Below are 42,196 nucleotides of genomic sequence, written 5' to 3'. Positions count from 1 at the left end.
AGAATTGCGAGATTCCATATGACCGCTAAAAAACAATTATAAACAGATGAAAAATGAGATTGATGAGGCGGAATTGAGGCAATCCACTATTCCAGAGGATTTCAAATGGCTTTTTGATTTGGTCAATTTACCAAGTGAACTAAATGAAAAGAGGAAAATCGTGTGATTTTTAAACAAGAAATAGCAGAGATGAAGCGATATTTTTTGGATACGAATACTTTATTGGATTTTTTGGGCAATCGCCAACCTTTTGGATAATATGCGCTAGAAATTCTCAAAAAGTCCCGTTTAAAGGAATGAGAACTGTGGACTACAGACAATTCAATTCTTACTAGTAATTGTGTCATCTCCAAAGAAATCGGTGAAACCGGAAGGAGAACAAAAATCAGTTGATTAATTAATTTAATGGAGATTCAACCGACTAAAAAAACACATGTTTAAAAAGCCTTGACCTCAGATTTTAGGACTAGGAAGAAGGAGTGCAGTATTTCTCCGCATCCAGTATTCCTAAAATTCAGGGAATCATCACAAGAAATAAACAGGACTTTAGGTTAAGAAAAATCCCTGTTTTGGAGCCTTGGGAGGAGGTTTGAATTAAAACTGATCAAATCGAATGTTTCCATCACCGATAATCCCATCAATCCAATACCTCCAGAAAAGCCTTGAATTCCCCAAAATCTTTCCCCATCTGGATCACCTTTTTTTCTCTTTCCAGAAAGGCAGCCAGTCGCTCAGGTAAAACCAATTTTTCACCCAAAGCTTCCTCAACCACATCTCGAAATTTACCGGGATGGGCCGTCTCCAGAAAGATGCCTAGGAAGCCGGGATTTTCTTGCATAAAATCTTTCAGCCCCAAATATCCAACCGCTCCATGAGGATCGAGCGTGTACCCTTTTGATTTGACTTGTTGAATCGCTTTTACCGTTTGCTGATCAGTGTAGAAGTATCCTTTGACGTTTCTCCTAAACAACTTTTCATCCCCTGCATAGAGTGCTTTAAGCCTGGTGAAATTACTCGGATTACCCACGTCCATTGAGTTGGAAATGGTCGAAATAGAGGGCTGGGCTTGAAATTGAGCGCCTTTTAAATACTCCGGTACCACCTTGTTGATATTGGTAGCTGCCAGAAAATGATCGATCGGTAAACCCATTCGCTCAGCTAAAATTCCAGCACCTAAGTTTCCAAAATTCCCACTAGGAACAGAAAAAACCACTTTTTTTCCATTTTTCGGTAAGCGGGAAAAGGCATAAAAATAATACAAACACTGTGGAATCCACCGGGCAATGTTGATTGAATTGGCAGAAGTAAGTAGGAGTTTATGATTTAATTTTTCATCCAAAAAAGCCTGTTTGACTAAGGTCTGGCAGTCGTCAAAAACTCCGTCTATTTCCAAGGCAGTAATGTTTTTTCCCAAGGTGGTAAACTGCATTTCTTGCAATTTACTGACTTTTCCTTTTGGAAAAAGAACGATTACTTCCACTCCTTCAACACCCAAAAAGCCATTGGCCACGGCACTTCCGGTATCCCCAGAAGTAGCTACTAAAACCCGGAGAACTTTTGATTTTTCCTTAACCAACATGCTCATCAATTTAGAGCAGAATCGCGCTCCAAAGTCCTTGAAGGCTAGGGTGGGACCATGGAAAAGTTCAAGGGAAAATATATCTTCCTCTACTTTCACAATCGGCGCGTCAAAAGTCAGGGTGTGATCTACCAATTCTTGGATTTGATTTTTACTCAGGTCCTCTGCAAACAAGGTTTCGATCACTGTGTAGCCGATTTCTCTAAACGTCATGTCCGGTAATTTGTCGATTATTTCCTTTGACAATACAGGAATCCGCTCTGGCATGTAAAGTCCATGATCTGGAGCCAGTCCTTTCATGACCGCTTCAGAGAGAGAGGCAGATTGATTGGGGTTGTTGGTGCTGTAATACTTCATGTGCTAGAGAATATGAGCTCCTTGGGTATTAATTGCGGACTGATAAGTATCCACCCCCAGTCCTATGGATTCAAAAACTGTTTTAGCAGAAGCAATGATTCCGGGAATGGGTTCTTCTCCTTTACAAAGGACAAAAAGGGTAGGGCCTGAGCCAGAAATCCCCATTCCTAAAGCTCCTGCAGCCTTGATGGCTTCGCGGACCTCATAAAAACCAGGGATCAAAACAGCGCGATACGGCTCGGCAATTACATCCCGAAGCGATCTGGAAATCAGCTCAAAATCTCCTTGAAAAAGTCCGGTTACCAAGCCTGCGACATTGCCCGATTGAATGGTGGCGTGTTTGAGTGGAATTTGATCACGTAAAACTGAACGTGAATCGGCCGTATTCAATTCATAGTGGGGATGCAACAAGATACAATGTAATTCTTCCGGCACAGGTAGTTTAATCACATCCAATGGGTGATAATCTCTGATCAAAACAAAACCTCCTAGGAGACTTGGACCTACATTGTCGGCATGACCTGCTCCACAGGCTACTTTTTCTGCTGCTATCGCAAAGGGGAGTAATTCATTTTTATGAAAGTGATTACCTAGGAGTTGGTTGGCAGCGACTAAAGCAGCGACTGCACTTGCCGCACTCGAGCCCATTCCGGAGCCAAGAGGAAGCCCCTTTTTTAATCGAATATCAATTCCTGGATTGATTCCCAGTTCGTCAAGCATAGCCTGAATAGCCACCGCGCAAGTATTTTTGGTACTTTCGTAAGGCAATTTTCCTCCATCACCGAGAATTGAAATCACTTCCAGTCCTGGTTTTTCACGCTCGGATAGCGTCACGATGTCTCCCATTCCGTCCAAGGCAAATCCCAGAATGTCAAATCCGCAGGAGACATTGGCTACTGTCGCCGGTGCAAAAGCTGTAATCGATTTCATTATTCACGGGTGTAATTACCAATTCGGATCACATCCGCAAAAACTCCAGCAGCAGTCACATCTGCTCCAGCACCCGGCCCACGGATGATCATCGGACGGTCAAGGTATCGCTCGGTTGTAAGTAAAATCATATTGTCACTACCGCTTAGGCTACTAAAAGGGTGTGCGTTGGGTAAAGAATTGAGCCCAACTTTAGCCTTCCCATTTTCCAACGTGGCCATAAAGCGAAGTTTTTCACCTTTTTGGTCGGCTTCGTTGAGCAGGTTGGCAAAATCTTCGTCGTGAGCTTTTAACTTTTCAAAAAACTCTTCCACAGAAGCAGCGTCTTGACAATCTTCAGGCACCATACTTTGGATGGTGATGTCCTCAAACTCCAATGTCTGCTCTGCTTCACGGCCTAAAATCAAAATTTTTCTTGCCACATCCATTCCGCTCAAATCGTCGCGTGGATCGGGTTCTGTGAAGCCTTTTTCCTTGGCAGACCGAACTACTTCAGAAAAAGGATCTCCTTTTTCAAGTTCGGAGAAAATAAAGTTCATCGAGCCACTCAACACCGCCTCAATTCGGATCACTTTGTCACCGGAAAGCATCAAGTCTTGCAAAGTATTAATGACGGGCAATCCGGCAGCCACGTTAGTCTCGTATAGAAATTTGACGCCTCGTTTTTTGGCAAGCTTTTTTAGAGATTTATATTGCTCCATGGAGCCGGAATTTGCTTTTTTATTAGGAGTGACGATGGCCACTTTTGCTCCCAGAACTCGGCTGTAAGCATCGGCGACCTCCTGGCTGGCGGTACAATCCACGAAGACCGAATTGGAGAAGTTCATTTCTTCCATAGTCTTGATGAATTTTTCTAAATCCATTTTATCGTCAGATTCGCTGAGTTGATGAGGAGTTTTCAAGTCAAATCCGTCCTCGTGGAAGGCCATAAATCGACTATTGGCCATGCCGTGAATCTGAATGTCCAGTTCACTCTCACTTCGCAACTTTTGCTGCTGGATTGCAATCATTTTAATCAGGGCTTGACCGATCAAACCGGTGCCAACTAAAAAGACATGGAGTACTTTATTTTCTGAAAGGAAAAAAGCTTCATGCAGTGCATTCAGCGCTTTTTGAAGATCGGCCTGTGGGATCACTGCAGAAATATTAAGTTCTGAGCTTCCTTGAGCTATGGCAGCGACGTTGATATTATTTCTGCCCAATGCACGGAACATGCGTCCAGAGGCACCGGGATTTTGTTTCATGTTTTCCCCAACCACAGCGATGGTGGCCAATCCATGAAGCAAAACCACTTCATCCATTTCTCCTGATTTGATTTCGTAGAAGAACTCTTTTTCAACAGCTTCTTTGGCAAGGTAGGCTTCATTCGTTTTGATTGCCAGGCAAATGCTATGCTCTGAGGAGGCCTGGGAGATTAAGACGATGTTTACTTTGGCCTCCGCCAATGCTTTGAAAACCCGGCTTCCAGCACTACCATCTAACAAAGAAGCTCCTTGAACCGTCACAATGGAAATATTGCTCATCGAACTGATGCCTTTGATCAAGGCACCATTGGTCACTTCTCCGTTGATTAATGTTCCGGGATTCTCCGGTTCAAAAGTGTTTTTAATGTAAATCGGAATCGTTTTCTTCATGGCCGGCTGCATCGTGGCCGGGAAGATGACTTTGGCTCCAAAATGAGACAGCTCCATCGCCTCATTGTAGCTTAATTGTGGGATAGTAAAGGCAGTATAAACCAATTTGGGGTCCGAAGTCAGTACGCCGGATACATCTGTCCAGATTTCCAAATCATCAGCACCCAAAGCGCCAGCAAAGATCGCTGCGGTATAGTCAGAGCCTGATCTGCCGAGTGTGGTGGTTTCTCCCTTAGCGGTAGAAGCGATAAACCCGGTGATTACTTTAATCCCATCATGCTTTGAAAAATACGCTTTGATCAAGGCGTTGGTCACTTCAAAATCTACTCGTGCCTGTCCAAATCGGTCATTGGTCCGAATTACTTCTCGAGTGTCCAAAAATTGAGTTTTGATTCCTTTGGCAGTCAATGCTTCAGCGAGAATGAATGCAGAAAGGCGCTCTCCAAAACTAACAACATAATCCAGGGTCCTGGCAGAATTTTCTTTGATTAGGAATATCCCATGAAAAAGATCCTCCAATTCATTGAATCTAACTTTGACAAAAGTCATCACCGTGGATTGATTGTGCACGGCGATCAGTTGTCTGACCATATCGAGGTGTTTTTCTTCGAGACTTTGGAGAAGGTCCCGGTAGGCCTGATCCCCTTCACGGGCAAGCCTTGCTATGGTCAATAAACTCTCCGTAACACCACCGAAGGCAGAAAAAACAATGGCTATTTCCTGTTTTTTTAGCTTGTTTTCAATAATAGAAAATACCTTTCGAATGGTATCAGGATTGGCTACGGAGGAACCTCCAAACTTGATGATTTTCATGAGAATAAGAGAAATTTTTTGGAAAATTGAAAAGGCCAAAAAGCCTATGGGCGGGTACTTAAGATTTAATGACGGGAACCCCCGTAATCATCGTGGTCCCAATCATTATAGGCATAAAAGTAGCGTTGGCTAAACCAGCGGTGAAGCTATAGGAAGGAAAGAAAAAGTGATTTGACTCAAGTACCATGACCTTGTATTTGATTGTACAATTCTAAAGAGATATTTCCTTTTTCCCAAGTTTAAGGCGTTGATTTTTTAAACTTTATATCAAATCAATGTGTTTAATGAAAAATCCTTAATCAGGATGGCATGTATTTTCAATTTTTTATTTTGAATAATTTGGTTTTAAAGAATTTAATTTCTTAAATATTCGCTAAATTGACAGTAAACAAATAGAAACGACATGAAGAGCTTGAAAATTATTTTGTTTGGGTTTTTGATTTTTACCTATGGGAGCTGTGATGGTACCAAAAGCCTGAGTCCAATAGGATTGCTTACTGGAAACACTTGGGCACTTTCCTCTATTTTGGGTCAGGGACTGAATTTGACTGAATTTTCAGGCGGAGTTCCCACCCTTGATTTTCTGGATGAAGGAAGATTGGCAGGCTATAGTGGATGCAATAATTTTTCAGGGAGTTTTAGACTGGAGGGAACCAGCCTGGAGCTGGATCCAGGTGCCATAACCAAAAAAGCCTGCCCTGGAAATGGAGAGCAGGAATTTTTGGAGGCTTTGTCTCGTGTATCCAATCTTCAGATTTCAAAAGAAAAACTTATTCTCTTGGACGGAAGTACAGCCTTATTAACTTTTCTTCCTAAATAATTTCTTCAATCTTTTGGTCTTTGCCTCGAAACTGGACCTGTTGGCTTACTTTTTTACCCATTAGCAATTGGCCTAAAGGGGCATTTCTACTCAGTAAAAAAACTTGATTACCCTCAAAATTTAGTAATCCAAAACTGATGGAAATCAAAAACCATTCGGAGCCAAGCTTGACCAAACTTCCTTCCTTGATTTCTGATTGGGTGTTTTTGATGGCTTGTATTCGATAAAGCTCCTCTAGACTTTCGAGGTTTTTTTCGATTTGAAGCTCAACTTGCCTTAGATCTTGAGTGAGCATTTCTCTCCCCGTCTCAAATTTATCTCCAGCACTACTTTTATTATCTTCTAAAATTCCTTCAGAAATTGCCTTTTGCTCAGATTTAAGCTCTTCGATTTTTGTTTTCAATGCAGAAATGGCTGCTTTGAAAAGTGTTTCCTTGTCTACGCTCATACCTTAACAGCCTTCTTTTCTACGCGTATCGATGATGTAAACGATTTTCCATCCTTCGGCCATTTTGACCAGTTGGAAGGAATTGACTCCACAGTGACTAAATTGGTCATTGACATAAAATTCATAGGGTGTCCATGCTGAGGCCATATTTCCATCCACCTTGATTTGGTAATCCAGAATCCGTTCGTCGAGTTGGGTTTCCTCAGGGGTATTGGCGATTCGAGCTACAAAATCCGATACCGCATTAGTTCCGATAGTACTTCCATTTTCACCGGGAATGACCGTCTGCATGGGGGCTTTTGCATAAAATGCGGACTCCACCAATGCGGCATTTTTGGATTTCATTCCCTCAAAAAGCGACTGGATAACCGCTTTTACATTTTCTTCTTCTGTTTGAGCAAATGAGGAAAGATGAATGCTGAGCATCAAGCTCAAAAAGAAGAGGGTACTGCGGAAGAATAAATTAGGCTTCTCCATATAATTTAAAGGTCATGTTACGTAATGCAGGATTGTTCACGGCATAATGCATGGCTTCTGCGATTTCTTTGGGGCTGACCCATTTGCTGAAATCTGCATCAGGCATGGCTTCTCGATTTTCTGGAGTGTCGATGATGCTGGGAGCAAAAACATGTGAACGGATTGCCGTTTCTTTTGTTTCTGTGGCAAGAATTTCTGCCAAAGAAACAATCAACCGCTTACTTAGCGCATAGGCGATGGTTTCTGAGGCCTCTTCGAGCTGCAAAGCAGGACGTGCCCCCACAAAAAGAAAAGTGCCGCGCTGGTTTTTTTTCATGACGGGCAGGAATCCTCGGACTAAATGATAGGCACTAAAGAAGTTCAGGCTAAACATTTTTTCCAGATCCTGTTGGCCTGTTTTTTCTATATTTCCCATAGAAAACCCCCCAACGATTAAAGCCAACGCATCCAAGTCAGCATATTGGAGTTGATACTCTTTGACAAACTCTTTGACAGAATTCTCGTCTGTCACATCCACTTCGTAGCTATCGTCCGCTTCTTCGACCTGCTCATCTTTACCGGGCTGTAATAGCGCAATGACATGGTAACCTTCCCGTTTGAATTTTTCTACTACTGCCGAACCCAAGTTTCCTGCAGCGCCTGTTACAATAATATTTCTATTCATTTGATGTAAACCAATTGATTATTGCTAAAATTAGTGCTTATTTTTCTATTAAGTTATGAATCATCTAAAAACAAGCATTCGAAGTAGGGAAAACAGGCGAAGACGCAACTTTGTGGTCAAATTGGTTCTGTTGGTCATTTTGGATTACATCTATTTGGGCAACACGTTTTTAAACCCCTTAGCTGTCCGATTTCCTTTCCTGCTGGACCTAGTGAGAGCCTTAATTTTTGTCCTCTCGGCTAATTTGGTGATTTCTTTAGGCCGAATAATTACCCTTCGTTTTTACCTCCAAAAAACGGCAGATACCAAAGTTTTACCCAATTTCGTCATTGGGATCGACCGGATCTCTGCCATCCTGAATGTACTTGCCATTTTGATCGGATTGATGTTGGCTTTTGGAATCAAGCCTTTGGAATTTTTGACCTCCATAACCATTGTGGCGGCTGCCTTGGCTTTGTTGACTAAGGACTACATTACCAATATCGTCAATGGGCTTATCCTTATGTTTTCAGAGCAGCTTGAAATTGGTGATAAAATCAACATCGGGCGAAACACGGGTTTTATTAGAGACATTACGCTCATTAATCTGGTTTTGAAAAGTGAAACGGGTGAGATTATTCTGGTTCCAAATTCATTGGTGTTCACCTCTGATGTGATCAATTATTCGAAGAACAATACCCATCAGGTAGTTTTTGATGCTGAAATTCCCTATTTGAATCATCTTCAATTGAGCGAACTCGAGGAGCAACTCTCTAGTTCTTTGAAAGATTTTAAAGATTATGTCACGGTAGAGGGGGCTCAATTGAATGTACTTGAGCGAAGATCGGAAAGCTTGTTGATCCGTTATCAATTTCCCATACTTTCCGGAGAAAAAGAGGTAGAAATTAAACTTCGAAAAGCAATCAATCAAGCGTTTTTAAATTGGAAAAATGAACAGCGAAAAGACTAATTATTTTGATTTGGTCTATCAGGTAGTAAGAGAAATTCCTTCGGGAAGAGTTTGTTCCTATGGTGCAATTGCCAACTATTTGGGCTTGAAAAGTGGGGCAAGGATGGTCGGCTATGCGATGAATGCCGCACATACGCTAGAGGATGTGCCCGCACATCGCGTAGTCAATCGTCAGGGTTTGCTTACCGGCAAGCATCACTTTTCCACCCCTACTCAAATGCAGGAGCTTTTGGAGTCTGAAGGAGTTCGGGTGATCAAAGATCAGGTCCAGGACTTTGAAAATCGCTTTTGGGATCCTGAAAAGGAACTGGAAGTTTAATTTCTTTTACGAAAGATAAATAAACCCATAAACATTAAAAGCCCGTTGAGAATCAAGGCTTCAAAACCGAATTTGTAGCCCCAAAACCAATCTTCAGAATTGCTACTGATCACAAATGTGATCAATGGAGCAGCTACTGCAAGATACGGAACGACGCGGTCTTTTACCTTGAGATTGGTAAAAAGTCCAAAGGAATAAAGCCCAAGAAGTGGTCCGTAGGTATAGCCTGCGATGATAAAAACCGAATTGATGACGCTTTGATCATTGATCCAATAGAAGGCTAAAATGGCAAAAAACATCACTGCGGTAAATGCCAAGTGAACTTTTTTGCGGATTGTAACTCGTTTTTCTTGAGGATATTTTCGCTCGATTTCCAAAAAATCAATACAAAATGATGTGGTCAACGCAGTAAGGGTAGAGTCCGCGCTGGAATATGCTGCTGCGGTGATTCCCAAAACAAAGATAATCCCTGCAACTGCCGAAAAATGCTGAGTGGCCAAAAGCGGAAACAATTCGTCTGTTTTTGCAGGAATTGAAATCCCCTTAGTTTCGGCATAGAGGTAAAGCAGTACGCCCAATGCCAAGAATAAAAAGTTAACAATTACCAAAATCACGGTAAACCAGAACATGTTTTTCTGGGCATCTCCGATATTTTTGCAAGTCAGGTTTTTTTGCATCATGTCTTGGTCAAGTCCAGTCATGACAATGGTGATAAATGCGCCAGATATGAACTGCTTGAAAAAGTTGGTGCCCGCCTTCCAATCCCAGTTGAAAATCTCAGATCTTGAGTCCCTAGTGACAGCGCTGAAATACTCACTCATACCGGCAAAACTGAGCTCTTCGCCAACCAAAATGATACAAGTAACCACGGCTGCCAGCATGAAAAATGTTTGAAGCGTATCGGTCCAAACGACTGTTTTAATTCCCCCTCGATGGGTGTAGAGCCAAATCAAGCCTACGGTAATTAAAACAGAAACCCAAAAGGGAATCCCCAATGAATCAAAAAGGATCAATTGGAGTACCGAAGCAACCAAAAAGACTCGTAAGGAAGACCCAAGAGTTCGGGAAAGAATAAAGAAAAAGGCGCCAGTTTTGTAGGACCAAAAGCCAAAGCGATCCTCCAGGTAGGAGTAGATGGAGACCAGGTTTAATCGATAATAAAGCGGCAATAGAACTTTAGCGATGGTGAAGTAGCCGAGAGTATAGCCTAAAACCACTTGAAAATAAAAGAAATTGCTATTGCCTACTTCCCCGGGCACAGAGATAAAGGTGACCCCTGAAAGGGAGGCTCCAATCATACCAAAAGCAACCAAAAACCATGGGGATTGACGGTCTCCTGTAAAAAAGGTTTCTGAGGTTACTTTTCGGGAAGTGAACCATGAAATCAAAAACAGCATTAAAAAATAAATGGTTATTACGGAAAGGACGATGGTTGGATTCATAAAAGCCGGTGAAATGAATCGCTAAAATTGTCCATTATTCTTAATTTTGCAACATGATCGATATGAGAACGACATTTCCACAGGTAGAAGAAGAGGAAATATTAGTAGAGGAATGGGTAGATCTCGAATCACATGACTTAGTGGTTTTCAATGATGATTTCAATACATTTGACCATGTGGCCAATGTGCTGGTGAAGGTCTGCAAACATACTCGCGAGCAAGCCGAACAGTGCACCTTAATTATTCATTATAAAGGTAAGTGTGCGGTGAAAAAGGGGGCCTTCGAAGAGCTTAAACCCATGTGCGAGGCAATTTTAGATGCCGGAATTCAAGCAACTATTACTTAATTAATACTTTGTGAATTTTCCCTCCAAATTAATTGAAGATGCAGTTACCGAGATTTCGCGTCTACCAGGAATTGGTAAAAAAACAGCATTACGATTAGCGCTCCACCTGCTCAAGCAACACGAGGCGCACACCGAAGCCTTGTCATTGGCCCTGACCCGAATGCGTCAGGAAGTAAAGTATTGTAAAATTTGTCACAATATCGCCGATGAAGAGGAATGCAGTATCTGCAAAAGCCATCGTAGAGACGGCTCAGTCATCTGTGTAGTGGAAGATATGCGCGATGTGCTTGCGATTGAAAATACCAATCAATTCTCTGGTAAATACCATGTTCTTGGTGGAGTTATTTCCCCCATCCACGGCATTGGGCCGGAAGAGCTAAGAATTGAGTCTTTGATTTCAAGGATAGATTCTGGGGTAAATTCCGAACCCATCAAAGAAATTATTTTAGCACTCAGTGCGACAATGGAGGGAGACACCACTTCGTTTTATTTGGCTAAGCGTTTGAAAGATAAAGCGGTCAAGGTGAGTACTATTGCTCGTGGGATTCCGGTAGGAGGAGAGTTAGAGTTTACCGATGAAGTAACTTTAGGACGTAGTATTCTGACTAGGATAAATTACAGTAGTGAATAATATTTTTTGTTGGTTAAAATCCCTGTTCTATATTTGCAAAACTTTTGGGGGATTAGCTCAGCTGGCTAGAGCGCTACACTGGCAGTGTAGAGGTCATCGGTTCGACTCCGTTATCCTCCACAATAAAGCTTCACAGAGATGTGAGGCTTTTTTTTATGAAATTTGCTCGGCTGTCTAGCCGCGGTTTTTCGAATTCACTCCGCTCAAATGGGTTCGATCTTAACATTATTATTTATTTTCTAGTTCTCGAGTTTGATTTGGGAGGGGTATTGAGTAATGCTAAATCCGGTTTATTCCTAAATTTTCGGGTCTGCTTTGGGTAGAAAAATTGATTCTTTAGAAGAATTTATAAGATTTTTTTAAAAAAAGTTTAGCCTAATTGCGGGACAAAATCCAAAAAAAATATTGGGAAATGAGCTTTTCATTATTTGTAAAAAAGATCATTTAAAACAAAGAATATCAGTGATTTAAATCATGTTTTTGTATTTCTGCATTGTGTACTTTTGAAGTCCTGAAAAGCCTTAAATTGATGACAAGAAGTGGGTATATATGGCTATTATTTTGGGTATTCATTTTTCTGAATTCCGCAGGAGGGGTTTATTCCCAAAATTGCCCCCAAGAAAACATCGTTGTGGAAACAGTTGAATTAAGAAATAGTGCAGGGGAGCCCTTTGACGTAAATGATGATTACGAACTTGGAGATGAAGTAACTGGTCAAATCTGGGTAACCCTAAATGGGAATTCAAATAATGCCAGTACAGTTTATATAACTTACGATATTTTTGTAAACAACACGCTTTCCAGTGAAAATGAGGAAAGTTGTCTTTTTGAGGGTCAATATGTGACTTTATTACAACCGGAATTCGTGATTTCATTCACTTGGAACTGGGGTGATGTGATCGAGCTTCGAGATATTTTTATGTATTGGAATACGGGGAATAGTGATCCCACAGGAACAGTATGTGTGCCTCCGGATAAAAATGTAAATGCTCAATGTTATTTTAATGAGCCGGGAATTACAGCAGTAATTCCACTTGTCCCTAATTTCACTTATGAGCCGTTTCAATGCAATACGAGAATTCGATTTATCAATGAGACGATTGGGGGTGAAGAACCTTTTGATTACGATTATCTTTGGGATTTTGGACCTTTTGGGACTTCTATAGAAGAAAACCCTGTAGTTGATTTTGATGAGCCGGGGACGTATTCAGTGAGTTTGCAATCTTCAGACGGCACAGTTACTCGCACGGTGGTGAAGGAAATAGTAGTAGGGGAGAATTTTGAAATTATCGTTGATATAACCCCTACTCGAATGGACGAAAATACAGGGGCCATTGCCGTTACGGTAACAGGTGGAACAGAACCATATTCCTTCGAATGGATAGGACCAGATGGTTTTTACAGTACCGATCAAGATATTTTCAACCTTTATACTGGCTGGTATGAACTGACTGTAGTTGATGCCAATGGCTGTATTCAAATTGTAGAATATTTTCTTGATGTTGCGGCAATTCTCTCCTTAGACCTCTCATTTTTGGAAGCTTATTGGGACAAAAATTCGGATCAAATCAGCATTTCTTGGGAAACAAATAAAGAAGCTGATCCAGGTGAATTTGAAATTCAACGAAAAACTCAAGCCCAAGAAAAATTTCAAGTGATCGGTACTATTGAAGTTCCGAACCAGAAAATTGAGAAAACCAGCTATCACTTCCAAGATTCAGCTTTTGCCTTTAATCAGGATCAACTCTACTACAGAATCCGAAAAAAGACCAAAGATGCAGATTATTATAGTTCAGTGCTTTTGGTACGTCGGGAAGTCCCCAAAGCTCTGGTGAGTGATTGGACCTTATTTCCTAATCCGAGCGTTCCAGGTGAAAATTTGGAGCTGGCATTTCTCGGAAACGAAGATATCTTAGGACAAAAGATTGAGCTTCGATTGGTTGGACCCTCGGGTGAACTAGGACGGAAATCCATCCCCATGCCGGCAAATTCAAAAATCACTTTTAATTCGTACTTTGGTCCCATTCCTTCTGGATTCTATGTGCTTGAAGTCATTTGGGATAACCGGATCAATCGAATTAAAATCTTAAGAAATTAAACAATGAAATCAATTTTTCTTAAAGCCATCATCTCCCTGATGGCTATTTTTTTGCTTGGAAGCTGTGCTTGCGAGCCAAAGTCCCTGATTAAGGTAGCAATGAATGGAATGAATCTCCTCGTTGGAGATGGGTTTCTCCCTTCTCAGGAAATTGCTGACTTAGCAGGGTTTCAAAATGTTAGCATTTCGATCCAAAAAACAAATGATCAAGGAGAGATTTTTTTGAAATTAGAAAATGGCGATCCAACTCTAATGGGGGATAGGCCAGAAGTGTTAGCTAGGAAATGTGCTGAAATTTATCTGAGAGATTTTGAAAATGCAGCAGATTATCAGCAAATTACCGTACAGTTTCTTCAGTCCGATCCTCAAAACTCAGAGAATTTTGCCATGCAGGAATACAGTTTTGAGATTTCGGATTTTTTCTAACCCTAAATCCTAGCGCTATGCAAATGCCCGAAGAATTCAAAAAACCACCCCTCAGTCTGGGAGATTGGATTATTTCTGTCCTAGTCAGCAAAATCCCGTTAATCGGATTTATCATGCTAATCGTCTGGGCGGTGGACTCCAATACGGATAAAAATAAGTCCAACTGGGCCAAAGCAGAACTCATCGTGACCTTGATTTTTATCGGGATTTCTATTCTCTTTGTAGCGATTATCGGGTTTGGCTTTTTTGCCAATTTTGCCGACGAAGTAGACTGGTCCCAAATCGATTGATGCAATTCAAAGCCATTTGTACCGATATTGACGGTACCCTTCTCAATTCGGATAGAGATCTTTCACCGAGATTGAAAGCGATTGTGAAAAACATTCCCAAGTCAATTCCTCTGATTTTGGCAAGTTCCCGCATGCCTGATGCCATGCGGCATTTACAACAGGATTTGGGTCGACTACAGGAACCCTTGATTTGCTATAATGGAGGATTTGTACTGGATGGAAATGGGCAAATTTTAGATTCTACGGAAATTCCTTTTTCTATTCTTCAGTCCATTTATGCGCTTTGCAAAGGAGAGGAAATCCATTTGAGCGTTTTTCAAGGTGAGCAGTGGTACGAAGAAAAGGAGGATTATTGGTCTTTGCGTGAAGTTAAAAACACAAAAGTAAATCCGACTTGGATGGCTTTGGAGAATCTTCTCCAAGATTGGAGGAAAGCTCAATCTGGCGCACATAAAATCATGTGTATGGGTGAATCGAATTTGATCCATTGGCTATTTGGCGAATTGCACCTAAGATTCGGTGATCAGCTACACTTGTATCGTTCAAAGGATACGTATATCGAAATTGCACCCCGAAAAATCTCAAAAGCTTCAGCTTTAAAGTTGCTTTTGGAGAGAAATTATGATTTTGGATTGGATCAGGTGATTGCCTTTGGAGATAATTACAATGACATCGATTTGATTCAGTCTGTGGGCTGGGGAGTTGCTGTAGCTAATGGACGCCCTGAGTTAAAAGCGGTCTGCAAAGAATTGGCCCTTCACCACAAAGAAGATGGAGTAGCCGCAGTTTTGGAAAAATACTTTGGGTAGCCTTAATTAAAGAATTCCGCTGCCGTCCTCTACCTCCTCGATTGCTTTAGCGAGAAAATCATTAAAAGGCTTCATGACTCCAAAACCATCCAATGCGAGGTTGATAAAATTACCGGAATTCACATCTTTGTCAGCAATCGGGTGAGATACCGTAAAGCTTTTCAACCGTAGGTATTCGATGTATGGATGATCTGCTTCATAATCCCTCGGACTGGTTTTGAGTTTTTCTCCCTCAATTCCCGAGAACAGCTTTTTGAATTCGGCTGAATGTTCGATTTTCTCCAGTTCAGCCCCACTGTAATCAATTTCCTTCCTGATTTTTTTCAAATTCTCAGCCTCCGGCATCCAGATTCCACCTGCAAAAAATGAGTTTCCGGGTTGGATCTGAAGGTAATAGCCCGGCCCTGGAGATTTTTTTCCTTTGGGCGAAAAGTAAGCTCCAAAATTCGTTTTGTAGGGGTCCTTATTGGGCGAAAACCGGATGTCTCTATTTTGTCGAAATACGCAGTCCTTGGGCTTAAAAGCCGACAGCTCAGGTTCCAATTCCCTTAGCCTTTTTAGGATGACCTCCACATCCTTCAAAAATTCCTGGCGCGTCGCTTGATACCAATCGCGATTGGTATCCATCCATTCTTTGTTATTGTTTTCGGCCAGGGAGCTGAGGAATTTGAGAAAAGGACGCATAGGAAGAATTAAGGTTAATGTAAGAGTTCTGATCTGTTCCAGTTCTTAAACTTAGAAGGAGAAAATTGGTTTTGGCTCAAAGATAGTCTCTTATTTTTCTAGAACTTGAATTGGAGTGCTTTTGACGGATGCAGCGATGTTTTATAGGAGATTGGAACTTTTTAGATTCAGACGTAATTCTCGATTATTTCCTAGACCGGAAGACATTTGCAGATAGATCCCAAGAAATTTTCATGCTTGCAATGAATTCTAAGATTAAGCTTTTTATCTCTTCTTTATCTATTTCAAACGTTGATTATTTGCTGAAAAAAAAGGTTGGAAGAATAGTTAGCCTTTACATGATCGAAGATTTTTGTACTTTTTGTGGTATTCTTTCAGTAGGAGAAAAAGAAATCCTTCAAGCTTTTAAACACAATATCAAAGATTTTGAAGATTCGATACCGTACCAAGCAGCTTTAGGCAATCCAGAAATAAAAGCAATTATCTCCCGAAACGTAATGGATTATAAAAAGTCTCAAATCCCGGTTTTTTCACCGGAAATCTTCCTTTCCAGTTTCAAATAAAATCCACCAATCCCTCCAGCTTCATACCTCGACTGCCTTTAATCAATATTAAATAATCCTCCAGTTTGCTGTCTTGAAGCCAGTTTCGGAAAGAAAAAGGATCTGGAAAATAAAGGGCATTGGGAGCTTTTTCTAGAGCTGAAACCATTAATTTTCCCGTAAGACATATTTTGTCAATCCGATACTCACTGACGATTTCCCCGATTTTCCGATGCTCTTCTTCGGCATGCTCACCCAACTCAAACATATCGCCCAAAATCACCATTTTATACTTCTTTCCCTCCATTTTTCCAAAGGTTCGGATGGCAGCTTCCATACTTGAGGGATTGGCGTTGTAAGCATCGAGAATGATCAAATTGCTCCGTTTTTCGATCAATTGAGAGCGCATGTTCTCAGGTCGGTAAGCCGTAATTGCGCTCACTGCTTTTTTCAAATCCACCCCGAAATATTTTCCTATTGTTAGTGCGTTGGCGATGTTCCCAAAGTTGTATGCACCGATAAGTGAAGTCAAATGCTCGCCCTCTACCTCTTCTACAGAAAACTTTACAAAAGGATCAGCGCCCAAAAAACGCGCCTGGCAAAAATCGCCTGCTGCCGGATAAAGCACCGGATTTTCGAAGCGCTTGATCATATTGGAGAGAATGGGGTCTTGACTGTTGATGAAAACGGTTCCTTTATTTGCACGCAAATGCTGATAAAGTTCGGTTTTGGTTTTCAACACCCCCTCGGGCCCTCCCATTCCTTCAAGATGTGCCTTGCCAATATTGGTGATAAAGCCGTGTGTGGGTTCGGCGATTTCGCAGAGTTCGGCAATGTCTCCCTGCTTATTGGCTCCCATTTCGATGATGGCAATCTCAGTTTCTTTGTTTAGCTGGAGTAAAGTCAAAGGTACACCGATGTGATTGTTAAGGTTGCCTTCTGTAGCCAACGTGTTAAATTTCTGGCTTAACACGGCATTCAACAGTTCTTTTGATGTGGTTTTTCCGTTGGAGCCGGTCAGGCCGATGACCGGGATATCAAATTGATGCCGGTGATAATTGGCTAGCTTTTGTAGGCAGGCTAGGGCACTTTCTCCAATAAAATACCGCTCGTCATCCTCTTCAAAGTAAGCTGCTTCATCCACGACGACTGCCGAAGCGCCCATGTCCAAGGCTTTTGCTGCAAATTCATTGGCATTGAAATTAGGTCCTTTGAGTGCAAAAAACAGATTTCCTTTTTCGATTTTTCGGGTATCGGTACTTACTCCGGTACTTTTGAGAAAGAGCTGATAGAGGATGGCAATGTTCATATTCGGAAATTTTCTTCAAAATAAATCATTCATCACATCTTTAGGCAAAAGGCTACGTATTAAATTTAGCTTTGAGCTTTACACTATGCGATTTCTTCTCTCCGCTTTTTTCTTTCTTTTGACCCAGTGGTCTTTTGGCCAGACTAATTTTAGCCTGGAAAACCTGCCGGTTTTTTCTCAAAATGAGGAAGAGTTGCCTTCGGCTTGGAGTGGGGGGATCAATAGCGCACAGATTCAATTGATCGACTTAAATTTTGACGGGCAGGAAGAGTGGGTCATTTGGGATATCAATTCGCGCCAGCTTTCTGTATTTGAAAAAGAAGGAAATCAGTTTATCCATCAACCCGAATGGACTTATTTTTTTCCAACTGACATCAGTGGATTTTTAGTCCTGGCTGACTATGATGCAGACGGATTGAAGGACCTGTTTACCTCGACGGCCAGAGGGATCAAAGCGTATAAAAATACATCATCGGATGGGAATATTTCCTTTGAGGTGGCGCGGGATTTCCTTCCGCTGGATAATGGATCCAATATTCAGGCAAATAATTTGGACACGCCATTGATCCAAGATTTGGATGGAGATGGGGATCTGGATCTGGTTGTGTTTAATTTTGCCTCGGGGGATTATCTGGAGTTTTATGAAAATACTTCTGTGGATCGGACAGGCAATTTGGATATTGATGGATTTGCATTTCCGGTGACCCATTGGGGGAATTTTGAATTTTGTGACTGCGATGACATCTCTTTTGGGCAGACTTGCTCAGGTTTGGAGCTGAGAATTGATCCATCGGAAAATCAAAAAATCCAACATGCAGGCGGGCATTCCATTCTCTACCGGGATTTGGATGGAGATGGCATTCCAGATTTGCTTTTGGGTAGGGATGAATGTGAGGTACTGTATTTTTTGCCCAATAAAGGAATAGCGGCAGAGCCGCTTTTTGATGAATTTTCCAATGAAATTCCCGAGCTGGGAGAATTACCCCGATTTCCGATTTTTCATAACCCTGCCTTTATCGATGAGCAGTTGATCATTAGTTCCAATTCCAATGAAGCAGCGCAAGTTTACGGAGTAGATTTCGCTAATTCCATTTTTTCATTTGAGGGTTCGCTTAATCCGCTTTTGCAAAATCAGATAGTGGATTTGGGCGAAAATGCCCGTCCTTTTTACCAAGGAAATCAAAATGGAGGAAGGCTCTTTGTCGGTGTCAATGTGACTCGTTCGGGAGAGGTTTTGGGTGAAATCGCCGTTTTTGACTTCCAGAATGGGATCGTAGAATTAAGTGAGCAGGATTTTTCGATTCAAGACTTGAACCTGACCGAAATCCAGTATTTGGAATTTCAGGATCAGTCTGGAGTTTCTCGGCAATTGTTAACAGGAATTCGATTTGAGGGAAATATTCCTCAGCAACGGATCTTTCGACAGGAAAATAATCAGTGGGAAGAGATCAACTTTTCAGGATTTGAACCGAATCGGGGTGATCATTTGGTTTTTTTCAGCTATCAAAATCAGGATCACTTACTGGTAGCCGCACAAAATGGGGGGTTGGACTTGTATGTAGTTGATTTTGAAAGTTTGTCTACAGAACTATTAGAGTCAAATTTTCTGGGCTTTCAGGATAATCCAGCTAATCGAAATCTGAATGTGGCAGTAAATCCAGGAACTCAACCCGGGCTCTATGCCGTCGATCAGCGGGGGATTTTGATTTATATCGAAAACTTCATGGAGCTGACCCAGCGTGAGGAGGTTCAGGTTGCCATCCAAAATCAAAATTTCCTAACCCGACTAGGGAGAAATACCTGGATTACCTTGGTGCCGGATGTGTTGGGAGAAAATCCCGATTTAATCCTGGGCACCCGGGCTGGAGGATTGATTTACCTCAAGGCAGAGCAAGGAACTGATCCCCCTTTGGAAGGACTTCAGCTAGTATTGTATCCCAATCCAACAGCGGGTCCCCTCAAAGTTATTTCAAACCAATCGGGCACAGGTAAAATTGTCAATGCGATGGGACAAGTAATTTTGGACGAAATCACTATTCAGGCTGGTCAGGAAATCGAACTACAAACTGAAGTTTTGAATCCCGGTCTTTATATATTTCAACTCCAAACAGCCAATCGACGACAGCTGTCAAAGAAGTTTTGGGTGAGGTGAGTAAAATGATTTTGTTTGGATTGTGGAAAAATCCTAGCTTTCCCCTACAGAATAAACACCAACTTATGAGAAATACTTACTTCCTAGCCTTATTGAGTTTTATCGGGTTTTCCTGTAGCTCAGGCACTGAAAATCCCGCAGACCAAGTTTTTATCAATGGCATCATCTATACCGTAGATGAATCTAACCCAAAAGTGGAGGCTGTTGCCGTCAAAGATGGCATGATACAAGCAGTGGGAACGACTGCCGAAATCCAAGAATGGGCGGGAGAAACTACCGAGGTCATTGATCTCGAAGGCAAAACCATGACACCCGGCTTGATTGAATCCCATGCGCACCTGATGGGAATTGGCTATAATAAACTTGAGCTTGATCTCATGTACGTGAAAACCTACGATGAATTGGTCGAAAAAGTAGCTGAAGCCGTGGAAAAAGCCCAGCCAGGCGACTGGATCACCGGCCGTGGGTGGCATCAGGATAAATGGATCGAAAAGCCCGAGAAAATGGTCAAAGGCTTTCAAACCAATGACAAGCTCAATGAAGTCTCCAAAGACAATCCGGTATTTCTTCGTCATGCTTCAGGGCATGCCTCATTCGCGAATGCAAAAGCTCTAGAGATGGCGGGGATTGCAAATTTGAGTGGAGAGCGCCCTGGAGAGGTCGAGGGCGGAGAGATTATTTTGGATGATTTGGGAAATCCGACTGGTGTATTGACCGAAAGAGCATCCAATTTAGTGGCTCGTTTGGTTCCCGAAGAGACCCCCGAGCGGGCAGAAGAAGCCTTGACTTTGGCCTTGCAGGAATTGGTGGAAAAAGGGATCACTTCTTTTCACGATGCGGGTTCGGGACAGGATGTGATTGATTTGGTGCAGAAATTCAAAGACGAAGGCAAACTCACCGTTCGTCAATACATCATGCTCACAGGTCGTCAGCCCGAGCTCTTGGAGGAGTGGTATCAAAAAGGGCCGATGATCGACACGGCTGATCATTTGCTGACGGTTCGATCAATCAAGTTGAATTGTGATGGAGCCTTGGGGCCAAGAGGTGCATGGTTGCTGGAAGATTACTATGATCGTCCTGGGCATAGAGGCCATGAGACCTTGCCGATGTCTGTGGTGACAGAAGTTTCCGAGAAAGCCCTGCCTTTAGGGTTTCAGGTTTGTTCTCACGCTATCGGAGATCGCGCCAATCAGGAGATTTTGGATCGTTACGAGGCCGCATTTGCTAAAAATCCAGAAGCAACCGATCATCGTTTTCGGATCGAACATGCCCAGCACATTCATCCCGATGACATTCCCCGATTTGGTGAAATGGGTGTGATCGCCGCCATGCAGGCCATTCATTTGAGCTCGGACCGCCCATGGGCGATTGATCGCTTGGGCGAAAAGCGAATCATTGACGGGGCTTATGTTTGGCAGAAGCTGATGAAATCCGGTGCGGTAGTGACCAACGGAACAGATGCACCCGTAGAGCCGGTGGATCCGATTCCTTCTTTTTATGCTTCGGTGACCCGAAAAACGCTGGATGGAACTCCAGAAAACGGCTACGAAGCCGATCAAAAAATGACCCGGGAAGAAGCCCTCAAATCCTATACTTTAGATGGGGCCTATGCCGAGTTTGAGGAAGATTTCAAAGGATCTATTGAAGTGGGCAAGGCGGCAGATTTTACCGTTTTTGATCAAAATATCATGGAAGTCCCCGAAGATGAGATTTTGAAGACGAAAGTAGCCATGACCGTGATGGGAGGAAAAGTGGTTTTCAAAAAATAGGGGTTAGAAACCTCATTGCTTATATCTAAGTTAGGACTTCCAGGTTTTCAAAACCTGGAAGTTTTTTTGAGGTATTTGCCAACTATTGAATTTGCTAAAATTCAATATTCCTTTGAAGAGGCTAGTCTAAATTAGGTTTGGAAAATTGATTCATGGTTTTTTAGATACTTCATAAATCTGCGAACCTTACGAATGCTACTTGGTTTCGTATTTAAATGTTGAGAAAAAAATATTAAATTTTTTTTCCAATGTTCTAGTTCATTTTCGGAACAATATTCTAAATCATTAATAATTTTTTAGGGGGGGGGTAAAAGAATATTTCGTTAACTCAAGTTTTATGTTTTATTAGGATTAATCTAAGAAAAAAAATAAATAAACAATTTATTTGAATTTAGAATTTACTTTTAGTTATTGTTTCCATTGACTATTTAATCTGATTTTTTATGAAGATTTTAGGATTGATCGTGTTTTACGCGGTCGCCCTGTTTGTGACAGGTTGGCTGCTGCTGGACGTGGAGGCCATGCTCGTCAGCGAACTTACCGCCAACAAGGAACTGGATATCCCGGAAAATGTATTGCTGGATGCCTTGGAGGATATGCGGTATTGGAATCGCTTCAGTGTCCTCTTCACTTTCTTGATTTTGATAATCAAGTGTTTCCTGATGGCTTTGGTGCTCTATGCAGGGTTGTTTTTTGCCAACCTGCACCAAGGCATCCGATTGGGAAGCCTTTTCCGGGTTACGGCCTTTGCCGAAGTGGTCCTAGTATTTGCAGGTGTGGTCAAAGTTTGGTGGGGAGCCATGTCGGAATTCACCTACTCTGAGTTTGCCGTCTTCTATCCCCTATCCCTACTCGCTGCTTTGGGGCCGGAATCGGTAGATCCTTTGCTCTACTATCCCCTTCAAATCGCCAATCTATTTGAATTGATGTATTGTTTCCTGATTGTGATCTTTCTGCGTAAGGAACTTTCCTTTTCCACATCCCAGAGTATCAAAGTAGGATTAGGTGCCTATGCCGTCTCGCTCCTTTTCTGGATAGTGTTGATTTTATTTCTGACGCTCAACTTTACCTGATTATGAGGAAGATCATTCTTTCCGTTTTGATTCTGGGCCTTTTAGCCTCGGCAGTTTGGTTGGTTTTTTCGGTGCAACAAAAGAAGGATGCTACTGCTGAGGCAGAGGTTCGTGCGGAGTCTATTCCTGCTATCCGTTTGACCTCGCTCTCAGGGGACACTTTTTCCCTGCCTCAACTGAGCTCAGGCATCGCCACGGTGTTGATTTACTTCAACTCCACCTGTGAAATATGTCAAATGGAATTGCAATCCATCGGTAAGCGAATTTTGGAGTTTGATGATGCTCAAATCCTACTCGTTAGCTCACAAGAGCGGTCGGAAATATCCGAGTTTTATAACAATCACTCCCTGAAAAATTCATCAAATGTCTTTTGGCTGATGGACGAGGACATGGAAGTTGCGGCTCATTATGGGGTGCGTTCGGTGCCGGCTATTTTCTGCTATGATTCCGAGGGCAAGCTACAGGGGAAGTTTCAAGGACCGGTCAAGGTAGATCTGATTCTGGAAAAATTGGGGATTTCTAAAACTAAAACGCCATGAACCTTTCGGAACGAAAACTGCGAAAATTCCACGTCACCCAACTCGGAGAATATGCCTGTGGGCTGGCCTGTCTCAGTACCCTAAGCAAGTTTCATGGAGGAGACGTCTCTCAGGAAAAACTGCGTGACATCAGCGGTACGACCACCTCAGGTACTACTCTCCTGGGTCTGATCCAAGCCGCCAAAGAAATCGGGCTGGAAGCCAAAGGATTTGAGGCCGAACTTTCCCACCTTAAAGAACAGGAGGCTCCAGTGATTCTTCATGTGATCCTAGACAAAGTCCGGGAGCACTACGTGGTATACTTTGGTCATCAGGAGGGCAAATATTGGATCAGCGATCCTGGTTCAGGAATTAAAACCTGGGATGAAGCGATGCTACTTGAGGTGTGGAAATCCAAAATCCTCCTTCAGGTCAAACCTTCGGAAGGCTTCCTAACCCAATCTTGGCAGACCCGATCCAAGTGGGAATGGTTCAAATCCCTCATTGCTGAGGACATCCCCGTCCTGATGGTAGCCGCCGTCTTGGGTACGCTGATGGCGGTGACTGGACTTTCCACGGCTATCTTTTCCCAGCGGCTGATCGATGACTTCCTTCCCAATCAAAACTACCAAAAAGCCATTTTGGGAGTAATTGCCTTAGGGGTTCTGCTTCTCTTCCGCTCTGTGCTGGGTTACTTTCAGGGGGTATTTATGGCCAGGCAAGGTAGGGATCTCAATCTTCGGATTGTTTCATCTTTTATTCATAAGATTCTTCGGCTACCGATGAAGTACTTCAAAGGATTCAGCACAGGAGATCTAATCGCCCGGATGAACGATTCTCTGCGAATCAAAAACACGGTGGCAATGATCACGGGGACCGTCATCATCAACCTGCTCGTGGTGCTGGTCTCCTTATCCTTTGTCTTCTACCAATCCCTCTGGATCGGATACCTCTGCTTGGCTGGGATATTGGCATTTCTTGTTACTGGATGGCGCTACCATCGGCCTATTCTGGAAATGCAAAAAGAAGTCATGTCCGCTCATGCGCTCAACGAAACCCAATACATCGACGGACTGACAGGCATTCCTGTCCTGCGCTCCTTTGGTAAAGAGGGGGAATTCGGAAATCGGACCGATCAGGTCTATGCCCACTATCAGGACAAAGGCTATGGATTGGCGATCTTGGGGAATAACTTCTCCTTTTTCACCCAAGTGATTGTGGCGGTTTTTACTGGTTTACTGTTTGGGATCGGGGTATATCTGGTTTTTGAGGAGGATTTGCTTCTCGGGGAATTGATGTCTCTGATTCAAGTGGGGAGTTCAATTATTCCGGCGGTGGCAGGGTTGGTCGTAGCCAATATCCAACTGCAAGAAGCGAAAGTAGCCTTTGACCGAATGCATGAGGTGGCAGGATTGCCTGTGGAGGAAGACCGAGAAAAAGGAAGACAGCCCATTTCGGATACTCAAACCCTCCTATCCGTTTCCAATCTCTCCTTCCGCTATCCCGGGCGAAGGCCGATTTTGAAAAGGGTCAGTTTTGAGCTTCAACCCGGAGAAAGTCTGGGACTTTTTGCACCTGTGGGAACGGGAAAAAGTACCCTGGTGGATCTGATCCAAAAATTTTACCAGCAAGAATCCGGAGAGATTCAACTACCCTTTCTGAGCAAGGAAATTATTTCCATTACCGATTGGCGGGCACAACTGGCCATAGTCCATCAAAAAGAAAAGATCTTCAACAGTACCGTCTTGGACAATATCGTACTCAGCAGCGATCCCAAGGAAATAGAAACGAAGGTCCAAGTCATTCAAGCACTGGGCTGCCTTCCACTCTTTCAGGATCTGAGTCAAGGCTTACTTACGCTCTGTGGAGAGGAAGGAAGAAATCTCTCCGGAGGGCAGCGACAGCTCGTCGGATTGGTTCGAGCCTTGGTGAAGCAACCCAAGATCTTGATCCTCGATGAAGCCACTGCCGCCATGGACTACCGCATGGAGCGGGCGGTGATGGATTTGGTCAGAAACTATCTGCATCAAACCGACGCCGGGTTGCTACTGATTACCCATCAACCCCCATTGGCCTTCACTCTCGACCGTATTCTAATCCTCGAGCAGGGAAAGATCAGCGCATCTGGCACGCCTCAGCAACTTCTGGCAACAGAAAACCCCTTCTCGGCTGCCTTCCAGTATATTCTACAACCCAAAATCAATCCATCATGGGAGGACTAAAATACTAAGAACGCATTAAGCTCCTGATCGAGCTGATTGAAAAGAAGAAGACAGGGAGCCCGGAAGAACTTGCAAGAAAAATCGGAGTAACCAAGAGAACGGTTTTTCACATACTGGATGATCTCAGATTATGTCTGGAAAAAGAAATTACTTATTCCAAGGAGGAAAAAAGTTACATTTTCTCTGAAAAATCTTGATTCGGTGAAAGATTATTTCACCGTCCTGAATTTATGTTTGGTTATTCTAAATCAAATTTCTAACTTTAATAATAACACAATTATGAAAGAATTAAGTATTGAACAAATGGAGATGGTGAGTGGGGGAATTTGTCAAAGTGATTCGCTTGGGTTTTTGGCTGGTGCTACAGTAATGGGTACGGTTTTAGGAGGTGGCCTTGGGTTTGTAGGTGGTTTAATTGTAGGTGAAATTGGCGCCCTTTGGATTACATATAAAGGTGAGCCTTGTTAAAATTTTAATCAATTAATGTCATGAAAGAATTAAATTACAATCAACTTGAAGTAATTTCTGGGGGTGCTTTCGATTCAGCTTTCTGTAAAGGAGTAGCTGCAGTCGATATAGTTTATGGAGCTGGAGTCTTATTAAATTTATGGAACCCTGTAGGTTGGGTAGGAGCTGCTGGAGGTTTAGCTGTCAATACGTACTGTTTTGTTTATGGATAAAAATTTAAAAGGGTGGTTAATTATAAATTTTACCGCCCCTTTTTTCCTTGTTAATTAAAAAATAAGTAGTCATACGTATAAAAAATCAATATGAAAACATTTAAAATCATCGTAATTGTATTTGCTGCAATTATGCTTGTAGGGATTTTTACTGAAGAATACTCTAATTTATTTGTTAAATTATCTTTAGCTATAGGAGCGATAATAATAGTGTATACATCATTTATAAAAGGCGATAATACTTCCGAAGAGTCTTCCAAATAATTATAGATACAATTTTTTAAATTTCTTTTAATCTCGAACTGGAAGTGTTGAGTTCCTCAGATTGCAAATACTTAATAACATCATTTTTGAACTCCAATCCGGAGAAAGTCTGGGACTTTTTGCCCACTGACGCAGCAGGATTAGGTTATGAAATATATTATGGTAAAGATTGGATTGCTTCAAAATTCTGATGAAAGCTCTAAGTGTGATTATTGTTATTTCAGAATTGATTCTTATTATTTATATCTTCCTCTACTTTCTTGAAATTGTAAATTTTAATAATTTGTTCTACGCTATAAGCATTCTTTCTCTATTTTTAATATTAATATATTCATTCATAAAAAAGGGGAAAGAAACATCAAACTAAAATCACTATGTAAAATATAAAACACAGTGGGAGAAAAGTGGTGTACAGTAGGCAATAGGCAGTTTAGGAATTCAGAATTCTTAAGTCAGAAATCTGAAAAACTCACAGACCTTTCAGGTTTCAAAACTTGGAAGGTCTTTTTTTGCCAACAAACGAATTCGCAATAATCCTCGGCAGGAAACTCATCTAAATTAGGTTTGGAAAATTGATTAGTGGTTTTTCAGATACTTCATAAATCCACGAACCTTGTCAATACTACTAGCTTTTGTATTTAAAAGTTGAGAAAAAATATTAAATTTTAATGCTAATATTTTAGGTGATTTTCGGAACAATATTCTAAATCATTAATAAGTTTATAGGGGGGCAAAAGAGTATTTCGTTAAATCATGTTTTATGTTTTTTTCTTTAGGATTTATTCAAGAATTAATTGACTTTATGTTTTGACCTTCGGTCTGACAAATGTCTGGGGATTTTTTGCTCCTGTGGGAACTGGGAAAAGCACGCTGGTGGATCTGATCCAAAAATTCTACTCTCCCGAATCAGGAGAAATTCGTCTGTCTTACTTGAGACATCAAAATCCAAATCTATCCGAATGGCGATCACAACTGGCCGTCGTCCATCAGAAAGAAAAGATCTTCAACTCTACCGTTTTGGATAACATCGTCCTCAGCAGCGATCCCAAGGAAATCGAAGCCAAGGTACAAGTCATGCAGACTTTGGGCTGCCTTCCACTCTTTCAGGACCTGAATCAAGGACTACTCACCCTCAGCGGAGAGGAAGGCCGAAATCTCTCCGGAGGACAGCGACAACTCGTCGGCTTGGTTCGGGCCTTGGTGAAGCAACCCAAGATCCTGATCCTCGATGAAGCCACAGCCGCCATGGACTACCGCATGGAGCGGGCGGTGATGGATTTGGTCAGAAACTATCTGCATCAAACCGACGCCTGGTTGCTACTGATTACCCATCAACCCCCATTGGCCTTCACTCTCGACCGTATTCTAATCCTCGAGCAGGGAAAGATCAGCGCATCTGGCACGCCTCAGCAACTTCTGGCAACAGAAAACCCTTTCTCGGCTGCCTTCCAGTATATTCTACAACCCAAAATCAATCCATCATGGGAGGACTAAAATCCTAAGAACGCATCAAGCTCCTGATCGAGCTGATTGAAAAGAAGAAGACAGGGAGCCCGGAAGAACTTGCAAGAAAAATCGGAGTAACCAAGAGAACGGTTTTTCACATACTGGATGATCTCAGATTATGTCTGGAAAAAGAAATTACTTATTCCAAGGAGGAAAAAAGTTATATTTTCTCTGAAAAATCTTGATTCAGTGAAAGATTATTTCACCGTCCTGAATTTATGTTTGGGTATTCTAAATCAAGTTTCTAACTCTAAATTTCAAAATTATGAAGGAATTAAGTATTGAGGAAATGGAAATGGTAAAAGGGGGATGTTCATTCACCGAAATGATGTTTTATGCCACAGCGCAGCAATATCACATGGGACAATTGGCTTCATCCCATGAACTATTTGATTATCATGCTGCAGGTGTTGGATATTACACCTACCGAATGTTTGCATGTATGTAGAATCTGGTCTGCCTGAGTAATGATTATTTAGGCAGACATTGCTATTTCTTTACACAATGAATAAAACAATTTATCTTTCAATAATTTTAATCTCCGTTACATTCTTGTCTTCGAAGTCTGGGGTTTGCCAATCAAGGGATCATGATGAACGCCTAATTGGTAAGTGGACAATACTTTTTTTTAAGGATGCAGATGGAAAATTGTTAAAAAACGGTTTCCAAGGAAAAAATTACGTTGATACTTTTTTCGAAAATGGACAATATAGTATTGATCCAAATTTTTTTAGAGATGAGGCTAAAAAGAATGGGATAAACGAACCTATTGATTATTCTTCCATTCCCTCTTTTTCTTGGAAAACGGTTAACAATCAAATATTATCAATTGAAACCGGTCAAGGTAGTCAGGAAATCAGATACGGGTTTTTAGGGGACACGCTGATTTTTGGGTATCCTAATGGCCATACCAGATACCTACTTAAAAGGAAATAGGCCTAATTATAAATTCTAAATCTATTTACTCCTTTCATCCCCCCGTTGATTCCAGTTTGAGGATAAAATTGATAGTGTTCCCTCTTAGCGTGGATTCTTCTATACCCCTTAAAATCCTCTATGGCATTTGGTGAGATTTTCTCGCCCTACATGCCGGGCTTAATATAAAAATTTTCAATGCCAATCAATTGAAAGAAATTAACTAAGCCTAACAAAATTTAAAACATCCTGTTAATTTCTTCGTTCAAGAATATATTGTTTGAACCTAATGAATCTGCTTTATGAAAAATAGGTTTCTGATAGCACTTCTTCTCCTATTTTCCATTTCATTTACTAGCATTGCTTTTTCACAAACTACCCGGGAATCGCGAACCTACTTTCTTGGAAATTTTTCTACACAACCAGTCATCACTTTCAAAGAAGGTTTTTTGAACCAAACCACCTACTATCTGAATGGGCAAAAGTCAAGTCCTGCAGAAGTTGCTGCTCTGCTAAATTCAGTTCAAAATGAAGAGTTTAGATTTTCGGCCGGCCAAAAGAAAAAGAATTGGGGTACTACCATCAATCTCACAGGCTTGGCAGTAAGCATCGGTTCAGTTGCCTATCTATTTACCAATGAAATCACCCCGGCCAATGTCCGTCCCTGGTTTTGGGTGACTTTTGGTGGAGGGGTTGTACAGGGGACTGGGAGTATTCTGATTCGGGATGCAGACAGAAGAATCCGACGTTCGATCAATGATTTCAATGCCTACCATTATTCTGGAGGTGCAGATAAATTCCTAACTATGGATGTAATGGATAGTTTTTTGGGTCTAAAAATCAATATCTACGAAGGCCCCATGCAGTTGGAAACGGATCAGGTTTTATCTCGCTTCCAAGCTAATCCAGAGGCCTTGCAACTTTATGAGCAGGTTTTGAGGAGAGATAAAGTCAGCACTGTAGCCAATGTGGTCAACTCTGCACTAAGAATCGGAATTTTCTTTTTGGCGGTTGGTTTCGAATCCCAATCTTCCAGTCAGAATGATCTTTTGATCCCCTTTACATTCACTGGCGTTGGATTGAATATTTTTTTGAGATTCTATGAGCGAAAAACACGAAATCTTACCCGAAAGGCCCTGTACAAGTACAATTATCAGTAAGCTTGGCAAGTGAGTAGCCTATATTCTATTCAAACGAGCTCTTGGTCTTTTTGCCATGCCTCAATAGGAAAAATAAGGCGCAACAATATTGCTTTTTTCGACCATTTCTATGATATCACTCAGTACTGTGTGTTATTTTCCTTATTTTACTGCTTCAGAAAAAAGAATTCCTAATGATCAAAAAACACCTACTCACAATTTGGGTACTTTTCCTGATTGCCAGCTCCGCATTGGCCCAAGAAAAAGACCCCATCTCCTGGCAGGATATTGCTACTTGGAAATACATGCCCGGGCAATCATTTCGACTCTCTCTCGACGGTCAGTGGCAAGCATTTGGCCTCGTTCAGACCGAAGGTGACGCTGAGATCATCCTCCAGAAAGTTGGGGATGATTCCAGTAAAAAGACCTTTAAAATCGGTTCGACCAACTACCCCTCCATGCAATTCAGTGAGGATGGGAAATGGTTTGTCTATACCGAATACCCCACGTTTGCTCAGAAAAAAGCCAATGAAAAAAACAAAGGCAAGGCTTTGAAGAACAAGGCAATTCTGATCAAGTTGGGAACCGAAGACAAAAAGGAATTTGAAAATGTATCCAATTATTCTTTCAATGGAGAAGCTTCCAGCGTCTTGGCCATTAACCTATCCAAAGAAGGCAATGGTGATGCCCGAGGCTCAGATTTGCTGATTTATCATCTAGCAACCGAAAAAGCCCAGAACATCGGAAATGTCGCTGATTTTTCTTTCAACAAAGCGGGAAATTATCTCGCCTACACCGTCGATGCGGCCAATCAGTCCGGCAATGGGCTTTATCTGATGAATGTCCCCGCCAATAGCATTCAAATTCTCGACTCGGACAAAGCTTCTTACCGTTCACTTAATTGGACTGAAAAGGGTGAGGCTTTTGCTGCCTTGAAACTTATTAAAGACAAAAAATACAAGCAGGATAAGGGACAGGTCATCGGGGTGAAAAACCTAGCCGATCCTCAAGTGACGGTGTATAATCCAGAAAAGGATTCAGTCAATTTTGATCCGGCTTATACCATTTCCCAAAACAGAAGTCCGATGTGGGCGGAGGATTTGACTCGACTGTTTTATGGAATTCACCCCTTGGTTTTAGCGGAAAAAGAGGAAGCCAAAAAGGAAGTGGATCAGGACTCTGTTAAACAGGCTGAAGCGGAAGTCATGAAAAAAATCATGGCCGACACCACGATCAAATCTATCTCCGATTTGCAAAAAGCGATCGCCAAATTGGATTCTGGGAAGGTGAAAGATAAAAAAGGCGATGAGGCCGACACACCAGACATGACGATCTGGCACTGGAATGATAGTCGTCTGCAGTCCCGACAGCAGGTCATGCAAAACCAGGATAAAAACTACAGTTTCTGGGCGATGTACGATGTCAATGCAGCGAAGCATATTCAACTTCAGGATAGTAGCATGCGTGAATTGAATATCTTGGACAAGGAACGCTATGCGTTGGGTTCAGATCTGCAAGCCTATGAATTGGATGGAAATCTAAATGGGCAAAGCTATCGGGATTTTTACATCGTGGATCTGAAAACCGGAGAAAAGGAGGAGCTATTCACTGAATTTTATCTTCCTAATTATTCCTCTTTCCCGAGGGAATCTCCAGATGGTACGAAATTGATTTATGGTCTCGATGGACATTACTACATTTATGACATTCCTTCAGGACAAAGCCGAAATATTACCGAAGGCATGCCGGTTTCTTTCGTCAATGTAGAGGATGACCACAATATCGAAAAGCCGCTTTATGGAGCATTGGGCTGGAGTTCGGATAGCAAATACGTACTCATCCGGGACGGTTGGGATATCTGGCAAATTCCTGTTACCGAATCCAAAGAAACCCCCGTCAACCTTACTGTCAACGGCAAAACGGATCAGGTTCGCTATCAATACCGATTTACTTTAGACCCAGAGGAGAAGGGGATTGACCTGAGTAAGCCTGCTTTCATCCGCATGTATGGCGAATGGACCAAGAAAAGTGGAATCGCTAAACTCACTCCGGCACGGAGAGGGGGAATGAATCCAGGTGCTGAGGTTTTGATTTGGGAAGATGCCAATGTGGGTAATCTCTCCAAAGCCAAGAATGCGGATGTCTATTATTTTTCCAAAGAAAAATTCAATGAACCCACCCAAATCTACTTGACGGATGCTTCTTTGACAAATCCGATACAGGCGACGGAAAATGCGCCGGATGCTGGAAAATACGCTTGGTCATCCGGAACCATGCTCGTGGATTATGTCTCCGATAAGGGCGACAAACTTCAGGGCACACTCTTTTTACCCGCAGGGTATCAAGAAGGAAAAAAATATCCCACAGTAGTTTACTATTACGAAAAACTCTCCCAAACCCGCCACAATTGGTCCAATCCGGGCTATGGAGGGACAGGTTGGAATCCCGGCGTTTATACCTCCAATGGGTTTGCGGTCTTCATTCCGGATATCGTTTACAAGCTGGACGATCCGGGAATGTCGGCCGTTTGGTGTGTGATTCCTGCCGTGAAGGAAGCGATCAAAACCGGGGTGATCGATGAAAACAATATCGGTATTCACGGTCACTCTTGGGGCGGTTACCAAACTTCCTTCCTGATCACACAGACGGATATGTTTAAGGCCGCCGCCGCAGGTGCGCCACTGACCAATATGATTTCTATGTATGACTTGATTTACTGGAATTCGGGTGGGGGAAATATGTCTATCTTTGAAGCTTCACAGGGGAGATTCCGAGGAGCACCTTGGGAAAACTGGGAAGCCTATGAGCGAAACAGTCCGGTTTATCACGTGAAAAATGTCAAAACTCCGCTTTTGTTGCTCCACAATGACAAGGACGGTGCCGTAGACTTTACCCAGGGAATCGAATATTATTCCGCTCTTCGTCGCTTGAAAAAACCGGTGGTGATGATGCAGTACAAAGGCGAAAATCATGGACTCAGCAAGCTGGAAAACCGAAAAGACTACAGTGTGCGGATGATGGAATTTTTCGACCATCATCTCAAAGGCGAGGCTGCTCCCGACTGGTGGAAAAGCGGAGTGAATTTATTGGACTTGGATGAGCATCTGAAGGAAAGAGCTTTTTGACAGATACTAGAGACTAAATACAAGTAGTAAGAAAAATCCCCCGGTTGAATATTCGGGGGATTTTTGGGTTTAGATGAGACCTGCTTCTTTCAGTTCTTTTTTTAGATCGTGGTAAACTTGTAGTAATTGTCCATCGGTAGGGGGAGCTGATTTTCGTTTTGACAATGGCTCGGAAACCTGAGCGGGAGAAGCGCGGACAACTTTGAATTCAAATTTTTCACCGATTTCCAAGGGCCTTTTTAGCCAATCAAGATGTTCATCAGCCTCATTTAAGCCTCCTAAACTGATTTGCAGTGCCTTTCGATGCGGATTGTGAATCGATTCAAAAATTGCAGTAAAAACCCCATTTTCCAAGCCAAAAACGATCTGCTCTTTTTTACTTTTAAATTCAAAAGCTAAAATCTTATCTTGATCCAATTCAGTCATTTTCAATGTCGATTAATCCTTTTTCGAGCAATTTTTTTTGAAGATCCCTGAAAGACCACAGCTTGGACTCTAGGACCGATTTCTTGCTTTTCTCCTTGGGGTGTCTTTTAGTTGGCTCTGTGGCTTCCTCTGTTTCAACTACCTTAATTTCAAGCTCGTCACCTTCCTTTAGATTCCATTGTCCCCACACAGAGCGAAAATCAAAATTATAGCTGGAACCCGTCACAGAAAGATCCAACTCATCTCGACCGTTAATTTTGACCCGGGTGAAAATCAAAAATGTGCTCCCCGTCTCGGCAGCAATTAATTTTTCATCTTTAAAAGAAATCTCAAATCCAATCATACTAGAACTTTTAGATCATATTTCTCCTAAGTTAATAATATTCTAAAACTCTCCTTAGATTTATTACTCTTGTCTAAACTATGATGTTACGAATTATTTTAACATTTTTTCTTCTGCTCTCAAGCTATTCCCTTTTTGCTCAGCAGGATCTAGGCTTGGAAAAGCAGCTCTTGGTCAAAGTATCACCATTGAGTTTCTTTGAACCGGAGACGATAATCATACAGGGGGGATTAGAGTATTTTTTTAGCAATGAAGTCAGCATTCAATCGGAATTAGGAGTGAATGGGGGACTATTCGGAATGAAAGCCGGAAGAGGGAAAAATGAGGATTTTAGGATTTGGAGGAGTAAAAGTGAGCTCAAGTTCTATTCGAAAAAATACTATTGGGCGATTGATTTTTTTGTGGTCAATAAGGATTTTATTCGTATTGACGACCATTATATGCCATTCAAACGAGAAATCCACTATAATCGGGCCCGGATAGAATTTCAGGTATTTGGAGGAGGATTGAAGTTTGGGAAGCAGCTTTTTATTTCCAAAAATCTTGTGATGGACATGTATGGAGGTTTGGGAATACGATGCAGGTATCGTGACGTTGAAGTTTTAGAATTAGCAGAATTTCAAAACCGGGAATTTTTTGAAATTGGAAACCCCTTTGCGGAGCGCTACCGCTTTACGGGCTGGGATACTGTACCTCATCTTACGATTGGAATCAAGGTGGGGATTTTGACAGGGGACTTGGATTGAATGGACTAGGGCTTTTTAAATCAAGCGTTCGCTTTCTAAGTCTTCCTTTAATTTTAGATACATTTTCAATTTCGCCTCATCGGACATTTCTCGATGCTCAGCTGTTGCTTTTTTGGGTAGGTTGATTGTTTTTTCCTCAGTTTTTAAGATTCTAATGGGTGAGAAATCCATCTTCTTCGATGGTCATTGTTTCATGATACCCTAAACTAAACTGGTATCGAACAAGTCGATGAAATGTCGCAGCCAATACACCTACGCAATTTAAAAATGGAATTTTACCAAAGAAAACTTCAATTTTATTTCATATCGATGAAGAGCATAAGGCTATTTTTTTCAATTAAATTTTTCTTTTCTTTTAAAAACCCTTTCAAATTCCTAGATTAAAAATATACCCATCACTTTTAGCATGAAACCTGACATTACTTTTGACTCGATCATTATCGGCTCAGGCCAAGCAGGGAATCCCCTCGCTTTTTTTCTCGCTGCTCAAGGCGAAAAAGTGGCACTAGTCGAAAAGGGAAAATTGGGCGGTACCTGTGTCAATACGGGCTGCACTCCTACCAAAACCTACGTTGCCTCGGCTAGACGAGCATGGGAACTAACCCTTTCCAAACGTTTGGGTATTTATACATCAACCACTCTGGAAATCGACCTGAAGCAAATTTGGCAGCACAAAGAAAATCTCATCAATTCTACACGAGCGGGCCTTCAGCAGGGACTAGAGGAGAATAAGCAAATCAAGGTATTCAATGGAGTAGGGAAATTTCTCCAACCCAACCTGATCCAGGCTGGAGATGATCACCTTGAAGCCAAAAAAATCTACATCAATGTCGGTACGAGGCCTCGGATTATTCCTGGTTTTGAGAATACCCGTTACTTAACCAATGAAAGCATTTTGGAGTTACAAGAAATTCCAGAACATCTCTTGATTGTGGGGGGAAGTTATGTGGGATTGGAGTTTGCCCAGATTTTCAAAAGACTTGGCAGCCAGGTAACCGTTTTGGAAAAGGGTGAGCGAATCATCCATCAAGAAGATCCTTTGCACTCGCGACTTGTCCAGGAAATCTTAGAGAAAGAAGGAATTCAATTTGAACTTCAATCCAATTGTCTCTCCGGGAAAAATTGGGGCAAATCCCAGGTGGAAGTTCAGATGGATTGCCATGGAGAAAAAAAAGCAGTCCGGGGAAGCCATTTACTCTTGGCCACCGGAAGACAGCCCAACACGGACCTACTTCAACTCGAACTAGTTCACCTCACGCCAGATGAAAAGGGCTTTATCCCCGTCAATGAAAAATTGGAAACTACTATATCGGGTATTTATGCATTGGGAGACTGTAATGGAAAAGGGGCCTTTACCCATACCGCCTACCATGACTTCGAAATCATCAAAGACCATATCAGCGGATCCAAGAAGAAAAAAATCAGCGATCGTATCCTCAATTACGCCCTTTATATCGACCCACCGTTTGCGAGGGCCGGCATCACTAAAACTCAAGCTCTAAGCTCGAATGAAAGTTTCTTATTTGCTGAAATGCCCATGTCCCAAATCAATCGAGCCAAAGAAAAGGGGGAAACGCAGGGGAAAATGGAGGTTTTGGTCGAAGAGAAAAGTGGCTTGATTGCAGGTGCAATGATTTGTGGACCAGGTGCAGACGAAATCATCGGTATATTCCTTACAGCCATGTATGGAAAATTGCATGTTGATGTACTGAAGAATGGAGTTTTTACTCATCCCACGGTTACAGAATTAATTCCTACGCTTTTACAATCCCTCCAGACTCTCAAACAATGAAAAAGTCTCAAAAAGTCCTCGCAATCATCAATTTGGTAGTCTTATTGGCACTCATGTTTTGGAATTACCGGGTCAACTCGGTCGGAATCAACGGCAATACAGTGGGCTCTTTGAGCAGGGAATATGAAAACTTCTTTACACCTGCATCCTATGCTTTTTCGATTTGGGGTTTGATATTTTTGAGTTTGACTGCTCAAGCGATTTACCTGGTCAAGTCCGCTTTCAGTCAGGGTGAAAGCCAATATATCTTCCAAATGGGACCTTTTTTGATTCTTGCCAATCTGCTCAATGGTGCTTGGCTTTGGTTTTGGCTGACTGAGCAGACAGGATGGAGCGTAGTGATTATGCTGGGAATTTTAGCTTCTTTGGTTATGATCATTCTACGGCTGAATATGGAGCGCTGGCATGCACCCCGCTTCATCATTGGTTGGATTTGGTGGCCAATATGCCTCTATTCAGGCTGGATTGCGGTAGCTACCATCGCCAATTTTTCGGCTTATCTGGCTAAGATAGGTTGGACAGGGGGACTGGACGAACTCACATATACTATCATCATGATTTTAGTGGCGACAGGATTGAATTTGTGGATGATTTATGCCCGCTCTATGCGTGAATTTGCTTTGGTGGGAGTATGGGCTTTGGTGGCTATTGCTGTTAGACATTGGGGAGAAATCCCATCCTTACAATTTTCGGCCTTGGCCGGTACAGCGTTGATATTTCTCTATAGTTCTTACCATGGATTCAAAAACCGGAAATCCAATCCTTTCAATCCAAGGAACTTTACTTAAAATTTGATTTTCAGCTAATTAAAAATTAGCTAAACGAGGAAAGTAAAAAAATTAAATGTAGACTATTAACTGAAATGTGACTTTTTTCCATCTACATTTGCGCAATTTATTGAAGGAGTCTTAACCGCCTATCGTCTTTATGCTAGTTTCAATTCTCTTATTACTTATCGGATTGGTCCTTTTGGTCAAAGGAGCCGATTGGCTCGTGGACGGAGCTTCTGTCTTGGCCAAAAAACGAAATGTTTCAGACTTAGCGATTGGTCTGACGATCGTGGCTTTTGGCACTTCTGCTCCGGAATTGGTAGTCAATGTGGTGGCTGCTTCGGGCAATTATCCGGACATTGTTTTTGGCAATATCATCGGTTCCAATAATTTCAACCTTTTTGTGATTTTGGGGCTATCGGGACTGATTATTCCGCTTTCAGTACAGTCCAGTACGGTTTGGAAGGAAATTCCCTACTCCCTTTTGGCAGCGATTGTGGTTTTTTTCTTGGCCAATAATTACTTCGTTGACGATACACGAGAAATTTCTCGATTTGATGCGGGTATTTTACTCGTTCTCTTTGCAGCATTTTTGTATTACGTCGCGACCCAATTAAAATCCGAAGAAGGAGGGGAGATAATCGCGGTGAAAGACTATTCCACACTTAAAATTTGGACCCTGATAATCATCGGGCTTGCTGGTTTGGTTTTAGGTGGAAAACTGGTGGTAGATAATGCGGTCTCAATGGCCCAATCGCTGGGGGTCAGCGAAAAAATCATCGGCTTGACTATCGTAGCAGCGGGCACTTCACTGCCCGAGCTAGCCACTTCAGTGGTAGCTGCTTATCGGAAAAATACTGACATCGCTATCGGGAATATCATCGGATCCAATATTTTCAATATTTTCCTGATTTTGGGTGTCAGCGGCCTAGTGCGTCCCCTTGGATTTAATCCTTCTTTCAACACGGATATTTATATCTTAATGGGAGGTACGATCTTTTTGTTTTTTGCGATGTTTACTGGAAAACGTAAAAAATTGGATCGCTGGGAAGCGTTTATTTTGCTGTCGACCTACTTGTTATATACGGGTTATTTAGTAGGAATGGAGCGTTGAGCGCTTCAGTAAATCAGCCCTTGTCCTATAGGTCGAGATTATTGGCTCCGTTGTATCCTAACATTTGATTCTTTGCAATCTCAATGGATTTTACTACATGCTGAAGGCTTTGAATATTGGGATCTAGGGCATGGTCAAAGTCACTGCTTCGAAAGGAAAACTGTTCCCCCTCCTCAAATAGCTCATCTATAGCTTTGAACTCTGAATGCATAGCTACATTTACCAGGGCGATGAAAACCTGGATTTTTGCATTTTCCAAAACCCCAAAGGCATTTTTTACTTTTTCTTGATAAGTCATAGTGATTGGTTTAAATGTTGAATAAAGGCTGGACGTCAACCCCAATATCCAATACTGGGATAGCTTCAAAATCCGGAGGAAATGGAGTTTATGTTTTTTTCTCCTCATATTCACCGGATTTATATCCTATGGTCAAGGAAATAAATTTACAAATAGATCGAAGTTTAATCTAATTATTGACAGTAAATGTCAGTAATTAGATTGCTGATTCTTAGGATGAACCACGCTTTTGGTCGGTTCAAAATTTCCTCTTGCCATTGATAAAAATTAGGGGTTTAATCCGCTTAAAGAAATTTAAATTGCATTACTTAATTTGGTAAAGTTTAATTTGCCAGCCCAGCCTATAAACCTATGATGACCCCAAAATTACCCTTTCGGTTATTTCTAGCCGTATTCACTTTTGCCCTGCTTGGCAGTTTTTCCGTCTATTCTCAAGGAAAGCTATTGGGTGAAATTCAAGATCAGGATTCGAAACAAGCCCTTCCTTTTGCTTCAGTAGCAGTTTATTCGGAAGCCGATAGCCTCATTGGAGGAGGAATAACTGGGGAAAACGGTAACTTCTCGATTGACTTGCCCTATGGAAGATTTTACGCCCTCATCGAATTTATGGGTTTTGAGTCAAGGCGAACTCCACTTTTTGAGCTTTCCAATTCAAAAAAACAACAGGATTTGGGAATCCTATTTCTTCAGTCTTCGGACAAAGAATTGGAGGAAGTGGTGGTTCAAGGGGAAAAAACGCTAATGGAGCTTTCCTTGGATAAGCGGATTTTCAATGTGGGAAAGGACCTGGCTAATGCAGGAGGAACAGCTACGGATATTTTGATGAATTTGCCCTCTGTAGCAGTCGACCCGGAGGGAAATGTTACGCTTCGGGGCTCAGGAAATGTTCGGATTCTGATTGATGGGAAGCCTTCGGGTTTGGTGAGTTTCAAGGGTTCCTCAGGCCTTCGTCAGCTTCAGGCCAATCTCGTGGAGCGGGTCGAAGTCATCACCAATCCTTCGGCCCGATATGAAGCCGAGGGAATGGCGGGAGTGATTAATATCATTCTGAAAAAAGACAGCAAGCAGGGCTTCAACGGTTCCTTTGAAGTAATCGCAGGAAATCCCTTGAATCTTGGTTTTTCGACCAATCTCAACTACCGGAAAAACCGGATCAACTGGTTTATCAATTACGGTTTTGCCCGGCGCTATCAACCCTATGTCAGTGAGCAGTATCAAGAAGTCTATGAAGGGGGAAATACCTTGATTTTGAATCAGGCAAATTCCGGGGAGCTACGAGGCTGGAACAATAATATCCGCGGTGGATTGGATTATTTTTTCTCTGAGCAGAGTATTCTAACTGCATCCTATCTCTGGAGACGAACGGACGGACGACGCATTACCGACATTCGCTATGAGGACTACTTGAATTCGCTCGAAAATTTTCAAGGCTACTCTCTTCGAAGGCAAGACGAAAAGGAAAAGGAACCTAATTCGGAAATAGCTGTCAATTATAAGCGGACGTTTGCCGAAAAGGGGCATGAACTCACGGGGACTTTGACCTATCTGAATTATTGGGAAAACTCCGATCAGCTTTTCACTGAGTTTCGCTTTGATCCCAAAGGAGAGGAAGTTCTAGGCGAGAATTTATTGCAAACCTCGATTAATGATGAATTTGAGAATCAATATTTACTGCAGCTTGACTATGTAAAACCGCTGGGTTCGGAAGGTAAATTTGAAACAGGAATTCGGACGAGTTTCCGAGAAATGGAAAATGATTTTATCGTTTCAGAAGAAACCGAAAACGGTGAATTACTGCCCATCCCAGGTTTGGATAATATTTTTCTTTACAATGAAAATATATTGGCCGCTTACGGGATTTTGGGGAATAAAACCGGCGACTTTACTTATCAGGCAGGCTTGAGAGCCGAACACACCGATGTAGAAACCATTTTAGCTGAAACCAATGAACGGAACCCTAGAAGGTACACCAACTTATTTCCAAGTGCACACTTGACCTACAATATTTCTGAAGAAAATGCATTTCAGCTCAGTTATTCTCGCCGTGTGCGTCGTCCGGTTTACAACGACTTGAGTCCTTATGTCACCTTCTCTGATCAGCGAAATTTCTTCAGCGGCAATCCCGATCTGGATCCTGAATTTACCGATGCCTTTGAACTGGGCCATATCAAATACTTTGAGGGGGGAACGCTTTTTTCGACTGCCTATTTTAGAAATACCACCGATAAAATCGAGCGGATTCGAACGGTCAATGAAGAGGGATTTGCTACGACTTTGCCCTACAATTTGACTGGGGAGCAATCCTTCGGTTTAGAATTCAGCGCAGATTATCAGCTCAAGGAATGGTGGAAGCTGGACTTGAACCTAAATTTCTTCCATGCGGATATTGATGGCAGTAATGTACAGGCGGATTTCCAAGCTAAAACCACTTCGTTTTTGGCCAGGCAAACGTCTCGATTTATTTTAGAAAATGGCTGGGATTTGCAAATTCGGGCGAATTATGATGCCAGACAACGAACGGCTCAAGGGATTCGAAAGGGGATTTTCTTCATCGATCTGTCAGCCAGCAAACAGATTTTGCAAGAGCGGGGAAGATTGATTTTCACAGCCAATGATATCTTCAATTCCCGCAGAAACCGATTCATCATCGAAGGGGAAAATTTCTTTACCGAAGGGGATTCCCAATTCGTGAGAAGACAGCTAAACCTGACCTTTTCTTACCGATTTAATCAGTAATTGAATTCTTCCTTTTCTATCCTTTCGCTCAGCAATCACCCACTATGCTTACCAAGTTAATTTCCCTAAGTTTTGGTTTTTTCCTATTTACGCAAATGCTCTTGGCCCAGAAAATCAATGACAGCTATCGCTTAACTATGAAAAAAGCAAATTCTCCGATTGTCATCGATGGAGTGCTCAATGAGCAAGCTTGGCAAGAGGCCGAAGTGGCGACGGATTTTTTTATGATTACGCCGATGGATACCAGTTTTGCCCAGGTTAGAACGGACGTCCGCATGACTTATGATGATCAGAATTTGTATTTGATCGTGGTGAATTTTCACGCGGTGGAGGGGCCTTATATGGTCGAGTCGCTTCGGCGGGATTTTAATTTTGGGAAAAACGACAACTTCCTGCTTTTTATGGATCCGTTTGACGATCAGACCAATGGGTTTTCTTTTGGTGCCAATGCGGCCGGTGCTCAGTGGGATGGGATTATGTTTAATGGGGGTTCGGTAGATCTAAGTTGGGATAATAAATGGACCTCAAAAGTCACCAATTACGAAGATAAATGGGTCTTTGAGGCAGCCATTCCCTTTAAATCCATTCGCTACAAAAAAGGGATCAAAGAATGGGGGATTAATTTTTCTCGACTGGATCTGAAAACTACCGAAAAGTCGGGTTGGGCTCCGGTCCCTCGTCAGTTTCCTTCGGCCTCGCTAGCCTACACAGGGGTGTTGGTTTGGGATGAGGCGCCGCCGGAGGCGGGAGCTAATATTTCGGTGATTCCGTACGTATTGGGTGGAATTTCCAAAGACCAAGAAAATCGGGGAGAGAATCAATACCGGAGGGAATTTGGGATGGATGCGAAGATTGCTTTGACCTCCTCTTTGAATTTGGATTTGACGGTTAATCCGGACTTTTCCCAAGTTGAAGTCGATCGTCAAGTGACCAATCTGGATCGATTTGAATTGTTTTTTCCCGAGCGGAGACAGTTTTTTCTTGAAAATGGTGACCTATTTGCCAATTTCGGATACAATACCATCCGGCCATTTTTCTCG

The 42,196-nt window shown here is 42.1% G+C and carries 43 protein-coding genes and 1 tRNA gene (1 of these 44 cut by a window edge); 32 read left to right on the top strand and 12 right to left on the bottom strand.

What is annotated here, in order from left to right:
- Nucleotides 1–637: 637 nt before the first annotated feature.
- The 3 genes from thrC to thrA are packed head-to-tail and all read right to left on the bottom strand — an operon-like array spanning nt 638 to nt 5,313.
- Nucleotides 638–1,936 (bottom strand): threonine synthase, encoded by a 1,299-nt coding sequence (gene thrC, locus Q0L00_RS12840; RefSeq protein WP_297337283.1) that lies wholly within the window; start codon nt 1,934–1,936, stop codon nt 638–640.
- Nucleotides 1,937–1,939: 3 nt separating this feature from the next.
- Nucleotides 1,940–2,866 (bottom strand): homoserine kinase, encoded by a 927-nt coding sequence (locus Q0L00_RS12835; RefSeq protein ID WP_297337282.1) that lies wholly within the window; start codon nt 2,864–2,866, stop codon nt 1,940–1,942.
- Nucleotides 2,866–5,313 (bottom strand): bifunctional aspartate kinase/homoserine dehydrogenase I, encoded by a 2,448-nt coding sequence (thrA, locus tag Q0L00_RS12830; protein WP_297337281.1) that lies wholly within the window; start codon nt 5,311–5,313, stop codon nt 2,866–2,868. Before thrA ends, Q0L00_RS12835 begins: the two co-directional genes overlap by 1 nt.
- A gap of 403 nt (nt 5,314–5,716) precedes the next feature.
- On the opposite strand from thrA, the gene Q0L00_RS12825 reads away from it, so the two are divergent.
- Nucleotides 5,717–6,133: an META domain-containing protein gene (locus Q0L00_RS12825; protein ID WP_297337280.1), complete on the top strand. Its 417-nt coding sequence runs from the start codon at nt 5,717–5,719 to the stop codon at nt 6,131–6,133.
- Here Q0L00_RS12825 and Q0L00_RS12820 read toward each other — a convergent pair.
- The 3 genes from Q0L00_RS12820 to Q0L00_RS12810 are packed head-to-tail and all read right to left on the bottom strand — an operon-like array spanning nt 6,126 to nt 7,722.
- Nucleotides 6,126–6,581 (bottom strand): hypothetical protein, encoded by a 456-nt coding sequence (locus Q0L00_RS12820; protein ID WP_297337279.1) that lies wholly within the window; start codon nt 6,579–6,581, stop codon nt 6,126–6,128. The genes Q0L00_RS12825 and Q0L00_RS12820 overlap by 8 nt on opposite strands.
- Before the next feature lie 3 nt (nt 6,582–6,584).
- On the bottom strand, nt 6,585–7,058 hold the full coding sequence (locus Q0L00_RS12815) for a nuclear transport factor 2 family protein (RefSeq protein WP_297337278.1): 474 nt from the start codon (nt 7,056–7,058) through the stop codon (nt 6,585–6,587).
- Nucleotides 7,045–7,722, bottom strand: coding sequence for an SDR family NAD(P)-dependent oxidoreductase (locus Q0L00_RS12810; RefSeq protein WP_297337277.1), 678 nt, complete (start codon nt 7,720–7,722; stop codon nt 7,045–7,047). Before Q0L00_RS12810 ends, Q0L00_RS12815 begins: the two co-directional genes overlap by 14 nt.
- A 55-nt stretch (nt 7,723–7,777) precedes the next feature.
- On the opposite strand from Q0L00_RS12810, the gene Q0L00_RS12805 reads away from it, so the two are divergent.
- Complete coding sequence (locus tag Q0L00_RS12805; protein ID WP_297337276.1) at nt 7,778–8,671, top strand: mechanosensitive ion channel domain-containing protein; 894 nt, start codon at nt 7,778–7,780, stop codon at nt 8,669–8,671.
- Complete coding sequence (locus Q0L00_RS12800) at nt 8,652–8,990, top strand: MGMT family protein (protein ID WP_297337275.1); 339 nt, start codon at nt 8,652–8,654, stop codon at nt 8,988–8,990. The genes Q0L00_RS12805 and Q0L00_RS12800 overlap by 20 nt, the downstream gene beginning before the upstream one ends.
- On the opposite strand, the gene Q0L00_RS12795 is transcribed toward Q0L00_RS12800, so the two are convergent.
- Entirely contained in the window at nt 8,987–10,432 is a 1,446-nt protein-coding gene (locus Q0L00_RS12795) for a sodium:solute symporter (RefSeq protein WP_297337274.1), read from the bottom strand. The genes Q0L00_RS12800 and Q0L00_RS12795 overlap by 4 nt on opposite strands.
- Nucleotides 10,433–10,494: 62 nt before the next feature.
- On the opposite strand from Q0L00_RS12795, the gene Q0L00_RS12790 reads away from it, so the two are divergent.
- From Q0L00_RS12790 to Q0L00_RS12760, 7 genes are all read left to right on the top strand, one after another.
- The gene (locus Q0L00_RS12790) at nt 10,495–10,779 is read left to right on the top strand and encodes an ATP-dependent Clp protease adaptor ClpS (protein ID WP_297337273.1); all 285 of its coding nucleotides are present in this window, start codon (nt 10,495–10,497) and stop codon (nt 10,777–10,779) included.
- A gap of 10 nt (nt 10,780–10,789) precedes the next feature.
- Nucleotides 10,790–11,410: a recombination mediator RecR gene (gene recR, locus Q0L00_RS12785; protein ID WP_297337272.1), complete on the top strand. Its 621-nt coding sequence runs from the start codon at nt 10,790–10,792 to the stop codon at nt 11,408–11,410.
- A 46-nt stretch (nt 11,411–11,456) separates the two neighbouring features.
- Nucleotides 11,457–11,530, top strand: a tRNA-Ala gene (locus Q0L00_RS12780).
- A 511-nt stretch (nt 11,531–12,041) separates the two neighbouring features.
- Nucleotides 12,042–13,508, top strand: a complete 1,467-nt coding sequence (locus tag Q0L00_RS12775; protein WP_297337271.1) for a hypothetical protein — start codon at nt 12,042–12,044, stop codon at nt 13,506–13,508.
- A 3-nt stretch (nt 13,509–13,511) separates the two neighbouring features.
- Entirely contained in the window at nt 13,512–13,934 is a 423-nt protein-coding gene (locus tag Q0L00_RS12770) for a hypothetical protein (RefSeq protein WP_297337270.1), read from the top strand.
- A gap of 17 nt (nt 13,935–13,951) precedes the next feature.
- Complete coding sequence (locus Q0L00_RS12765) at nt 13,952–14,224, top strand: hypothetical protein (protein ID WP_297337269.1); 273 nt, start codon at nt 13,952–13,954, stop codon at nt 14,222–14,224.
- Entirely contained in the window at nt 14,224–15,033 is an 810-nt protein-coding gene (locus tag Q0L00_RS12760) for a Cof-type HAD-IIB family hydrolase (protein ID WP_297337268.1), read from the top strand. Before Q0L00_RS12765 ends, Q0L00_RS12760 begins: the two co-directional genes overlap by 1 nt.
- 6 nt (nt 15,034–15,039) lie before the next feature.
- Here Q0L00_RS12760 and Q0L00_RS12755 read toward each other — a convergent pair whose 3' ends face one another.
- Complete coding sequence (locus Q0L00_RS12755; protein WP_297337267.1) at nt 15,040–15,717, bottom strand: DUF2461 domain-containing protein; 678 nt, start codon at nt 15,715–15,717, stop codon at nt 15,040–15,042.
- A 128-nt stretch (nt 15,718–15,845) separates the two neighbouring features.
- Here Q0L00_RS12755 and Q0L00_RS12750 point away from each other — a divergent pair, with 128 nt between their 5' ends.
- Nucleotides 15,846–16,280 (top strand): PIN domain-containing protein, encoded by a 435-nt coding sequence (locus Q0L00_RS12750; RefSeq protein WP_363318546.1) that lies wholly within the window; start codon nt 15,846–15,848, stop codon nt 16,278–16,280.
- Here Q0L00_RS12750 and murF read toward each other — a convergent pair.
- On the bottom strand, nt 16,273–17,568 hold the full coding sequence (murF, locus tag Q0L00_RS12745) for a UDP-N-acetylmuramoyl-tripeptide--D-alanyl-D-alanine ligase (RefSeq protein WP_297337265.1): 1,296 nt from the start codon (nt 17,566–17,568) through the stop codon (nt 16,273–16,275). The genes Q0L00_RS12750 and murF overlap by 8 nt on opposite strands.
- A gap of 85 nt (nt 17,569–17,653) precedes the next feature.
- Between murF and Q0L00_RS12740 the strand changes: the two genes are divergently transcribed.
- The 15 genes from Q0L00_RS12740 (at nt 17,654) to Q0L00_RS12670 (ending at nt 32,931) form a co-directional block, all read left to right on the top strand.
- On the top strand, nt 17,654–19,720 hold the full coding sequence (locus tag Q0L00_RS12740) for a T9SS type A sorting domain-containing protein (RefSeq protein WP_297337264.1): 2,067 nt from the start codon (nt 17,654–17,656) through the stop codon (nt 19,718–19,720).
- 65 nt (nt 19,721–19,785) lie between these two features.
- Nucleotides 19,786–21,489 (top strand): amidohydrolase, encoded by a 1,704-nt coding sequence (locus Q0L00_RS12735; RefSeq protein WP_297337263.1) that lies wholly within the window; start codon nt 19,786–19,788, stop codon nt 21,487–21,489.
- 443 nt (nt 21,490–21,932) lie between these two features.
- The gene (locus tag Q0L00_RS12730) at nt 21,933–22,562 is read left to right on the top strand and encodes a hypothetical protein (protein ID WP_297337262.1); all 630 of its coding nucleotides are present in this window, start codon (nt 21,933–21,935) and stop codon (nt 22,560–22,562) included.
- A gap of 2 nt (nt 22,563–22,564) precedes the next feature.
- On the top strand, nt 22,565–23,101 hold the full coding sequence (locus Q0L00_RS12725; RefSeq protein WP_297337261.1) for a TlpA disulfide reductase family protein: 537 nt from the start codon (nt 22,565–22,567) through the stop codon (nt 23,099–23,101).
- On the top strand, nt 23,098–25,302 hold the full coding sequence (locus Q0L00_RS12720) for a peptidase domain-containing ABC transporter (protein ID WP_297337260.1): 2,205 nt from the start codon (nt 23,098–23,100) through the stop codon (nt 25,300–25,302). The genes Q0L00_RS12725 and Q0L00_RS12720 overlap by 4 nt, the downstream gene beginning before the upstream one ends.
- 14 nt (nt 25,303–25,316) lie before the next feature.
- Entirely contained in the window at nt 25,317–25,499 is a 183-nt protein-coding gene (locus tag Q0L00_RS12715; protein ID WP_297337284.1) for an HTH domain-containing protein, read from the top strand.
- The gene (locus Q0L00_RS12710; RefSeq protein WP_297337259.1) at nt 25,420–25,770 is read left to right on the top strand and encodes a hypothetical protein; all 351 of its coding nucleotides are present in this window, start codon (nt 25,420–25,422) and stop codon (nt 25,768–25,770) included. The genes Q0L00_RS12715 and Q0L00_RS12710 overlap by 80 nt, the downstream gene beginning before the upstream one ends.
- Before the next feature lie 20 nt (nt 25,771–25,790).
- Nucleotides 25,791–25,982 (top strand): hypothetical protein, encoded by a 192-nt coding sequence (locus tag Q0L00_RS12705; protein ID WP_297337258.1) that lies wholly within the window; start codon nt 25,791–25,793, stop codon nt 25,980–25,982.
- Nucleotides 25,983–26,072: 90 nt separating this feature from the next.
- On the top strand, nt 26,073–26,246 hold the full coding sequence (locus tag Q0L00_RS12700) for a hypothetical protein (protein ID WP_297337257.1): 174 nt from the start codon (nt 26,073–26,075) through the stop codon (nt 26,244–26,246).
- An 807-nt stretch (nt 26,247–27,053) separates the two neighbouring features.
- Entirely contained in the window at nt 27,054–27,740 is a 687-nt protein-coding gene (locus Q0L00_RS12695; protein WP_297337256.1) for an ABC transporter ATP-binding protein, read from the top strand.
- A 14-nt stretch (nt 27,741–27,754) separates the two neighbouring features.
- Nucleotides 27,755–27,937, top strand: a complete 183-nt coding sequence (locus tag Q0L00_RS12690) for an HTH domain-containing protein (protein ID WP_297337284.1) — start codon at nt 27,755–27,757, stop codon at nt 27,935–27,937.
- An 80-nt stretch (nt 27,938–28,017) separates the two neighbouring features.
- Nucleotides 28,018–28,200, top strand: coding sequence for a hypothetical protein (locus tag Q0L00_RS12685; protein ID WP_297337255.1), 183 nt, complete (start codon nt 28,018–28,020; stop codon nt 28,198–28,200).
- A gap of 56 nt (nt 28,201–28,256) precedes the next feature.
- Nucleotides 28,257–28,688: a hypothetical protein gene (locus tag Q0L00_RS12680; protein ID WP_297337254.1), complete on the top strand. Its 432-nt coding sequence runs from the start codon at nt 28,257–28,259 to the stop codon at nt 28,686–28,688.
- Between the two features lie 281 nt (nt 28,689–28,969).
- A complete protein-coding gene (locus tag Q0L00_RS12675) occupies nt 28,970–29,827 on the top strand; it encodes a hypothetical protein (RefSeq protein WP_297337253.1) in 858 nt (285 codons plus the stop codon).
- Between the two features lie 173 nt (nt 29,828–30,000).
- Nucleotides 30,001–32,931, top strand: coding sequence for a prolyl oligopeptidase family serine peptidase (locus tag Q0L00_RS12670; protein WP_297337252.1), 2,931 nt, complete (start codon nt 30,001–30,003; stop codon nt 32,929–32,931).
- Nucleotides 32,932–33,000: 69 nt separating this feature from the next.
- Here Q0L00_RS12670 and Q0L00_RS12665 read toward each other — a convergent pair whose 3' ends face one another.
- Together Q0L00_RS12665 and Q0L00_RS12660 are read right to left on the bottom strand one after the other, a co-directional pair.
- The gene (locus Q0L00_RS12665; protein WP_297337251.1) at nt 33,001–33,357 is read right to left on the bottom strand and encodes a hypothetical protein; all 357 of its coding nucleotides are present in this window, start codon (nt 33,355–33,357) and stop codon (nt 33,001–33,003) included.
- Nucleotides 33,350–33,700, bottom strand: a complete 351-nt coding sequence (locus Q0L00_RS12660; protein WP_297337250.1) for a hypothetical protein — start codon at nt 33,698–33,700, stop codon at nt 33,350–33,352. Before Q0L00_RS12660 ends, Q0L00_RS12665 begins: the two co-directional genes overlap by 8 nt.
- A gap of 80 nt (nt 33,701–33,780) precedes the next feature.
- Between Q0L00_RS12660 and Q0L00_RS12655 the strand changes: the two genes are divergently transcribed.
- The 4 genes from Q0L00_RS12655 (at nt 33,781) to Q0L00_RS12640 (ending at nt 38,122) form a co-directional block, all read left to right on the top strand.
- Nucleotides 33,781–34,446, top strand: a complete 666-nt coding sequence (locus tag Q0L00_RS12655; protein WP_297337249.1) for a DUF3575 domain-containing protein — start codon at nt 33,781–33,783, stop codon at nt 34,444–34,446.
- A gap of 406 nt (nt 34,447–34,852) precedes the next feature.
- Nucleotides 34,853–36,238 carry a mercuric reductase gene (locus Q0L00_RS12650; RefSeq protein WP_297337248.1) on the top strand — a complete coding sequence of 462 codons (1,386 nt, stop codon included), beginning with the start codon at nt 34,853–34,855 and terminating at the stop codon, nt 36,236–36,238.
- A complete protein-coding gene (locus Q0L00_RS12645; RefSeq protein ID WP_297337247.1) occupies nt 36,235–37,026 on the top strand; it encodes a tryptophan-rich sensory protein in 792 nt (263 codons plus the stop codon). Before Q0L00_RS12650 ends, Q0L00_RS12645 begins: the two co-directional genes overlap by 4 nt.
- A gap of 139 nt (nt 37,027–37,165) precedes the next feature.
- Entirely contained in the window at nt 37,166–38,122 is a 957-nt protein-coding gene (locus Q0L00_RS12640; protein ID WP_297337246.1) for a calcium/sodium antiporter, read from the top strand.
- A gap of 25 nt (nt 38,123–38,147) precedes the next feature.
- On the opposite strand, the gene Q0L00_RS12635 is transcribed toward Q0L00_RS12640, so the two are convergent.
- Nucleotides 38,148–38,420 (bottom strand): hypothetical protein, encoded by a 273-nt coding sequence (locus tag Q0L00_RS12635; RefSeq protein WP_297337245.1) that lies wholly within the window; start codon nt 38,418–38,420, stop codon nt 38,148–38,150.
- Between the two features lie 351 nt (nt 38,421–38,771).
- On the opposite strand from Q0L00_RS12635, the gene Q0L00_RS12630 reads away from it, so the two are divergent.
- Together Q0L00_RS12630 and Q0L00_RS12625 are read left to right on the top strand one after the other, a co-directional pair.
- The gene (locus Q0L00_RS12630) at nt 38,772–41,156 is read left to right on the top strand and encodes an outer membrane beta-barrel family protein (protein ID WP_297337244.1); all 2,385 of its coding nucleotides are present in this window, start codon (nt 38,772–38,774) and stop codon (nt 41,154–41,156) included.
- 44 nt (nt 41,157–41,200) lie between these two features.
- Nucleotides 41,201–42,196: the 5' end (the start) of a DUF5916 domain-containing protein gene (locus Q0L00_RS12625; RefSeq protein WP_297337243.1), read on the top strand. Its footprint extends 1,185 nt past the window's final position; 996 of the gene's 2,181 nt are visible here — the first part of the coding sequence; the start codon lies at nt 41,201–41,203; the stop codon falls past the right edge of the window.

Source organism: Algoriphagus sp., assembly GCF_024305035.1.
Lineage (GTDB): Bacteria > Bacteroidota > Bacteroidia > Cytophagales > Cyclobacteriaceae > Algoriphagus.
The sequence above is the reverse complement of the archived record's forward strand: the minus strand, read 5'-3'. Positions and strand labels throughout refer to the sequence as shown.

Coding starts and splice junctions, on each gene's coding strand:
- thrC (WP_297337283.1), bottom strand. CDS start 1,936: ATGAAGTATTACAGCACCAACAACCCCAATCAATCTGCCTCTCTCTCT.
- Q0L00_RS12835 (WP_297337282.1), bottom strand. CDS start 2,866: ATGAAATCGATTACAGCTTTTGCACCGGCGACAGTAGCCAATGTCTCC.
- thrA (WP_297337281.1), bottom strand. CDS start 5,313: ATGAAAATCATCAAGTTTGGAGGTTCCTCCGTAGCCAATCCTGATACC.
- Q0L00_RS12825 (WP_297337280.1), top strand. CDS start 5,717: ATGAAGAGCTTGAAAATTATTTTGTTTGGGTTTTTGATTTTTACCTAT.
- Q0L00_RS12820 (WP_297337279.1), bottom strand. CDS start 6,581: ATGAGCGTAGACAAGGAAACACTTTTCAAAGCAGCCATTTCTGCATTG.
- Q0L00_RS12815 (WP_297337278.1), bottom strand. CDS start 7,058: ATGGAGAAGCCTAATTTATTCTTCCGCAGTACCCTCTTCTTTTTGAGC.
- Q0L00_RS12810 (WP_297337277.1), bottom strand. CDS start 7,722: ATGAATAGAAATATTATTGTAACAGGCGCTGCAGGAAACTTGGGTTCG.
- Q0L00_RS12805 (WP_297337276.1), top strand. CDS start 7,778: ATGAATCATCTAAAAACAAGCATTCGAAGTAGGGAAAACAGGCGAAGA.
- Q0L00_RS12800 (WP_297337275.1), top strand. CDS start 8,652: ATGAACAGCGAAAAGACTAATTATTTTGATTTGGTCTATCAGGTAGTA.
- Q0L00_RS12795 (WP_297337274.1), bottom strand. CDS start 10,432: ATGAATCCAACCATCGTCCTTTCCGTAATAACCATTTATTTTTTAATG.
- Q0L00_RS12790 (WP_297337273.1), top strand. CDS start 10,495: ATGAGAACGACATTTCCACAGGTAGAAGAAGAGGAAATATTAGTAGAG.
- Q0L00_RS12770 (WP_297337270.1), top strand. CDS start 13,512: ATGAAATCAATTTTTCTTAAAGCCATCATCTCCCTGATGGCTATTTTT.
- Q0L00_RS12765 (WP_297337269.1), top strand. CDS start 13,952: ATGCAAATGCCCGAAGAATTCAAAAAACCACCCCTCAGTCTGGGAGAT.
- Q0L00_RS12760 (WP_297337268.1), top strand. CDS start 14,224: ATGCAATTCAAAGCCATTTGTACCGATATTGACGGTACCCTTCTCAAT.
- Q0L00_RS12755 (WP_297337267.1), bottom strand. CDS start 15,717: ATGCGTCCTTTTCTCAAATTCCTCAGCTCCCTGGCCGAAAACAATAAC.
- Q0L00_RS12750 (WP_363318546.1), top strand. CDS start 15,846: ATGCAGCGATGTTTTATAGGAGATTGGAACTTTTTAGATTCAGACGTA.
- murF (WP_297337265.1), bottom strand. CDS start 17,568: ATGAACATTGCCATCCTCTATCAGCTCTTTCTCAAAAGTACCGGAGTA.
- Q0L00_RS12740 (WP_297337264.1), top strand. CDS start 17,654: ATGCGATTTCTTCTCTCCGCTTTTTTCTTTCTTTTGACCCAGTGGTCT.
- Q0L00_RS12735 (WP_297337263.1), top strand. CDS start 19,786: ATGAGAAATACTTACTTCCTAGCCTTATTGAGTTTTATCGGGTTTTCC.
- Q0L00_RS12730 (WP_297337262.1), top strand. CDS start 21,933: ATGAAGATTTTAGGATTGATCGTGTTTTACGCGGTCGCCCTGTTTGTG.
- Q0L00_RS12725 (WP_297337261.1), top strand. CDS start 22,565: ATGAGGAAGATCATTCTTTCCGTTTTGATTCTGGGCCTTTTAGCCTCG.
- Q0L00_RS12720 (WP_297337260.1), top strand. CDS start 23,098: ATGAACCTTTCGGAACGAAAACTGCGAAAATTCCACGTCACCCAACTC.
- Q0L00_RS12710 (WP_297337259.1), top strand. CDS start 25,420: ATGATCTCAGATTATGTCTGGAAAAAGAAATTACTTATTCCAAGGAGG.
- Q0L00_RS12705 (WP_297337258.1), top strand. CDS start 25,791: ATGAAAGAATTAAATTACAATCAACTTGAAGTAATTTCTGGGGGTGCT.
- Q0L00_RS12700 (WP_297337257.1), top strand. CDS start 26,073: ATGAAAACATTTAAAATCATCGTAATTGTATTTGCTGCAATTATGCTT.
- Q0L00_RS12685 (WP_297337255.1), top strand. CDS start 28,018: ATGAAGGAATTAAGTATTGAGGAAATGGAAATGGTAAAAGGGGGATGT.
- Q0L00_RS12680 (WP_297337254.1), top strand. CDS start 28,257: ATGAATAAAACAATTTATCTTTCAATAATTTTAATCTCCGTTACATTC.
- Q0L00_RS12675 (WP_297337253.1), top strand. CDS start 28,970: ATGAAAAATAGGTTTCTGATAGCACTTCTTCTCCTATTTTCCATTTCA.
- Q0L00_RS12670 (WP_297337252.1), top strand. CDS start 30,001: ATGATCAAAAAACACCTACTCACAATTTGGGTACTTTTCCTGATTGCC.
- Q0L00_RS12665 (WP_297337251.1), bottom strand. CDS start 33,357: ATGACTGAATTGGATCAAGATAAGATTTTAGCTTTTGAATTTAAAAGT.
- Q0L00_RS12660 (WP_297337250.1), bottom strand. CDS start 33,700: ATGATTGGATTTGAGATTTCTTTTAAAGATGAAAAATTAATTGCTGCC.
- Q0L00_RS12655 (WP_297337249.1), top strand. CDS start 33,781: ATGATGTTACGAATTATTTTAACATTTTTTCTTCTGCTCTCAAGCTAT.
- Q0L00_RS12650 (WP_297337248.1), top strand. CDS start 34,853: ATGAAACCTGACATTACTTTTGACTCGATCATTATCGGCTCAGGCCAA.
- Q0L00_RS12645 (WP_297337247.1), top strand. CDS start 36,235: ATGAAAAAGTCTCAAAAAGTCCTCGCAATCATCAATTTGGTAGTCTTA.
- Q0L00_RS12640 (WP_297337246.1), top strand. CDS start 37,166: ATGCTAGTTTCAATTCTCTTATTACTTATCGGATTGGTCCTTTTGGTC.
- Q0L00_RS12635 (WP_297337245.1), bottom strand. CDS start 38,420: ATGACTTATCAAGAAAAAGTAAAAAATGCCTTTGGGGTTTTGGAAAAT.
- Q0L00_RS12630 (WP_297337244.1), top strand. CDS start 38,772: ATGATGACCCCAAAATTACCCTTTCGGTTATTTCTAGCCGTATTCACT.